This is a genomic window from Streptomyces sp. NPDC088745 (assembly GCF_044751045.1).
GTDB lineage: Bacteria > Actinomycetota > Actinomycetes > Streptomycetales > Streptomycetaceae > Streptomyces > Streptomyces cremeus.
Genome location: NZ_JBIVLB010000002.1, coordinates 142,918 through 200,588 on the forward strand (window position 1 = coordinate 142,918; position 57,671 = coordinate 200,588).

49 protein-coding genes (2 of these 49 only partly in view) are annotated in these 57,671 nt (G+C 72.2%); 33 read left to right on the forward strand and 16 right to left on the reverse strand.

The genetic code is table 11. The annotated features are described in order from the left end of the window. A protein-coding gene (locus ACIP93_RS05240) for a hypothetical protein (RefSeq protein WP_401755907.1) crosses the window boundary here: on the forward strand, positions 1-857 show its 3' portion. Its footprint begins 154 nt before the window's first position; the window shows 857 of its 1,011 coding nt (coding positions 155-1,011); its start codon lies beyond the left edge, outside the window; its stop codon occupies positions 855-857. Positions 858-969: 112 nt separating this feature from the next. Here the strand turns inward: ACIP93_RS05240 and ACIP93_RS05245 are convergent, their stop codons facing one another. The 3 genes from ACIP93_RS05245 to ACIP93_RS05255 form a co-directional block, all read right to left on the reverse strand. Further along, on the reverse strand, positions 970-1,743 hold the full coding sequence (locus tag ACIP93_RS05245; RefSeq protein WP_401755910.1) for a tyrosine-type recombinase/integrase: 774 nt from the start codon (positions 1,741-1,743) through the stop codon (positions 970-972). Positions 1,744-2,316: 573 nt separating this feature from the next. After that, positions 2,317-3,747: a hypothetical protein gene (locus tag ACIP93_RS05250; protein WP_401755913.1), complete on the reverse strand. Its 1,431-nt coding sequence runs from the start codon at positions 3,745-3,747 to the stop codon at positions 2,317-2,319. 952 nt (positions 3,748-4,699) lie between these two features. Further along, positions 4,700-5,485, reverse strand: a complete 786-nt coding sequence (locus tag ACIP93_RS05255; protein WP_401755916.1) for a nuclease-related domain-containing protein — start codon at positions 5,483-5,485, stop codon at positions 4,700-4,702. A 277-nt stretch (positions 5,486-5,762) separates the two neighbouring features. Here ACIP93_RS05255 and ACIP93_RS05260 point away from each other — a divergent pair, with 277 nt between their 5' ends. The 9 genes from ACIP93_RS05260 to ACIP93_RS05300 all read left to right on the forward strand — a co-directional run bounded on the left by ACIP93_RS05260 (position 5,763) and on the right by ACIP93_RS05300 (position 14,847). Further along, a complete protein-coding gene (locus ACIP93_RS05260) occupies positions 5,763-6,065 on the forward strand; it encodes a zinc-ribbon domain-containing protein (RefSeq protein ID WP_401755919.1) in 303 nt (100 codons plus the stop codon). A gap of 129 nt (positions 6,066-6,194) precedes the next feature. Continuing rightward, entirely contained in the window at positions 6,195-6,854 is a 660-nt protein-coding gene (locus ACIP93_RS05265; protein WP_401755922.1) for a class F sortase, read from the forward strand. 181 nt (positions 6,855-7,035) lie between these two features. Further along, positions 7,036-7,977: a hypothetical protein gene (locus ACIP93_RS05270; protein WP_401755925.1), complete on the forward strand. Its 942-nt coding sequence runs from the start codon at positions 7,036-7,038 to the stop codon at positions 7,975-7,977. After that, the gene (locus ACIP93_RS05275; RefSeq protein ID WP_401755927.1) at positions 7,974-9,266 is read left to right on the forward strand and encodes an ATP-binding protein; all 1,293 of its coding nucleotides are present in this window, start codon (positions 7,974-7,976) and stop codon (positions 9,264-9,266) included. Before ACIP93_RS05270 ends, ACIP93_RS05275 begins: the two co-directional genes overlap by 4 nt. A 97-nt stretch (positions 9,267-9,363) precedes the next feature. Then, the gene (locus ACIP93_RS05280) at positions 9,364-9,729 is read left to right on the forward strand and encodes an SH3 domain-containing protein (protein WP_345228425.1); all 366 of its coding nucleotides are present in this window, start codon (positions 9,364-9,366) and stop codon (positions 9,727-9,729) included. A gap of 102 nt (positions 9,730-9,831) precedes the next feature. Continuing rightward, positions 9,832-11,253 carry an FtsW/RodA/SpoVE family cell cycle protein gene (locus ACIP93_RS05285; RefSeq protein WP_401755931.1) on the forward strand — a complete coding sequence of 474 codons (1,422 nt, stop codon included), beginning with the start codon at positions 9,832-9,834 and terminating at the stop codon, positions 11,251-11,253. Next, positions 11,250-12,707, forward strand: coding sequence for a penicillin-binding transpeptidase domain-containing protein (locus tag ACIP93_RS05290; protein ID WP_401755933.1), 1,458 nt, complete (start codon positions 11,250-11,252; stop codon positions 12,705-12,707). Before ACIP93_RS05285 ends, ACIP93_RS05290 begins: the two co-directional genes overlap by 4 nt. A 5-nt stretch (positions 12,708-12,712) precedes the next feature. Further along, the gene (locus ACIP93_RS05295) at positions 12,713-13,759 is read left to right on the forward strand and encodes an amidase (protein WP_345228428.1); all 1,047 of its coding nucleotides are present in this window, start codon (positions 12,713-12,715) and stop codon (positions 13,757-13,759) included. Positions 13,760-13,998: 239 nt separating this feature from the next. Beyond that, positions 13,999-14,847 (forward strand): alpha/beta fold hydrolase, encoded by an 849-nt coding sequence (locus ACIP93_RS05300; protein WP_401755936.1) that lies wholly within the window; start codon positions 13,999-14,001, stop codon positions 14,845-14,847. Between the two features lie 111 nt (positions 14,848-14,958). On the opposite strand, the gene ACIP93_RS05305 is transcribed toward ACIP93_RS05300, so the two are convergent. Further along, complete coding sequence (locus ACIP93_RS05305; RefSeq protein ID WP_401755939.1) at positions 14,959-16,065, reverse strand: ferritin-like domain-containing protein; 1,107 nt, start codon at positions 16,063-16,065, stop codon at positions 14,959-14,961. 192 nt (positions 16,066-16,257) lie between these two features. On the opposite strand from ACIP93_RS05305, the gene ACIP93_RS05310 reads away from it, so the two are divergent. Together ACIP93_RS05310 and ACIP93_RS05315 are read left to right on the forward strand one after the other, a co-directional pair. Then, positions 16,258-17,217, forward strand: coding sequence for a diiron oxygenase (locus ACIP93_RS05310; RefSeq protein WP_345228431.1), 960 nt, complete (start codon positions 16,258-16,260; stop codon positions 17,215-17,217). 115 nt (positions 17,218-17,332) lie between these two features. Further along, positions 17,333-17,584, forward strand: a complete 252-nt coding sequence (locus tag ACIP93_RS05315) for a hypothetical protein (RefSeq protein WP_345228432.1) — start codon at positions 17,333-17,335, stop codon at positions 17,582-17,584. Between the two features lie 27 nt (positions 17,585-17,611). Here the strand turns inward: ACIP93_RS05315 and ACIP93_RS05320 are convergent, their stop codons facing one another. After that, positions 17,612-18,826: an Ig-like domain-containing protein gene (locus ACIP93_RS05320; RefSeq protein ID WP_401755942.1), complete on the reverse strand. Its 1,215-nt coding sequence runs from the start codon at positions 18,824-18,826 to the stop codon at positions 17,612-17,614. A gap of 285 nt (positions 18,827-19,111) precedes the next feature. Here ACIP93_RS05320 and ACIP93_RS05325 point away from each other — a divergent pair, with 285 nt between their 5' ends. The 8 genes from ACIP93_RS05325 to ACIP93_RS05360 all read left to right on the forward strand — a co-directional run bounded on the left by ACIP93_RS05325 (position 19,112) and on the right by ACIP93_RS05360 (position 27,244). Then, entirely contained in the window at positions 19,112-20,335 is a 1,224-nt protein-coding gene (locus tag ACIP93_RS05325; protein WP_401755945.1) for a lipid II:glycine glycyltransferase FemX, read from the forward strand. Continuing rightward, entirely contained in the window at positions 20,260-22,053 is a 1,794-nt protein-coding gene (gene murJ / locus ACIP93_RS05330) for a murein biosynthesis integral membrane protein MurJ (protein WP_401755948.1), read from the forward strand. Before ACIP93_RS05325 ends, murJ begins: the two co-directional genes overlap by 76 nt. Before the next feature lie 64 nt (positions 22,054-22,117). Then, positions 22,118-22,801 (forward strand): response regulator transcription factor, encoded by a 684-nt coding sequence (locus ACIP93_RS05335; RefSeq protein ID WP_345229144.1) that lies wholly within the window; start codon positions 22,118-22,120, stop codon positions 22,799-22,801. Then, positions 22,798-24,291, forward strand: coding sequence for a HAMP domain-containing sensor histidine kinase (locus tag ACIP93_RS05340; protein WP_345228435.1), 1,494 nt, complete (start codon positions 22,798-22,800; stop codon positions 24,289-24,291). The genes ACIP93_RS05335 and ACIP93_RS05340 overlap by 4 nt, the downstream gene beginning before the upstream one ends. Continuing rightward, positions 24,288-24,851, forward strand: a complete 564-nt coding sequence (locus ACIP93_RS05345) for a hypothetical protein (RefSeq protein ID WP_345228436.1) — start codon at positions 24,288-24,290, stop codon at positions 24,849-24,851. The genes ACIP93_RS05340 and ACIP93_RS05345 overlap by 4 nt, the downstream gene beginning before the upstream one ends. Before the next feature lie 44 nt (positions 24,852-24,895). Beyond that, positions 24,896-25,624, forward strand: a complete 729-nt coding sequence (locus ACIP93_RS05350) for a helix-turn-helix domain-containing protein (protein ID WP_345228437.1) — start codon at positions 24,896-24,898, stop codon at positions 25,622-25,624. Positions 25,625-25,634: 10 nt separating this feature from the next. Beyond that, positions 25,635-25,901 carry a hypothetical protein gene (locus ACIP93_RS05355; protein ID WP_345228438.1) on the forward strand — a complete coding sequence of 89 codons (267 nt, stop codon included), beginning with the start codon at positions 25,635-25,637 and terminating at the stop codon, positions 25,899-25,901. 188 nt (positions 25,902-26,089) lie between these two features. Then, entirely contained in the window at positions 26,090-27,244 is a 1,155-nt protein-coding gene (locus ACIP93_RS05360; RefSeq protein WP_380837177.1) for an NlpC/P60 family protein, read from the forward strand. 18 nt (positions 27,245-27,262) lie between these two features. Here ACIP93_RS05360 and ACIP93_RS05365 read toward each other — a convergent pair whose 3' ends face one another. From ACIP93_RS05365 to ACIP93_RS05385, 5 genes are read right to left on the reverse strand one after another with little or no spacing between them, the layout of a single operon-like run. Then, positions 27,263-28,534: a styrene monooxygenase/indole monooxygenase family protein gene (locus ACIP93_RS05365; RefSeq protein WP_345228439.1), complete on the reverse strand. Its 1,272-nt coding sequence runs from the start codon at positions 28,532-28,534 to the stop codon at positions 27,263-27,265. A 33-nt stretch (positions 28,535-28,567) separates the two neighbouring features. Continuing rightward, the gene (locus tag ACIP93_RS05370; RefSeq protein ID WP_345228440.1) at positions 28,568-29,203 is read right to left on the reverse strand and encodes an ATP/GTP-binding protein; all 636 of its coding nucleotides are present in this window, start codon (positions 29,201-29,203) and stop codon (positions 28,568-28,570) included. Further along, complete coding sequence (locus tag ACIP93_RS05375; protein WP_345228441.1) at positions 29,184-29,597, reverse strand: DUF742 domain-containing protein; 414 nt, start codon at positions 29,595-29,597, stop codon at positions 29,184-29,186. Before ACIP93_RS05375 ends, ACIP93_RS05370 begins: the two co-directional genes overlap by 20 nt. Next, positions 29,594-30,076 (reverse strand): roadblock/LC7 domain-containing protein, encoded by a 483-nt coding sequence (locus ACIP93_RS05380; protein ID WP_401755956.1) that lies wholly within the window; start codon positions 30,074-30,076, stop codon positions 29,594-29,596. Before ACIP93_RS05380 ends, ACIP93_RS05375 begins: the two co-directional genes overlap by 4 nt. Beyond that, complete coding sequence (locus ACIP93_RS05385) at positions 30,073-32,982, reverse strand: nitrate- and nitrite sensing domain-containing protein (protein WP_401755959.1); 2,910 nt, start codon at positions 32,980-32,982, stop codon at positions 30,073-30,075. The genes ACIP93_RS05380 and ACIP93_RS05385 overlap by 4 nt, the downstream gene beginning before the upstream one ends. Positions 32,983-33,362: 380 nt before the next feature. On the opposite strand from ACIP93_RS05385, the gene ACIP93_RS05390 reads away from it, so the two are divergent. Next, on the forward strand, positions 33,363-34,154 hold the full coding sequence (locus tag ACIP93_RS05390; RefSeq protein WP_401755962.1) for a hypothetical protein: 792 nt from the start codon (positions 33,363-33,365) through the stop codon (positions 34,152-34,154). A gap of 48 nt (positions 34,155-34,202) precedes the next feature. Here the strand turns inward: ACIP93_RS05390 and ACIP93_RS05395 are convergent, their stop codons facing one another. Then, positions 34,203-34,634 (reverse strand): MarR family transcriptional regulator, encoded by a 432-nt coding sequence (locus ACIP93_RS05395; RefSeq protein WP_345228445.1) that lies wholly within the window; start codon positions 34,632-34,634, stop codon positions 34,203-34,205. Positions 34,635-34,808: 174 nt separating this feature from the next. Beyond that, positions 34,809-37,700 (reverse strand): M4 family metallopeptidase, encoded by a 2,892-nt coding sequence (locus ACIP93_RS05400; protein ID WP_401755965.1) that lies wholly within the window; start codon positions 37,698-37,700, stop codon positions 34,809-34,811. A gap of 98 nt (positions 37,701-37,798) precedes the next feature. On the opposite strand from ACIP93_RS05400, the gene ACIP93_RS05405 reads away from it, so the two are divergent. Continuing rightward, a complete protein-coding gene (locus tag ACIP93_RS05405; protein ID WP_401755968.1) occupies positions 37,799-38,809 on the forward strand; it encodes a helix-turn-helix domain-containing protein in 1,011 nt (336 codons plus the stop codon). 208 nt (positions 38,810-39,017) lie between these two features. On the opposite strand, the gene lon is transcribed toward ACIP93_RS05405, so the two are convergent. Beyond that, a complete protein-coding gene (gene lon, locus ACIP93_RS05410) occupies positions 39,018-41,420 on the reverse strand; it encodes an endopeptidase La (RefSeq protein WP_401755971.1) in 2,403 nt (800 codons plus the stop codon). Between the two features lie 259 nt (positions 41,421-41,679). Between lon and ACIP93_RS05415 the strand changes: the two genes are divergently transcribed. After that, a complete protein-coding gene (locus ACIP93_RS05415; RefSeq protein WP_401755974.1) occupies positions 41,680-42,279 on the forward strand; it encodes a hypothetical protein in 600 nt (199 codons plus the stop codon). Between the two features lie 30 nt (positions 42,280-42,309). Here the strand turns inward: ACIP93_RS05415 and ACIP93_RS05420 are convergent, their stop codons facing one another. Both ACIP93_RS05420 and ACIP93_RS05425 read right to left on the reverse strand, forming a co-directional pair. Next, positions 42,310-43,422 (reverse strand): serine hydrolase domain-containing protein, encoded by a 1,113-nt coding sequence (locus ACIP93_RS05420; protein ID WP_401755977.1) that lies wholly within the window; start codon positions 43,420-43,422, stop codon positions 42,310-42,312. Positions 43,423-43,500: 78 nt separating this feature from the next. Continuing rightward, positions 43,501-44,517 carry a rhomboid-like protein gene (locus ACIP93_RS05425; RefSeq protein ID WP_401755980.1) on the reverse strand — a complete coding sequence of 339 codons (1,017 nt, stop codon included), beginning with the start codon at positions 44,515-44,517 and terminating at the stop codon, positions 43,501-43,503. A gap of 310 nt (positions 44,518-44,827) precedes the next feature. Between ACIP93_RS05425 and ACIP93_RS05430 the strand changes: the two genes are divergently transcribed. The 8 genes from ACIP93_RS05430 to ACIP93_RS05465 all read left to right on the forward strand — a co-directional run bounded on the left by ACIP93_RS05430 (position 44,828) and on the right by ACIP93_RS05465 (position 55,373). Then, on the forward strand, positions 44,828-45,439 hold the full coding sequence (locus ACIP93_RS05430) for an RNA polymerase sigma factor (protein WP_401755983.1): 612 nt from the start codon (positions 44,828-44,830) through the stop codon (positions 45,437-45,439). After that, positions 45,436-46,296 (forward strand): zf-HC2 domain-containing protein, encoded by an 861-nt coding sequence (locus ACIP93_RS05435; RefSeq protein ID WP_401755986.1) that lies wholly within the window; start codon positions 45,436-45,438, stop codon positions 46,294-46,296. Before ACIP93_RS05430 ends, ACIP93_RS05435 begins: the two co-directional genes overlap by 4 nt. Further along, the gene (locus ACIP93_RS05440) at positions 46,293-47,087 is read left to right on the forward strand and encodes an ABC transporter ATP-binding protein (RefSeq protein ID WP_401755989.1); all 795 of its coding nucleotides are present in this window, start codon (positions 46,293-46,295) and stop codon (positions 47,085-47,087) included. Before ACIP93_RS05435 ends, ACIP93_RS05440 begins: the two co-directional genes overlap by 4 nt. Before the next feature lie 43 nt (positions 47,088-47,130). Beyond that, the gene (locus ACIP93_RS05445) at positions 47,131-48,450 is read left to right on the forward strand and encodes a hypothetical protein (protein WP_401755991.1); all 1,320 of its coding nucleotides are present in this window, start codon (positions 47,131-47,133) and stop codon (positions 48,448-48,450) included. A 457-nt stretch (positions 48,451-48,907) separates the two neighbouring features. After that, positions 48,908-49,645, forward strand: coding sequence for a response regulator transcription factor (locus tag ACIP93_RS05450; protein WP_189820597.1), 738 nt, complete (start codon positions 48,908-48,910; stop codon positions 49,643-49,645). Positions 49,646-49,836: 191 nt separating this feature from the next. Then, positions 49,837-50,892 (forward strand): ATP-binding protein, encoded by a 1,056-nt coding sequence (locus ACIP93_RS05455; protein ID WP_401756992.1) that lies wholly within the window; start codon positions 49,837-49,839, stop codon positions 50,890-50,892. Between the two features lie 292 nt (positions 50,893-51,184). Continuing rightward, complete coding sequence (locus ACIP93_RS05460) at positions 51,185-55,093, forward strand: multifunctional oxoglutarate decarboxylase/oxoglutarate dehydrogenase thiamine pyrophosphate-binding subunit/dihydrolipoyllysine-residue succinyltransferase subunit (RefSeq protein ID WP_401755995.1); 3,909 nt, start codon at positions 51,185-51,187, stop codon at positions 55,091-55,093. A 91-nt stretch (positions 55,094-55,184) separates the two neighbouring features. Then, complete coding sequence (locus tag ACIP93_RS05465) at positions 55,185-55,373, forward strand: DUF6104 family protein (RefSeq protein WP_401755998.1); 189 nt, start codon at positions 55,185-55,187, stop codon at positions 55,371-55,373. A 75-nt stretch (positions 55,374-55,448) separates the two neighbouring features. Here ACIP93_RS05465 and ACIP93_RS05470 read toward each other — a convergent pair whose 3' ends face one another. Next, positions 55,449-56,300 carry a hypothetical protein gene (locus ACIP93_RS05470; protein ID WP_401756001.1) on the reverse strand — a complete coding sequence of 284 codons (852 nt, stop codon included), beginning with the start codon at positions 56,298-56,300 and terminating at the stop codon, positions 55,449-55,451. Positions 56,301-56,450: 150 nt separating this feature from the next. On the opposite strand from ACIP93_RS05470, the gene ACIP93_RS05475 reads away from it, so the two are divergent. Beyond that, on the forward strand, positions 56,451-57,371 hold the full coding sequence (locus ACIP93_RS05475) for a DUF4097 family beta strand repeat-containing protein (RefSeq protein ID WP_345228460.1): 921 nt from the start codon (positions 56,451-56,453) through the stop codon (positions 57,369-57,371). Position 57,372: 1 nt separating this feature from the next. Continuing rightward, positions 57,373-57,671: the 5' portion of a helix-turn-helix transcriptional regulator gene (locus tag ACIP93_RS05480; protein WP_401756004.1), read on the forward strand. Its footprint extends 781 nt past the window's final position; 299 of the gene's 1,080 nt are visible here — the first part of the coding sequence; the start codon lies at positions 57,373-57,375; the stop codon falls past the right edge of the window.

Here is a 57,671-nt window from a genome sequence, read left to right on the forward strand (position 1 = left end):
ATGGCGCTACATCCTTTTTCGAATGGATCCACCGCGTAGCGCTTGCACCCGCCTACCTGCGCATGGGGCCAGGTGGTCGACTTATGCGCTCCGATCTTGCGCGAGAACTCGATCGTTCCGAGAAAGTCGCCCTGTCCTACACACTGGGCCAGGCTATGACTGGAGTATTTAGCGAGAGAGTGCTTTCGGTCCGATTTCTTATGCATGTAGATCGCTATGCCAGCCGCCACCATCTCGTTTTCTCCCAGACCACCAAGAAGCGTGCAGATATGTTCGGTCAAAAAAAAGACGGGGGCTGGATAGTAGCAGAGGCTAAGGGGCGGTCTGGCGTCGTGGACTGGAAGCTTGAACAGAAAATGATCGAACAGAAAGGCACCATCAAGTCCATCGCAGGAATGGCACCTGACTTCACTTTCGGTTGTGCCGCACATTTTCCTAAACTGAACGATGGCTCGGAGCCTCTGGCCATTTTGGCAATCGACCCTCCAGAGTTCGAAGAAGAAGCAATCAACCTTCCCATCACTCAGGACAAGTTCATCCAAACCTATTATGAGCCCTTCTTGATGGCACTAGAGCAGGGAGGACCTAGAGAAGAGAACGGGGGCTTCTTGGTCGCAGATTTTCAACCGTTGCAGCTCCGCATAGGCGTACTTCGCTCGGTAGTTGACCGAGTGGACAGAGCTCGCAACGGGTTCCTCGAAGGACTTCACGCGGACGTAACTACTCTCCTTTCCGAGCAAGTCCCAGAGGAACTTCCTCCCGGCCACTTCCTGGACGGCACCATGATCAGGACCAATTGGGATACTCATATCTACCAGGAAGACTGGAGCGAGTACTTCATTGCGGATAAGTTCTAACTCACCCTAATACCTCGTTGGTTGCGTGCCCAGAAAGCAGTTAGAGGGCTGACCTCAGTAAATCTGGGGTCAGCCCTCCGTCGTCGCCTATAGCCGAAGCACGTAAGCGTGGCTACAACTTCCCTTCCCAGCCCATGGCTTGCTCGATCCTCCGGTTGTTCAATTCCTCGTGGCCGTCGATGCAGCCTGCGTAGCGGCGGTGGACGACCTCCGGGGAGTTTCCGGCGCGGCGAGAGACTTCGGCTACGGGGACGCCGGCGTTCAGCCAGTTCGTGATGCAGGTGTGCCGAAGGTCGTACGGCCGGTGGGCGAGCGGTGAGTCGGTCTTGTCCGGCGGCAGCGCGTACGGGCGGGCTTCCTGCCACACTCGCCAGTAGCTGGTGGAGCCGAGGACTCCCCCACGCTCGTTGGCGAACAGCCGGCCGTCCTTGGCCACGCCGAACTCCGCAATGTGCGTGCGGAGTATCGCGACCAGGATGGGCGGTATCGGGACCGGCCGGTCCGTGTTCGCCGCGCGGGATTTCAGGCCGCGGCGGTCGTGCCGGAGACCTGAGTCCGTCCACTTCGTTCCGACCACGGGCCGGGTCTCGCGGAGGGTGAGGGTGCCCCATCCCTTTTCGGGGAGGTAGCAGTCCTTCTCGCGGAGCCCTACCGCTTCGGCTGGCCGGAGCGCGGCATAGAGCTGAACGGCGAAGAAGCCGACCAGTCGACGGCCGCGATTTCGGTGGATGCTCCCCACGTACGAAACGGCGGTCAAGAGCTGCGAGCCCTGCTCCTGATTGACCAATACGCGAGGATCGACCGCGTCTCCGGTCCGCGAGCCGCTCCGCCGGATGTTGGCGAGCGGATTGCTGTCCAGGTAACCCGCTTCGACCGCGTACTCCATCGCCGTGTTCAGGCCCCGCCGACGGCGCTTGTACGTCTCCCCCGCGGCGGGCTTGTCATCCAACTTGGAGGAGAGCCGGTACTGGATGTCCCGCGGAACCTTCGGGTCCGACAGAGAGGAGAGCGGGAGCGAATGCAGTGACAGCCACGTGCACGTGGCTACCAGGTCCGGCGGCGGCTCTTCGTTCTTGTGGGCAGGGACGACACGTCAGCGCACCGCATGACGGACTTCTTCCGGTGTCGGAGCCTTGGCAGCGTCACCCATCATGGCGAGCGCGGTCGTCGCGAGGCTGTCCGCGATGCCCTCTCGGGTCTTCGCGGCCGTACTGCGCCAGCGAGCGGCCCTGTCCGACTGTCCGATTAAGCCTCTGACCAGCACAAACGACCCGGACAGCGGAAGCGAGAGCTGTCCGGGGTGTCCGGTCATAGGCTGCTGCAACACTGCCGATGGTGTTGCAGCAGCCACGGAGGCCCGCCATTGCAGCAAGTTTCCATACTCGATTAAGGCGGCTCGCTCCGCTAGCGTCGGTCGAGGGGATCACTGTACGCGCGTTCTCAATTTTCTTGACGGATCTCAAATCAACTTCCTCAGACCCGCCGAAATAGTGGCCTCAGCGGCGTTCCTGATGGACCGGACAAGGGCGTCAACTCCAGAAGCCATTGTCTGATCGTGCCCTCGTGCTTTAATCCCCTGTTCAATCTGCGCGTGTTTGGCGTCGGGAGTTTTCCCCTCCGGCAGGGACCAACTGCCACGGTGAGCGACAGAATTACGCACAGCGGTCCAGACGCCGATCTCATCCCACAAGTCTCCGCTTCCGCCAGTTCCCCTTAGGGCGAAATTCGACTCGGCCTGATTAGTCATTGATGCAATCAACCTGAGAAGCTCGAATACCTTTCCTTGGGCCTGCTTTGTGGTGTACTTCTGGCCATTTGCCATGAGCTTCGGAATTCCATCAGACCCGACAATGGCTGCATTTGAAGGAAGCTTCTCTTTGCCAATCCCTTCCAGGAGGTTGAAGCAACGGAATAGCTGATACTCCCACCGCTCATCCATGATGGCGTCCGAATATAGTGATAGCCAGAGGCGCAATCGCGGATCCTGGCTTACAGCATCCCATTGACTGAGAAGCGAATGGGGGTCTTCGCCAGCGATGAATCCGCCAAGTAGATTACCTTGGTATCCCCCTCCTTCGATCCAGGATCCCGAGAATTTCATCCCTCCGGACGGCGCGCTAGTCGGGGTTCCGATCACCCCACCAATGATGCGCCCCCGACTTCCCCTGTTCAATGCCAGCAAGTCCAGCAGTTGGTGCGCAGCCTTACGGCTTGCCATAGCGGCAGTGCCTGCGTCGGGGGCTTGCACTGACGGCATATGGAGCACAACTGCAGGACGCCTGTTACGCATTTCAGAAAGCCAAGCCTCGGAAGACACGAATGCGGTAAAGCCGAGCTGACCTAGTACGGAATTCAGCACGCTAGCCCCATCGGATCCCAGCGTGGAATCAGTCAGCTTCAGCACCGAAATTCCGGGAATTCTGAGTTGCGACGTAATCAACAAGTCATCAGCGAGTATAACCGAGGAGAAGATTTGATCGGTTGCCTTTGCGTCGTCAGCTTGGAGCGTAACCGCATACCGCTGCCGCCTTGCCGCCTCGATCTCAGAAAGTTCCCTTCTCGCCCTGTCCCCGGCGTGCCATTCGTTACCCGATTCAGGCTTAAGGAAGATTAGCGGTTCACTAATCGCAATATCTTGTCCCGACCCATCCACGATTTTCGCAATTTGGACAATCCTGCGTCGGTCTCCGCTTTCCAGAGAGACCCTCAACTCCCAGCTCGATCCGATTTTAGAGCATGCGCCGTTAGCGAAGAAATTCACGGCAACATCGTCATGCCCAAGAAGGGTCATTTGAATAGGAACCAACAAGCCCTCTTCGGTATCGAGAGAGCAGGTTACTACTAGGGAGGTTTCACTTGTGGATACCGTAGCGCTTACCAGGCGTGCCATGGACGCTCCAAATTAGCGGACATTTACTTTATCTAGCATTAAAGCCAGCGATGTGAAACCCTGTTCGAAGGTATTCCGCCGGAAACTTACGCGCTCAGATCGATGCACCTCTCTGGCGTGCTCTAGCGACGGCTTGCGGCGTCTTCGTCAGACGTGGACGTGCCAGCGGATAGGGCGCGCCATCGACGCCTCAACAACGAATTACCATAGTGCGCCCCCACTTTGAACCGAACATGATGCTAGCTGGCTACGCCGTCAGCTCGCCGGATTTTCGGACCAACTCCGAGCCGTCCGAGGCCGCTCAACGCTGACAAACGGAGACTGCCAGTGACAGGTGCCCGAGACGACTGCCCCAGGTCACCACGTTCCGTCTGTGACGCTCGTACGACCATGCCAAAGCCCGGAGAACTGCCGTGACGACGCCGGGCCAGGCCACGGGTCAACGCCCTACCCAAGTTGCTTCGGGGCGAAGGAATCACTGTCCGCAGAGCCCGTCTGCGAGTGAGAGGCGAGTGGAGCGGCCTCATTCCCAAACGTGGCTTTACATTCTCGCAGCTCAGAGCAGCGGTTAGTCCTCAAAGTGCAACGCCCTCCGGAGCCGGGTGCGCAGGTTCGAATCCTGCCGGGGGCACTTGAAGGACGGGAACGGGTTTCATGCCCTGTTCGCGTCTGTCGAGTGTCGAGATCGGGTGTCCGTACTTCGGTACGGGCGCCCGATTTTTTTGTGCCGTGGGTCCGGTTCACGGGTGACGGCCGTCAGTCCGTCCCCCAGGTGCGCCGGGGGCCCATCTGCCGGGTGTCGCCCAGCAGTCGGCCGGGATGCGGCAGGGTGGCGGCACGGGCGCGGCTGCCCGGTAGCGCGCAGGTGGCGGGGTGATGGTCCGCCCGGCCGAGCACGGGGATGTGCTGGCTCTCTCCTGAACCCGTACCGGGCGGGGTTGCTGCCGGGAGGCTAGGGCACGCGGAGCCAGGTGTGGCGGTCGCGGGCCGACGCGTACAGCGACTCGACGTCGGCGGGCTTGAGCAGGCCCTCCAGCCCGGCGAGGACCGTCGCCGCCGTCCCGTCCCGCAGGAGCAGAAGATCGTTCGAGGCGGCTCCGTCGACCCGCGTGGCGCCGACGACCGCCAGGCACGCGCGTGCCCCCGTCGCCAGCGCCTGCGAGGCCCGCTCGGCGTCGTGTACTGCCCGGCGTACGACGGAGGCTGCCGCATCCAGCCGGAAGCGGCGGTTCCGCGAAGGGACCGTCCGTACCGTCAGCACCCCCGCGGGCCCGATCAGCACGTGGTCGAGGAAGTCCGGCCGCCTTCCCCCGGCCAGGGGCACGCAGTGCAGCACCCGCCAGCCCGTCCTCTCCAGCCCGTCCAGTTCCTCTCCCGTGCGCTGGAGCGCGATCAGCGCCTCGCGCCGTGGATCGGCCCGGAGGCGCCACGGCGCCGGGGCCCCGTCCAGCTCCGCGTGCAACGCCTCCCCCGGCCGGTTCGGGGCCAGGTCGTCGTCCGGGTGGAGCGCCAGCCGCGCCAGGTCGGCCGCGGACGGCACCGGCGGCGGCCCGACGGTGAGCGGCCCGGTCACGTACGGCGCGAGAGCGGTGAGCACCTCCTCGCGGCGCCTCTCGGCGAGCAGGCTCACCCGGCCGGTGTCCCGGTCGTACCAGGCGAGGGTGCGGCCGGAGGGGAGCGCGACGTAGAGACGGGCGCCGCCGCGGCCGTGGGCCGGTGTGACGCGCAGTGGCTTCATGGTGCATCACCCCCTGCCATGGGAACAGCAGGCAGCCCTCCGGGGCAACAACTGTGCACGGGAGAGGGGGAGTTGATCGGGGACACCCGGGGGGCGGTGCGGAAGCGGCGCGGGCGGCCGCTCCGGGTCCGGGGTCGGGAAGGTTCCGGGTCCGGGCCCGGTTCCGGGGCCGGGAAGGTTCCGGGGCCGGGAACCACCGCCGTCCGCCGTGCGTTGAAGCAGTACGGAGCAGGATGGAGCAGGACGATCGCGCGGGCGCGGCGAAGCGGGGGCAATCATGATCATCTTCGGCACCAAGGGCTACCTCTACCAGCTCGCGATGCTGACCCTGGTGTGCGGGCAGTGCGGAAATCCCTCCGCGCACGCCCTGCGCAAACGGGTCACGAAGTTCACCCTCTTCTTCGTGCCGCTGTTCCCGGTGTCCACGAAGTACGTCACCCAGTGCACCTTCTGCGGGGCCGAACGGCGGCTGGAGCGGGACAAGGCGGAGCGCCTCCAGGCCCAGGGCGGCGGGCCCGCGCAGGGCTTCCAGCAGGGCCCCGGGGGCATACCGCAGCAGCAGAACCCGTACCAGCGGTAGCCGGGGCGACGCCGTAGGCGCGGGAGCCGGGCCGCGTCGGGCCGCGACGGGCCGCTCCGGCGTCCGCCGTCGGGCGGGTGTGACAAGAGCGATGAATCTCCGCAATGGCGGACATTTAGAATTCATCACATGAGTACGACGACCAAGCCCAGCACGCAGCAGCCCCGCACGGCCGGGCTCGTGGCCGCGTCCGTCCTCGTGGTCGCCCTGGGCGGCGGGCTCGTCGCCTGCGGCCAGGGCGGCGCCTCCGCGGCCCTCGCCCCCGACGTCACCGTCACGAACGCCGCCTCCCGGCCCGCGGCCCGGCCCCAGGTCCAGGACGGGCAGGCCGCACCCCTCAAGGCCGCCAGGCCCACCGGCCTGACCATCCCCTCCGCCGGCGTGCGCACCGACACCATGCTCGACCTCGGCCTGGACGAGAACCACGAGCTGGAGGTGCCGTCGGTCGCGGACGCCGAGAAGCCCGGCTGGTACACCGGCGCGGTCACCCCGGGCGAGAGGGGCGCCGCGATCCTGGTCGCCCACTACGACACCGCCAAGGGGCCGGCCCTGCTGCGCGACGTCGCCAAGATGAAGATCAATGACGTGATCGAGGTCGGGCGGGCGGACGGCAGCACCGCCAAGTTCAGGATCCGCGAAATTCAACAGGTGGACAAAAAGGACTTCCCTACGAATAAGGTCTACGGGACGACCGCAGGCCCGGAACTGCGCCTCATCACGTGCGGGGGGCCGATCCGGGACGGACACCGCTCTGACAACATCATCTTCTTCGCCGACCTCGTGAAGTAGGGGCCGGCAGGGAGGGGAGTTCTTGTTCCTCCGTCGCCGCCCCGACGGCCGAGGAGCACCGGTCGGCCGACCGGTGCTCCTCGGCCGTGCCCGCACGCCGTCCCCGGCAGCCCGGGGAGCGTCGGCGTCGCCGCCGCCCTCGCTGCGCCCGTCGCCGACGTCCCGTCGACGGCGTTCCGCCGTGGCGGCCGCCGTGCTGGCGGGGGTGGTCTGCGCCGGGGGCACGGGCTGTGTCCAGGCGGGCGAGCTGAAGAGCGCGGGCCCGGCGCCCACGGCGGCCGGCCCGGTGCGGCTGTGGCCCGGGCTGCCGCCCGCCACCGCCCCGGCCGAGGACTACGGCGTGGCCGAGACGGAGACCGCCGAGGGCCTCAGGGTTCCGGGCGGCAACGTGCACAAGGTGGACCCGGTGGCGGTCGTACGGGCGGAGGTGGCCGCGCATCCGGACACCTACAGCGGGCCCGACGGCCTGTACGCGGAGACGGTGGAGCGGCTGGGCCGGTGCGGGGAGCGGCCGAAGCAGTGCCCGGTCCTCCCGCCGTACTACCGCGACCTCACCGGTGACGGGAAGGACGAGCTGATCCTCGGGATCACGATGCCGCGGGGCCAACTGGCGATCCGCGCCTACCTCGCCGAGAAGGGCGGGCTGACCCGGATCATGGGCACGTCGGACGCCGTGATCAGCGTGGCCTTCGCGGGCCGTGACCTGGTGCTGCGGGTGCCCGCGGGGATCGCCGGATACGAGTACCGCACGGCGTGGTCCTGGGACGCCCGCCAGCACGCGATGCTGGCCACGCAGGACCAGATCGTCCACGTCGGCCGCAGCCCGCACCCCCGCAGGTCCGGCGCGGGCACGGGCACCGGCACGGGTCCGGGGACCGGCCCCGGCACGGGAGGGGGCGCCGACCTCGACACCGGTGCGGGCGGCGGCCCGGAGGCGGGCAGGGGTCCCCGTTCCCCCCAGCACACGGACTCCCGCACGGACGGCCTCGCGGACCCCGGGGCGGACGGGGCGGATGCCGGGACGGACGGCACGGAGCCCCGCACGAGCCGCTCGGCCCGCCGCACGCTCGGCAGCGTCGGCGCGAGCCCCGCCCCCGCCCGCCCCGCGAGCCCCCTCGGATGAGCCGGGCCCGTCTGCGGTTTCCCGCCTGGACCGCCTCGCTGACCTGGAAGGCCCTCGCCTTCCTCACCGTGATCTGCTGCCTCCTGGCCTTCTTCCTCGGCGCCCTCGTGCACGTCTCCGTCACGCACCAGACCGTCGAGCAGGCCCGCGAGAAGGCCCTCGACCGCCTGGGCCGGGCCGCCGAGGCGTACGAGGCGGGCGAGCCGCTGCCGCCCGGCGCCGGCCTCGACCTGCCGGGGCTGCCGGAGTCGCTGCGGGCGCTGAACCGCAAGGGCGAGCAGGGCACCGTCGTCGGGAACGACCTCGACGGCCGCCCCCGCATGTGGGCGGCCCGCGCCGCCGACCGGCGGTCCCTCGCGGTCGCGCTCGACTACCAGGCCGGCGTCGACACCATCACGGGCCTGGACCGCGCCATCATCGGCTCCTCGGTGCTGGCCATCGGCGCGACCCTGCTGGTCGGCGCGTTCGCCGTCACCCGGGTCACCCGCCGGCTGCACCAGACCGCGCGGGTGGCCCGCCGGATCGGGGCGGGCGACCTGGACGCCCGGGTGCACGACCCCCGCAACCAGGATCCGGGCCGCCACCAGGACGAGGTCGCCATCGTGTCGGGCGCCCTGGACACCATGGCCGGGACGTTGCAGTCCAAGCTGCTGAGCGAGCAGCGCTTCACCGCCGACGTCGCGCACGAGCTGCGCACCCCGCTGACCGGACTGACGGCGGCGGCCGGGCTGCTGCCGCCCGGCCGCCCGTCGGAGATGGTGCAGGAGCGGGTGGCGGCGATGCGCCGCCTGACCGAGGACCTGCTCGAAATCTCCCGGCTCGACTCGGGCAGCGAGCAGGTGGAGCTGGACCTGCACCGGCTGGGCCCGCTCGCCGAGCGCGCGGCGCGGGCGGTTCCCGCCCCGACCGGCGTCCGGATCGTGCGCGACGTCGGGGTGGAGACCGACCGGCGCCGTCTGGAGCGGGTGCTGGGCAACCTCGTCTCCAACGCGCACCGGCACGGCCGGACGCCGGTGGAGCTGACCGTGGACGGGCCGGTGATCACCGTACGTGACCACGGAGCCGGTTATCCGGCGTATCTGGTGGAGCACGGGCCGCAGCGCTTCCGTACGGAGGCGGGCGGTCCGAAGGGCGGGCACGGGCTCGGTCTGACCATCGCGGCAGGCCAGGCGGAGGTGATCGGGGCACGGTTGACGTTCGCCAACGCGCCGGACGGCGGGGCGGTCGCCCGGCTCGTGCTGCCCGCGCACGAAGAGATATCAGAAAACCCATCCAGTGACACAAAGTGACACTTTGCGATCAATAAGTGACGATTCTAGGGTGAAGCAAGCGAGTTGAGGGCCGTGTCCCGCCATGGGGCACCGCCACTCCTCCCTAGGAGGCAACATGCTCACCCCCCAGAAGTTCGCCCTGTACGCCGCCGCCGGCGCACTGTCCGCCGCCGCTCTCACCGCCACGCCGGCGCTCGCCGAGCAGGCCGCCCCGGACACGGCCCCCGCCGCCGCCCACCCCCGGCACACCGAGGGCCGCGTCGTCGCCAGGTCCGGCCTGAAACTGCGCGACAAGCCGACCCGCAGCAGCCGGATCATCCGCACCGAGCCGTACGGCGCGACCGTCCACATCTTCTGCAGGACCACCGGGGACCACGTCGAGGGCAACGACCACTGGTACCTGCTCACCGACGGGACCTGGGCCTGGGGCTCCGCCCGGTACATCGTGCCGAAGGGCGGCCACTCCCCCCGCTGGTGCTGAGCCGCGCCGTCACGGAGGGGGCGGCCGACACCCGGGCGTGACGCCCCGCCCCCTCGATGACATATACGGACATTCAGCACAGTCACTTGTTACGTTTCCGGGGTGACCGACGCTCCCTCGCTCCAGCCCCGCCTCCCCAAGCGGCGCGGCGTCGAGCTCTGCCTCCTCGTCGGAGCCGTCCTGATCGCGGTGCTCGGCTACTGCGCGACCGGCCTGGGCAGGACCGGCTCCGCCCCGCCCGACGCCCTGAGGCACGGCGCGGGCCTCGGCGTCCTCGCCCTGGTCGCGCACTTCGCGGTGCGTGTGCGCGCGCCGTACGCCGACCCCCTGTTCCTGCCCATCGCCGTCCTCCTCAACGGCGTCGGGCTGGTCCTCATCTACCGGCTCGACCTGGAAACCCCCGACGACCAGGCGGCGTTCACCCAGTTGACCTGGTCGACGCTGGGGGTGGGGCTGTTCATCGCGGTCGTGGTGCTGCTGCGCGACCACCGGGTGCTGTCGCGGTACGCGTACCTCTCGTGCGCCGCGGCCCTGGTCCTGATGGCGGTCCCGATCTTCTTCCCCGCGATCAACGGGGCGAAGATCTGGATCCGGTTCGCCGGGCTGTCCTTCCAGCCCGGCGAGTTCGCCAAGATCCTGCTCGCCGTCTTCTTCGCCGCCTACCTGGCCGCCAACCGCAACGCCCTCGCGTACACCGGCCGCACCTTCCTCTTCAAGCGCCTCCAACTGCCGACCGGCCGGGTGCTCGGCCCCATCGTCGCCATCTGGCTGCTGAGCGTGGGCGTCCTGGTCCTGGAACGGGACCTGGGCACCTCGCTCCTCTTCTTCGGCCTCTTCGTGATCATGCTGTACGTCGCCACCGGCCGGACCGGCTGGATCGCGGTGGGGCTGCTGCTGGCGGCCGTGGGCGCGTACGCGGTGGGCTCCGTCGAACCGCACGTGCACGGCCGGGTCGCCGACTGGCTGCATCCCTTCGCCTCCGTCGAGGCGGGCCACGGCCCCGGCCAACTCGCGCAGTCGCTCTTCGCGTTCGCGGCGGGCGGGATGCTCGGCACCGGTCTCGGGCTCGGCCACTCGATCCTCATCGGGTTCGCCGCGAAGTCCGACTTCATCCTCGCCACGGCGGGCGAGGAACTCGGCCTGGCCGGTCTGACCGCGATCTTCCTCCTGTACGCGCTGCTCGTCGCCCGGGGCTACCGGGCGGGCCTCGCCCTGCGCGATCCGTTCGGGCGGCTGCTCGCCATCGGGCTGGCCTCGATCGTCGCGTTGCAGGTCTTCGTCATCGCGGGCGGAGTGACGGGGTTGATCCCACTGACCGGCATGGCGATGCCGTTCCTGGCCCAGGGCGGTTCGTCGGTGGTCACCAACTGGATCATCGTGGCGCTGCTGATCCGGGTCAGCGACTCGGCCCGCAGCCCGCGCCCGACCGCCGCCGACACCGGCCAGATCGCCGCGGTGGTGGAGCGAGAGCTCGTCCAACTCAGTGACGTACAGGAGAAGTTGGAGAAGGGACGGCCGCGGTGATCCGTTACATCCGCCGGGCCGCCGGGTGCTGCCTGGTCCTGCTGGTAGCCCTCCTGCTCAACGCGGCCCGCGTGCAGGTCTTCCAGGCCGGCGCGCTCGACGAAAACCCGGCCAACCGCCGCAAGAACATCGAGCGTTACGAGCAGCGGCGCGGGAACATCCTGGTCGACGGCAAGTCCGTCACCGGCTCCAAGGACACCGGCGAGCAGTTGCGCTGGGAACGCACCTACGCGCAGGGCCCGTTGTACGCACCGGTCACCGGGTACGCCTCGCAGACGTACGGGACGGCCTTCGTGGAGGCCGCCGAGGACGGCGTCCTCTCCGGCACCGATCCGCTGCTCGCCCCGTTTCCCCTCCTCACCGGGCTGACCCGGGGGCAGCGGCCCGGCGGGAACGTGGTGACCACGATCCGGGCCGCCGCCCAGCGGGCCGCGTACGAGGGACTGGGCGGCCGGCGCGGCGCGGTCGCCGCCCTCGAGCCCGCGACCGGGCGGGTTCTCGCACTGGTCAGCAGCCCTTCGTACGATCCGGGACTGCTGTCGGGGACGGGCCGGGCGGTCACTGACGCCTGGGCACGGCTGAACGCCTCCAGGAGTCAGCCGATGCTGAACCGGGCGATCCGGCAGACGTACCCGCCGGGCTCCACCTTCAAGATCGTGACCGCGGCGGCGGCGCTCGACGCGGGGACGGTGCTCGACGCGGACGCGCCGACGGACACCCCGGACCCGTACCTCCTGCCCGGCACGCGCACCTCGCTGCCCAACGAGGCGAAGGGCTGCGAGCGGGCTTCGCTGGCGCACGCGATCCGGGTGTCGTGCAACTCGGTGCTGGCGAACCTGGGGGTGAAGACGGGACTGAAGTCGATGCTGGACACGGTGGAGCGGTTCGGTTTCAACGACTGCGGCATCCGGATTCCCTCGCCGGTCGTGGCGAGCAACTTCGACAGGCGGATGAGCGACGACCAGCTCGCGCTGTCCTCCATCGGGCAGTTCGACACACGGGCGACGCCCCTGCAGATGGCGATGGTCGCGGCGGCGGTGGCGAACGGCGGCGACCTGAACCGGCCGCGCCTGGTGGACGCCACGACGACCCGCGGCGGCGGCGTGGTCTCGCAGACGGCGACCCGCTCCTACCAGCAGGCGATGAATCCGGCGACGGCGTTGCAGCTCCAGCGGATGATGGTCGACGTCGTCGAGAGCGGCACGGGCGGCAACGCGGCCATCCCGGGCGTGACGGTCGGCGGCAAGACGGGCACGGCGCAGCACGGGGTGGGCAACTCCGGTGTGCCGTACGCCTGGTTCATCTCCTGGGCGCAGAAGGACGGGACGGGAGTGCCGGGGGTGGCGGTGGCCGTGGTGGTGGAGGACGCGGCGGCGCGGCGCGGGGACGTCACGGGCGGCGGGCTGGCGGCGCCGATCGCGCGGGCGGTGATGGCGGCGGTGCTGGGAGACTGACCGGCATGGATGTGGGCCGGTCGTTGGCGCGGATCGCGGAGGCGGACCCGCGCCTGTGCGCGTTCCTGGAGGTGTGGGAGGACGCCGCCCCCGAGGCGGGCGGCGCCGGACTCCCCTTGTACGGGATGCCGTTCGCCGTGAAGGGCCGCGCGGGGCTGCGGTCGTACGCGGCGCGCCGGCTGATCGCGGCGGGCGCGGTGCCGGTCGGGGCGACGTCGGTGCCGGGCCCGGGGACGTACTGGCAGACCTGGGGGCTGGGGGCGCGGGGCCGGACCCTGAATCCGTACCGCCCCGACCTCACGCCCGGGGGTTCCTCGGCGGGGTCGGCGGTGGCGGTCGCGGCGGGGATGGTGCCGCTGGCCACGGGGAGCGACGGGGCGGGGTCGGTGCGGATTCCGGCGGCGTGGTGCGGGGTGTTCGGGCTGCGGACGACCCGGGGCCTGCTGCCGTCGCCGGACCGTACGGGGCTGGCGACGGCGGGGGTGCTGGGCAGGTCGGCGGCGGAGCTCCAGGCGTACCTGGGGTGCGTGGTGGAGGGGTACGCCCCTGCGGACGCCCTGCCGGCGCGGGCGGTGTGGTCGGCGGACCTGGGGTTCGCGGCCGGCCCGGAGCTGGACGCGGAGGTGGTGGGGATCGCGCGGCGGGCGGCGGAGCGGCTGTTCCCGCTGGAGGACCGCGCGGACTTCGCCCTCCTGGACCCGAAGGAGGAGTGGTCGGCGATACGGGGCGGTGGCGCGCCGGGAGCGGTGGCGCGGGAGAACGCGGCGCGGCTGGCCGAACTCTTCTCCGGGGTGCGGGTGCTGGCGACTCCGGCCACCCCCTTCCGCCCGCACGGGCACGAGGGGCCGGGCGGACGTTTCTCCACCGCGCTGACGTGGGCGTTCAACGTGAGCGGGCATCCGGCGATGAGTGTTCCGGCGGGGTTCACGGAGGACGGCTGCCCGGTGGGGTTGCAGTTGGTGGCGGACTTCGGTGCGGAGGGGGTGCTGGCGGGGGTGGCGGCGGGGGTGGAGCCGGGGCCGCCGCCGCCCCGGGTCAGCGGCGGCGGTTGACCGCGGTCGGGTCGACGCCGGTCGGGGAGGGGGACGGAGAGGCCGAGCCGGCCGTGGGGGATTCCGGCTGTGCCGGGGGCGGCGGGCACGGCGGGCGCCGGGCCGGGTGCGGGCGGGCCGGGGGGACATCGTGGTACGGGCCGCGAACCGTCCCCTCCATTGTCGTCCGGGGAGCGGGCCGGTTCCGTCGTCCGGGCGGATGATCCTCAACGGGCGCACAGGTCCCTACTGTTGAGCCCATGAACCGCAACCACCTGCACGTCCGCGACCACGGCGGCGAAGGGCCCGCCCTCCTCCTGCTGCACGGCGCCGGGCGCTCGCACGCCGACTGGGACTCCGTCGCCCCGCACCTCCTCCCCCACCACCGCGTCCTCGCCGTCGACCTGCCCGGGCACGGGCTCTCCGACCCGCCCGCCTCCGGCGGCTGGTCCTTCGAGGAGACCGCCGAGGCGCTGGAGGACCTCCTGGCCGCCCACGACGCCCTGCCCGTCGGGCACTCGCTCGGCGGCATGCTCGCCGCGCACCTCGCCGCGACCCGTCCCGGCGTCCGGGCGGCCGTCAACCTCGACGGGTTCTGGTGGGGGGCCTCGGGCGACGCCGAGGCCCGGGCGCGGATCGGTGCGGTGGTGCGGGCCGGGGCGGGCGCCGTCAACCCCGCCCACCTCGACCAGCAGGCGGCCTACGCGGCCGGGCTGGGGATCGATCCCGGGGTGGCCGAGCGTTCGGCGCGGGCCGCGGCCCGGGAGCTGCCGGACGGAGGGTGGCAGACGCTGCCGCTGCGGGACACCGCCCTCGCGATGTTCGACGCGCTGGACGCGCTCGACCTCTTCGCCCTGTTCCGCAGGGCGGCGTGCCCGCTGCTGCTGGTGCGCGCCGAGCGGTCGGACCCGGCGGCCCCGCCCGGGATGGAGTGGTTCGACGACTTCCTCGCCGGGTACCGGGTGGAGCTGACCCGGGCCCTCGCCGATCTGACCGCGGACCGGCCGGACACCGTCACCGTGCGGGGGATCGACGCCACGCACGCGATGACGCTGGAGGAGCCGAGGGCGGTCGCCGGGCTCATCACGGAGTTCACCTCGCGGGTCTGACCGGGGCGCGCCTCCCGGGCCGGGAAAGGGTGCGCCTCCCGGGCCTGGGCGGGGTGCGCCTCCCGGGCCGGAACGGGGTTCGCCTCCCCGGTCCCGGTGGCCGTGCCGGGGCTACTGGGACGCGCCGTCCGCGATCGCGTCCCCGACCTCCGCCACCCGTTCCGCCTCCTCCGCCGCGAAGCGTTCGCGGTCCAGTTGTTCGGCGATCTCCTCGTCCTGGGTCATCAGGAGATCGAGGTTGGAGTCGCCGAGTTCGAAGACGCCCATGTCGACGTACGCCTTCTGGAGGCGCTCGCCCCACAGGCCGATGTCCTTGACGCACGGGACGATGCGGGAGAAGAGCAGCTTGCGGAAGAGGTGCAGGAACTCGGACTGTTCGGTGAGTTCGTGGGCCTCCCGGCGGGGGATGCCGAAGTTCTCCAGGACCTCGACGCCGCGCAGGCGGTCGCGCATCAGGTAGCAGCCCTCGATGACGAACTCCTCGCGCTCCTTGCGTTCGGCGTCGGAGAGCTGCTTGTAGTAGTCGCGCAGGGCCATCCGCCCGAAGGCGACGTGCCGGGCCTCGTCCTGCATGACGTACGCGAGGATCTGCTTGGGCAGGGGCTTGTTCGTGGTGTCGCGGATCATGCCGAAGGCGGCGAGGGCGAGCCCTTCGATGAGGACCTGCATGCCGAGGTAGGGCATGTCCCAGCGGGAGTCGCGCAGGGTGTCGCCGAGGAGGCCCTGGAGGCTGTCGTTGACGGGGTAGAGCATGCCGATCTTCTCGTGCAGGAAGCGGGAGTAGATCTCGGCGTGGCGGGCCTCGTCCATGGTCTGGGTGGCGGAGTAGAACTTCGCGTCCAGGTCGGGCACGGACTCCACGATGCGGGCGGCGCAGACCATCGCGCCCTGCTCGCCGTGCAGGAACTGGCTGAACTGCCAGGCCGTGTAGTGGCGGCGCAGGTCGCCCTTGTCCTTGTCGGTCATCCGGTCCCAGTGGCGGGTGCCGTAGAGGTTGAGGGCCTCGTCGGGGGTGCCGAGGGGGTCCATCGGGTCGACCTCCAGCGACCAGTCGATGCGGGTGGCACCGTCCCACTGCTTGTCCTTGCCCTTCTGGTAGAGGGCGAGGAGGCGTTCGCGGCCCTCGTCGTACGCCCAGGAGAAACGGGCCGCGCCGGTGGCCGGCACCTGCCAGAGCGGCTCGGCCGGGGGGTTGGTGTAGAGCTCGTGCGTCGACATGGACGGCCCCTTCGCATCTCCGACAGAGCTGTGCGATCGCTCACGTCGCAGGCTCACACGCGGGTGGACGCACGGTCAACAAGCCTGCCGGTACGGGACGAACAAGTGCCGCCGAGGGGATTGACGCCCTTGCTGACAAGGAGTCTCATAAGGGGTGACCCCCGGTAACCCCAACCACGAGGTGCTCCGACCATGACGACCGCCCCGGCAAGGAACACCGAGCCCACCGAGACGGACTTCACCGCACTGCGCGACGCGCTCGGGTGGCTCAAGGACCGCGAGCAGGTCGCCGAGCGGCTGCTCGAATCGTCGGCCAGGCACTCCTTCGACCCGGACACGGAACTCGACTGGGACGCCCCCGCCGACGAGGGCAAGTGGTACTGGCCCCCCGAGCTGGTGTCCCTGTACGACACCCCGCTGTGGAAGAAGATGGGCGAGGAGCAGCGGATGGAGCTGGCCCGGCACGAGGCCGCCGCCATCGCCTCGCTCGGCATCTGGTTCGAGATCATCCTGATGCAGCTGCTGGTGCGCCACATCTACGACAAGCCCGTGACCAGCAATCACGTGCGGTACGCCCTCACCGAGATCGCGGACGAGTGCCGGCACTCGATGATGTTCGCGAAGATGATCCAGAAGGGCGGGGCCCCGAGCTACCCGATCCCGCGGGTCTACCACAACCTCGCGCGCGTCCTGAAGACCGTCTCCACCACCCCCGGTTCGTTCGCGGCCACCCTCCTCGGCGAGGAGATCCTCGACTGGATGCAGCGCCTGACCTTCCCGGACGAGCGCATCCAGACCCTGGTGCGGGGCGTGACCCGCATCCACGTCATCGAGGAGGCCCGCCATGTCCGGTACGCCCGCGAGGAGTTGCGCCGCCAGATGGTGACCGCCCCGCGCTGGGAGCAGGAGTTCACCCGGCTGAGCTGCGGCGAGGCGGCGCGGGTCTTCGCCACCTGCTTCATCAATCCGCAGGTGTACGAGAACGTGGGCCTCGACCGGCGCGAGGCGATCGCCCAGGTGAAGGCGAGCGGGCACCGCACCGAGGTCATGCAGAACGGGGCGCGCCGGCTGACCGACTTCCTGGACGACATCGGCGTGCTGCGGGGCGCGGGGCGCCGGCTGTGGGTGAGCTCGGGACTGCTGGCGCGCTGAGGTTCCGCACAGGGGGCGGGGCCGGGGCGTGCCGTGCCCTGGACGCGCCCCCTCACCCTCTGGGACCGTCGGGGTGCGGCCCCCTCGCGGCGGGGCCAGAGGGACGGTGAGGCCGGTGTCGGGGATCTGGATCGCAGTGCTCGCGGCAGTGCTCGTGCTGGCCGTGAACGCCGTCGTCAAGAGGCTCCGCAGGAGGCGCGCCCTGTACCCCGACGGCGCGCCCCGCGCGGCGAGTTGGGCCGCGGGCGGCGCGGTCCTGGGCACCGCGGCCTGGCAGCCCGGTCAGGACGACGACCGCGACAAGCACAGCTCCACCTCCTGCGGCGGCTGCGGTGGCGGCTGCGGCGGGTGCGGGTGCGGCGGCTGAGCCCGGCGGGCCGGGCCCCGTCCCCGCTCAGCGCAGGGCGCTCCTGCTCCGCCAGTCGGGCCAGGACAGATTCCACTGGCCGAAGCCGTTGTTCGGGGCGACCGTGCCCTTGGTGTCCTTGCCGGTGATCTCGAAGGGGTCGCCCGGGCGGACCTGGGCGTAGAACCAGGACGCGTCGGCGTCGCTCATGCCGATGCAGCCGGAGCTCTGGTTGGAGTTGCCGAAGAAGCGGGTGTTCCAGGGCGCGGCGTGGGCGTACATGCCCGACCAGGTCAGGCGCATCGAGTAGGCGACGTCCTTGTCGTAGGCGTTCCCGAGGCCCACTGTCTCGGAGTTCATGTTGATCGTGCCCTCCTTCGCCATCAGGACGGCCGTCCCCCGCCAGGAGCGTTTGTCGCCGCCGGGGGTGCCGCCGGAGACGGGGATGCGGCGGACCGTCGCGCCGTCGCGCAGCAGGGTCAGGTGGTGGGCGTCGAGGTCGACCTTCACGATCTGCCGGGGGCCGATGGTGAAGGAGGTGGTGTAGTCGCGGACGAACCAGCGGTCCTCGGAGGAGGCGGTGCCGTTCAGTTCGGCGGTCACCGTGACCCGGGTGCCCGGTTTCCAGTAGTCCTTGGGCCGCCAGTCGACGCGGTCGTTGCCCGCGTAGTCCCGCAGCCAGCCCCAGGAGCCCTCGGTGGGGTTCGAGGTGGTGATCTTCAACTGCTTCTCGACCTCGGCGCGGTTCCTGACCGGGTGGTCGAAGACCAGGGAGACGGGCTGGGCGACGCCGACGGTGGTGCCGGCGCCCGGCCGCCAGTCGACCTTGTTGACCTTGGCGGCGGGGGCCGTGGTGAAGAAGGAGCGGTTGGTGGTGGCGGTGCCGCCCCGGGTGCGGGTCTCGGCCGTCACCGCGTACGCCGTGCCCGGGGCGGCCTTGCGGGACGAGGTCCAGGTGCGGCCGTCGGGGGCGGCCCTGCCCGGGAGGCCGCCTCCCCTGGCGTCGGTCACCGTCACCGAGGTGAGGCGGCCGCCGGACGCGGTGACGTGCACCGGCTGCCCCGCCAGGACCTGCTTGCCGGTGGGGGTGACCTGCACCGTGACGGGTCCTTCGGCGTTCTTCGCGGGAGCGCCCTCGCCCGTGCCGGCCGCCGCCGGGGCCGGTGCGGGGTCCGAGGTGCAGGCGGCCGACAGCGGTACGAGCAGGGCTGCGGCGAGGACGGTGCGTATCGGGTGGTGGGCGCGGACGCGGGTGCGGGGCAACGGGACCTCCGGGGCGGTAAGGGCGGGCGCGGAAGTCGGCAAGTACGCCGAAGGCCGCCCGAGTTGTGACTCTAGGACCGCACAAGGGCAGGTCAGCGGCGTCGGAGCCATGTGACGGCGACTGGTGAGGAACGGTCATGGTCCGGTCACATTCGCCGTACGGAGCGGTCATGGCCGGCTGTGAGCATCTGCGGCGACCCCGCGGAGAGCCCGGGGAGAAGCCCCGCCGCGCCGGACCCGGGGGAAGACCCCGCGCCGGGCCGGGGAGATGGAGAGGCCAAGACCGTGACAGCGCTGCTCGTTCCGCCCTCGTCCTCGTCGTCCGCCCCGGAGGCTCCCCGCCAGGGGTCCCCGGGCGGGGACGCGCTCGTCCTGGGGCCGGTCACCGCCGGGGCCTACCGGGCCTTCCTCGCCTCCCGGGGTGGCAGCGCCCTCGGGGCGTCGTTCCTCCAGTGCCCGTCCTGGGCGGACGTCAAGGACGGCTGGCGTTCCCTGCTGCTCGGGTGGGGGCCCGGTCCGGAGGCGGGGCGGCTGACCGGGGTGGCGCTGGTGCTGCTGCGGCAACTGCCCGGCACGCGCAAGTACTTCGCGTACCTCCCGGAAGGGCCGGTCGTCGACTGGGCGGACCCGGACGTCGACCGCTGGCTCGACCCCCTGCTGGAGCACCTGCGCACCGCCGGCGCGTTCGCCGTGCGCATCGGGCCCTCCCCCGCCTACCGGCGCTGGGACGCCGCCCTGCTGAAGTCGGCCGCCGGCCCTGGCCGGCGCCTCGGCGACGTGCTGGCCAGCGAGGTCGATCCGCTCGGCGCGGCGGTGGGCGAACGGTTGCGCGCCCGGGGCTGGCAGCGCTGCGGCGACGACTCCCGGGGCGGCGACGGGGACGCCCAGCCGCGGCACGTCTTCCGGGTGCCGCTCGCCGGACGCAGCACCGAGGACCTGTGGGCCGGGCTCAACCAGGAGTGGCGGCGCAACGTGCGGCGGGCCCGCAAGGAGGGCGTGGAGGTGGTGGTGGGCAGCGCGGCCGAACTGCCCGAGTTCCACCGCCTGCTGCGCGTCACCGAGGAACGGGACGGGTTCCGGCTGGGCCGGCCCGCCTCGTACTACGAGCGGCAGTTCGCGGCGCTCAACGCCGAGGAGCCGGGCCGGATGAAGCTGTACCTGGCCCGGCACCGGGGGGAGATCCTCGCCGCGCACACGCTGATCACCGCAGGACGCAGGACCTGGTACCAGACCGGCGCCTCCGCCGACCACCGCCGCGAGGTGCGCCCGTCCAACGCCCTCCAGTGGCACCTGCTGCTGGACGCCCACGCGACCGGCGCCGACGTGTACGACATGCGCGGGGTACCCTCCACTCTCGACCCAGGCGAACGTTCGTACGGCCTCCTGCGGTGGAAGCTCGGCACCGGAGGACAGGTCGTCGAGGCGTTGGGGGAATGGGAGAAGGCCTTGGGCGGCACGACCAACCGGACGCTGCACCGCGCCTTCCAGGCGTACCTGAACCGCCGGTGAGCACCTCCGCGCACCAGGCGCTTCCCCCCGAGGCCGCCCCGGAGGCCGCCGCCGCACAGGCCGGCCGCCGGCCCGCGCCCGCCGGGCCCGCCGCCCCCGGGCCGCGCTCCCCCGCGCCGGCGTCCACCGCCCGCAGCAGCGCCGTGATGGCGGCGGGCTCCCTGGTGTCCCGGGCCACCGGCTTCGTGCGGTCCGCCGTGATCGCCGCCGCGATCGGCACCATCGGGGCCGTCCCCGACGGCTACGCGGTCGGCAACGCGCTGCCCACCATCGTCTACATGCTGCTGCTCGGCGGCGCGCTGAACGCCGTCTTCGTGCCGGAGCTGGTCAGGGCCGCGAAGGAGCACGCCGACGGCGGGGCCGCGTACACCGACCGGCTCATCACGCTCTGCGTCCTGGCCCTGCTGGTGATCACCGCGGGCGGGGTGTGGGCGGCGCCCGCGATCATCGGCGTCTACACCGACTACACCGGCGAGCAGGCGACGATGACGACCGCCTTCGCCCGCTACTGCCTGCCGCAGATCTTCTTCCTGGGCGTCTTCACGCTGCTGGGGCAGGTGCTCAACGCGCGCGGCCGGTTCGGCGCGATGATGTGGGCGCCGGTCCTGAACAACGTCGTCGTCATCGGGGTGTTCGGCCTGTTCCTGGGCCTGTCGCTGGACGGCTCCGGCACCCTCACCCCGTCCGGGACCGCGCTGCTGGGCTGGGGCACCACCGCCGGGATCGCCGTCCAGGCCCTCGCGCTGCTGCCCGCGCTGCGCGCCGCCCGGTTCCGCTGGCGGCCCCGGTTCGACTGGCGGGGCAGCGGGCTGACCCGCCCGCTGCGCGCGGCGGGCTGGCTGGTGCTGCTCGTCCTGGCCAACCAGGCCGCGTTCTGGGTCACCACCCGGCTCGCCACCACCGCGGGCCTCGAAGGCGGCCCGGGGTACGGCGCGTACAACAACGCCTACGTCCTGTGGGTCGTCCCGCACGGCATCGTGACGGTCTCCCTGCTGACCGCGCTGATGCCGCGGATGAGCGCGGCGGCCGCCGACCGGGACCACGCGGCGCTGCGGCGGGACGTCTCGCACGCGCTGCGGTCCTCCTTTGCCGTCGTCGTCCCGGCGGCCTGCGCGCTGTTCGCCCTCGCGCAGCCGATCATGTCGCTGGTCTACGGCCACGGCAGGACGAGCGCGGACGACACCGCCGCCATGGCCGCGATCCTGATGGCGTTCGCGCCCGGACTCCTCGCCATGTCGGGGCAGTACGTGCTGTCGCGGACCTTCTACGCGCTCGGCGACACCCGGACGCCGTTCCTGCTCAACCTGGTGATCGTGGTCCTCAACGCGAGTCTGTCCTTCACCGCGTCCCAGGTGCTGCCCGCCCGCTGGGCGGTCACCGGGATGGCGGCGGCGTACTCCCTCGCCCTGTTCGTGGGCTGGCTGGTGACGGGGCTGGTACTGAGCCGTCGCCTCGGCACGGCCGGGGCGTGGCGCTCGACTGCCGCCGGGGCGTGCGCGCGGCTGCTGGCCGCCGCCGTGCCCGCCACCGCGCTGGCGTACCTCACGACGGTCCGGGCGGGCCCGGCGGGCGCCGCGGTCGCGAGCGCCGCCGGCGCCGCCGTCGTCGTGCTCGTCTTCGCGCTGCTGGCCAGGCCGTTGCGGCTGACCGAGCTCGACTCCCTGCTGGCCGGTGCACGCCGTCGGGCGGTTCCGCGCCGCCGCCGCACCCGGCGCTGACGCCCCGGAGAACCCTGAGAACCCGGAGAACCCGGAGAACCCCGAGAACACGGAGAACCCGCCGATGCCCCGCGTACTGCTCATCGAGGACGACCCCGCCGTGCGGGAGGGCGTCGAACTCGGCCTGCGCCGCCGCGGCCACGACGTACGGTCGGCCGCCACCGGGGAGGCCGGGCTCGCCGCGCTGGCCGACTTCCGCCCCGACCTGCTGCTGCTCGACCTGATGCTGCCCGGCATGAACGGCGTCCAGGTCTGCCGCCGGGTCCGCCAGGACAGCCAGCTGCCCATCATCATGCTCACCGCGCGCGGCGACGACTTCGACATGATCGTGGGCCTGGAGGCCGGGGCCGACGACTACATCGTCAAGCCCGCCCGCCCGGACGTGATCGAGGCCCGCATCCGGGCCGTCCTGCGCCGCATCGAGGTCAACGTCACCGACCGGCCGGCCGTCGAGACCCACGGCGACCTCACCGTCGACCGGGCCGGGCTGACCGTCACCAAGGCCGGGCAGCGGATCGCGCTGGCCCCCTCCGAGCTGAAGCTCCTGCTGCACCTGACGGCCGCCCCCGACCAGGTCTTCAGCCGCCAGCAACTCCTGGAGCACGTCTGGGAGCACAGCTACCACGCCGACGCGCGCCTGGTCGACGCGTGCGTGCGCCGCCTGCGCCACAAGATCGAGGACGACAGCGGCGCACCCCGTTACGTCCAGACCCTGCGCGGTTTCGGCTACCGCTTCGGGCCGCTGTGAGCGGCAGACCCCGGGTGCGCCGCCGCGGGGAACCCGCCCGCCGGGTGCGGGCGTTCGGCCTGCGCACCCGGCTGGTACTGGCGTTCCTGCTGGTCGCGGCCGTGAGTGCGGGGACCACGGCCGCCCTGACCTACCGGGAGGCGCGGACCGCCCTGCTGAAGACCGCGCAGGACACGGCCGTCGCCTCGTTCCGCGAGCAGGTCACGCTGAGCGGCTTCTACGTCCCGACCCAGGCCGGGAACCTGGAGTCGAACCTGCGCGACATCGCCCGCCGGGGCAAGCCGCGTCCCTGGATCGTCTTCGCCGAGTACGGCACGCTCCGCGCCTCCTCCGGCACCAGCCCCGTCTCCGGCGTCATCACCCCCGGGCTGCGCCGGGCCGCCCTCGCCAACCCGCGCGGCAGCTTCGAACGGGTCGTCAAGGACGGGGTGCCGTACCTGACCATCGCCATGCCGACCGTCTTCAGGACCGGCCCGGAGCGGGCACTGCCCACCGGACTGGTCGTGTACGCGGTGATGCGGATGAGCGACGAGCAGATCAACGTGGAGGCCCTCCTGGCCGCCGCCCGCGACGGCGCCCTGCCGGGCCTGGCCGTCGCCCTGCTGCCCGGACTGCTGGCCGCCCGCAGCGTGCTGCGCCCGGTGCGCGAGCTGCACCGGGGCGCCCTCGGCATGGGCAGCGGCAAGCTCGACACCCGTATCGAGGTGCGCGGCAGGGACGAACTGGCCGACCTCGCCCACACCTTCAACGAATCCGCCGCCAACCTGGAGCACTCGGTGCGGGAACTGCGCCGGGCCGAGGCCCGCGCCCGCAGATTCGCCTCCGACGTCTCGCACGAGCTGCGCACCCCGCTCGCCGGAATGCTCGCGGTGACCGAGGTCCTCGACGAGGACGCCGACCACCTGGACAGCGACACCGCCAGGGCGGTGCGGCTGATCAGCGCCGAGACCGGGAAGCTCGCCGTCCTGGTGGAGGACCTGATCGAGATCTCCCGCTTCGACGCGCGCGCCGCCGAGCTGAACACCGACGAACTCGACGCGGCCGAGGCCGTCCGCAAGTCGCTGGCCAACCGGCACTGGACGGACGCCCGGATCCACGCCGAACTGCCCGCGGGCATCCGGGTGCGGCTCGACCCGCGCCGCTTCGACGTCGTCGTCGCCAACCTCGTCGGCAACGCGCTGCGGCACGGCGCCGCGCCCGTCACCGTACGGCTGCGCAGCGAGACGGGCTCCGACGGGACGCCGGTGCTGGTCACCGAGGTTGCCGACAGCGGTCCCGGCATCGACGCGGACGTGCTGCCGCACATCTTCGACCGCTTCTACAAGGCGGACGCCGCCCGGACCCGTTCGGCGGGCAGCGGGCTGGGGCTGGCGATCGCCGTGGAGAACGTCCGGCTGCACGGCGGAAAGATCCGCGCGGGCAACCGGCCGGAGGGGGGCGCCGTCTTCACCGTGGAGATACCGCTGTTCACGGAGGGGGACCCGGCATGAGCCACGGACGCGGACGCCGCTGGGCCCGGGCCGCGGGGCCGCTGGCCGCCCTGGTGCTCACCGGGTGCGGCATCCGGGAGACCGACGTCATCGAGGCGGGCGGACCGGCCACCGTGGACTACCTCTCCGACGCGAGCGTCGACGCGCTGCTGTTCTTCCGGCTGCCGCACGGCGCGCTGGCTCCCGCGGCCCGCCCCCTGGGGACGCACGCGGACGCCGACAACGGCTTCAGATCCCGTCCCGCGTCGACGGAGCGGGTGATGTCCGCGCTGCTCGGCGGCCCGTCGAAGGCCGAGCGGGCGGCCGGCCTCGGCACGGCCCTGCCCCGGACCGCCGGCCGCGTCGAACTCCGTGAGAGCGCCACCTCCGACGAGATCGCGCTGACGCTCCCCTTCTCGCCCGCCGGGCTCGACGGGACGGCACTGCGCCAGTTGATCTGCACGGCCGCCTACAGCCGGGACCGGGCGGGCCTGGCCACCGTGCGGCTGACCGGCCCGGACGGCGTCTCCGAAACCGGCGCCTGCGGCCTGGGACTGCCGGCGGGCGACCGGGACGGCTGAGGAATCCGCCCGCGGCCCGCGGGCGGCCGATTACGCTTCCCGGCATGACCACCGCCGCGTCCAGCCCCGCCTACCGCCGCCTCAGCGTCGAACAGCGCCGTCTCCAGCTCATCGACGCGGCACTGTCCCTGTTCGCCCACCGCGCCCCCGAGGACGTCTCCCTCGACGACGTGGCCGAGGCCGCCGGGGTGTCGCGGCCGCTGGTCTACCGCTACTTCCCCGGCGGGAAGGTCCAGTTGTACGAGGTGGCGCTCGGCTCGGCGGCCGACGAGCTCAAACTGTGCTTCGCCGAACCGCAGACCGGCCCGCTCACCCGCCGCCTGGCCAGCGCCCTCGACCGCTACCTGGGCTTCGTGGACACCCACGACACCGGGTTCAGCGCCCTCCTGCAGGGCGGCAGCGTCGTCGAGACCTCCCGCACCTCCGCCACCGTCGACGGGGTGCGCCGCGAGGCCGCCGAGCAGATCCTGCTGCACCTGGGCGTCACCGACACCGCGGGCCCCCGGCTGCGGATGACGGTGCGCACCTGGATCTCCGCCGTCGAGGCCGCCTCGCTGATCTGGCTCGACGAGGGCAAGCAGCCGCCGCTGCCCGAGCTGCGGGACTGGATGGTCGACCACTTCGTCGCCCTGCTCGCCGTCACCGCCGCCACCGACCCCCAGACCGCGGACGTCACCCGTGCGGCCCTCGCCCTGGAGTCCTCCGACGGGGCGGCCGGGGTGCTGGCCCGCCGGGTGGCACCGGTGCTCTCCGGAGCCGTCCACCTGCTGTGACACTGGTGGGGTGAGAAGCGAGAAGACCCCCTTCGTCGGCGGCCCCCTGGACGGGCAGGCCCTCGACGTCCTGACCGGCCCCACCGGCAACCCGCCCAAGTGGTACGAGGTGCCGGTGCCGTCCGAGGACGGCCCGCCCACGGTGCACGCGTACGAGCGGCAGGCCGCCGGGTACGGCAAGCGGCTCGGCCTCCAGCGGGGCTGGAAGTACGTGTACGTCCCCGAGGGGCGCGCCCCCTGGTCGCCGAAGTGGCCGTGGACCAAGCCCGCGCCCTGAGTCCGGCGCGTCCGGTACGCCGGGCACGTCCGGCGCGTCCAGCCGCCACGCCGACGGCGGCCGGACTTCGCCCGGTACGAGTGACCGCGCTGCGCCGCGGGGCCCACCCGCCGGGTCGACCGGGGTGAGACGGCGCACCATCGCCTGGAGCCGGGTCGACCTCCCGGCTGCGTACCGGAGGTGATGGTGTGTCGAGGATCGCGACCGCGGTGGCACTGGCAGTGGCGACGACGGTACTGGCGACGACCGGGAGCGCCCTGGCCGCACCCGGCGACCCCGGGGGTGTCGGGCAGCTCCTCACCGACCTCCAGCGGCTCTACCGGCAGGCCGAGGAGGCGTCCGAGGCCTTCAACGCCACGGAGGAGAAGCTCGGACTCCGGAAGGCGGAACTGGCCCGCGTGACGAAGGAGTTGGGTACGGTACGGGCCGGTCTGGCCGACGGCAGGCGGGCCGCCGGGATGCTCGCCCGGGAGCAGTACAAGGGGCGCGGCGACCACGCGTACTCCTCCTTCGTCCACCTCCTGACCTCCTCCGACCCCGAGCACGCGCTCATGCGGGGGCACGCCCTGCGCAGGGCGGCGGCGTCCCGGGCGGTGAAGGTGGCGCGGCTGCAGAGCGACGAGAAGCGCGCCGACGACCTGGCCACGAGGGCACGGGCCGCGCTGGACGCCCAGCAGACCCTGGCCGCGCGGCAGAAGAAGGAGCGGGACACCGTGCGGGCCCGGCTCAAGCAGGTCGAGGCCCTCCTCGCGGACCTCACCGCCGACGACCTCGCCTCGCTGGCCGCGCTGGAGAACCGTACGACCGAACGGGCCCAGCGGGCCCTCATCGGGTCCGGGGCCCTCGGCCCCGGCGGGGTGCGGGCCTCGCGCACCCCCTCGCGGGAGGGGGCCCGGGCGCTCGACTACGCCGTCCGGCAGCTCGGGAAGCCGTACGTGTGGGGCGCGGAGGGGCCGGCCTCCTTCGACTGCTCCGGGCTCACCCAGCAGGCGTGGGCGGCGGCGGGGCGGACCATCCCGCGCACCAGCCAGGACCAGTGGAAGCACCTGCCGCGCGTCCCGCTGTCCGCGCTGCGCCCCGGCGACCTGGTGGTCTACTTCCCGAAGGCCACCCATGTGGCGATCTACCTCGGCAACGGGCAGGTCGTACAGGCCCCGCGGCCCGGTGCGCACGTGAAGGTGTCGCCGATCGCCTCGAACCCGGTCCTGGGGGCGGTCCGCCCCGACCCGGCGCTCGCCTCCCTCCCCTCCTACACCCCGCCGGACCTGCCGGCGGGACACACGGTGGAGGGAAACGAATCGGACGCCGGGTACTCGGCGGCGCACGCACCGGACGCACGGTGAAGCGCGCCCCGTGAATGCTCAGCCGGAGACCGACGCCAGATACGCGTTCGTCTTCTCCGGCTCGTAGAAGAAGTTCTCGAAGTCGGACGGGTCGTTGAAGCCGTTGGCGAAGCGGTCGGCGACGGGCTGGAGCTGTCCGGCCGCGCCGATGAGGTTCAGGACGTGCTCCGGCGGGACGCCCAGCATGGCGTTGGTCCACTTGGTGACGTGCTGGGCGGTGTCCCAGTAGCGGTCGAAGGTCTGCTGCATCCAGGTCTCGTCGAACTCCGCCTCGCCGTGGGCGACGATCGAGTCGAGGTAGGCGGCGGCGCACTTGGACGCCGAGTTGGAGCCCTGGCCGGTGATCGGGTCGTTGGCGACGACGACGTCCGCGACGCCCAGGACCGCGCCGCCGCCGGGGAGGCGGCCGACCGGGTGGCGGACGGTGGGCGCGTAGCGGCCGGCGAGGGTGCCGTTGGCGTCGGTCAGCTCGACCTTGGTGGCGCGGGCGTACTCCCAGGGCAGGAACTTCTCCATCAGCTCCAGGGTGAGGGAGAGGTGGTCGGCCGGGTCCTTGACGCCCTTGAAGGCGTCGACCGGGCCGCCGGGGACGCCCTCCCAGAAGAGGATGTCGGCGCGGCCCGAGACGGTCAGGGTCGGCATGACGAAGAGCTCGCCGACGCCGGGGACCAGGTTGCAGCGCACCGCGTCGAACTCGGGGTGCTCGGGGCGCGGGCCCAGGCCGTGCACGTAGGCGACGGCCAGCGCGCGCTGCGGGGCGTCGTACGGGGAGCGGGAGGCGTCGCGGCCGAAGAGCTGGACCAGTTCGCCCTTGCCCGCAGCCACCAGGACCAGGTCGTACGTACGGGAGAAGAAGTCCAGGTCGGAGACGGCGGCGCCGTGGATGACGAGCTGCCCGCCGCGCTGGGCGAAGGTGTCCATCCAGCCGGCCATCTTCACGCGCTGGTCGACGGACTGGGCGTATCCGTCGAGCTTGCCCACCCAGTCGACGGCCCGGGTGGGGTATCCCCTGCTCGAACGCAGCTGAGAGCTCGGGGAACCGTCGGGGGCGGCGACGGAGACGCCGAGGCCCTCGATGCGGGGGGCCTGGGACTCCCAGAAGTTGAGCCGGAGGTCGCGCTCGTGCGTCAGGGCGGTGTGGAACATGCACTGCGTCGACATGACCTTGCCGGAGCGGATCTCGTCGGAGGTCCGGTTCGACATCAGGGTGACTTCGTAGCCCTTCGCCTGGAGGCCGAGGGCGAGTTGGAGACCGGACTGGCCGGCGCCGACTATGAGGATCTTCCGCATGGGGTGGGTGGCTCTCTCAAGAAGAAGCTGGAATTAGGCGGGGGTGGCGTCGAGGGCGTGGCCGACCAGGCCGAGGAGGGTCTCCACGACCGAGACCCGGCTGCGGGCGTCCATCACCAGGACGGGCACGTGCGGGGGCACGCTGAGCGCCTCCCGGACGTCCTCACTCGCGTAGCGGTCGGTGCCCTCGAAGTGGTTGACGGCCACGAGGTAGGGAAGGCCGCAGCTCTCGAAGTAGTCGAGCGCGGGGAAGCAGTCGGTGAGGCGGCGGGTGTCGGCGAGCACGACGGCGCCGATCGCGCCGCGCGCCAGGTCGTCCCACATGAACCAGAACCGCTGCTGGCCGGGCGTGCCGAACACGTACAGGACGAGGTCGTCGTCGAGGGTGACGCGGCCGAAGTCCATGGCGACCGTGGTGGTCGTCTTGTCCGGGGTGCCGGACAGGTCGTCGGTGTCCTCGCTCGCGGTCGTCATGACCGCCTCGGTCTTCAGGGGGGTGATCTCGGAGACCGAGCCGACGAAGGTGGTCTTGCCCACGCCGAAGCCGCCCGCGACCACGACCTTCACGGCGGTGGGGGCCCGGGTGCGGTCCAACTGCCACGCGGGCACGGCGGGTTCGGCAGCGGGCTGCTCGGTGACGATTGGTGCCTCAGAGGCGACGGAGCCCATCCAGGACCCTTTCCAGCAGTGCGCGATCGGGGCGTCCGGCTCCGTGGCCGGTTCCGTACACGCGGATCTTTCCCTGGTCGGCCAGGTCGCTGAGCAGGACCCGGACCACACCCAGCGGCATCTTCAGCAGGGCGGCGATCTCCGCGACGGTCCGCATCCGGCGGCAGAGCTCCACGATCGCCTGCATCTCGGGGCCGACCCGGCCCGTCGAGCGGCGTCCCAGCAGCTCCGGCCTCTGCGGGGGTGCTTCGAGGGCCGCCACGAAGGTCTCCACCAGGAGCGCGTGCGTGAAGCGCGTCCGGCCCCCGGTCAGGGAGTACGGGCGCACGCGCGCGGGACGGCGGCCCTCGCCGCGTATCGGAAGCCGGTGCGCGGGCGCTGCGGGTTTGCTCATCGGTCGGCACTCTCCAGCGACTGGCGCAGCTCGCTGCGGAGTTCGGGGGTCAGGACGTGTCCGGCACGGCCCACGAAGAGCGCCATGTGGTACGCGACGACGCCCATGTCGCAGTCGGGCGCCGCGTGCACGCCGAGCAGCGAGCCGTCGCTGATCGACATCACGAACAGGCTGCCGTACTCCATGGCGACCATCGTCTGCTTGACGCCGCCGCCCTCCATCAGGCCGGCCGCCCCGACGGTGAGGGAGCCCAGGCCGGAGACGATGGTGGCGAGGTCCGCGGTGGAGCCCTTGGGGCTGACCAGGCGCGGCGTGGTGTCCGGGAGCATGTGGTCGGGGTCCGAGGACAGCAGGAGCAGTCCGTCGGAGGACACGACGGCGACCGAGACGAGGCCGGGCACCTCCTCGACCAGATTGCTCAACAGCCAGTGCAGATTACGGGCTTCGGTGCTCAGCCCGTATGTGATCGGCGCGGTCAACTGCGTGCCTCCTCGACGGTGTCCCCCTCGGTGTCGGTCTGGTCGTGCCCGGTGGTCCGGTGGTCGGTCGCGGACCGGGCGTGGGGTTCCCCGGGTGCCCCGCCTACCCCTTGCGTCCCGTTGTTATCACTGTTGGCGATCTCCGCCTCGACGTCGCGCCGGCCGCTGAGCGCGCCGCGCTGGAATCCGCCCAGGCGACGGCGCAGGGCCTCGGCGTCGACGCCGCCGGCGCGCGGGGGCGCGGCGGGGGTCGTCGGCTTGACGAACTTGGGGGTGCGCTTGGGGAGGCCCTTGGCGGTCAGGGGCGACGGGGCGGGCTCCGCCTCGGAACGCGGCTGTGACTGCGGCCCGGGCTCCGGGGCGGGGCCGGGCAGGCGGAACTCACGGGTGGGCTGGTCCTGCTCGGGGGTTTCCCCGACGGCCTGCGGCTCGGGCTCCGCGGGCTCGGACTCGGGCTCGGGCTCCGCGGCCTCGGGCTCCGCGGCTTCCGCCTCTTCGGGCTCGCGCTCCTCGGGCTCGGCCTGCGCGTCCTGGACGGCCTTCTCCGCGACGGCTATCAGCGGGTCCTGGTCCGGGGCGCGCCCGGCGTCCCGGCCGGGCAGGACGTTGGAGTTGGCCTCGGCGACGGAACCCGGCAGCGCGTGCGGGGTCTCGGTCCCGGCCGGCACGGCGGGCGGTCCCGCCGGGAGGAGCGCCCTGGGCAGGACGACGACGGCGGTGACGCCGCCCCGGTCCTGCGCGCGGACCTCGATGCGGACGCCGTGCCGGGCCGCGAGCAGGGCGGCGACCTGGAGGCCGAGGCCGTCGCTGTCGTCGTGCGGGGTGTACGTCGCCGGGTCGGCGAGGCGGTCGTTGAGGTCGGCGAGGCGCTCGGGCGTCATGCCGATGCCCTCGTCCTGCACGGAGAGCATGACCTCGCCGCTCTCCAGCAGCCAGCCGGAGAGCTTGACGTGGGCGGCGGGCGGCGAGAACGAGGTGCCGTTCTCCAGGAGTTCGGCGAGGAGGTGGCTGAGGTCGTCGGCGACGTACCCGGCGACCTGGGCGTGCGGCGGCAGGGCCTGGAGGGTGACCCGCTCGTACCGCTCGATCTCGCTGATCGCGGCGCGCAGCACGTCCACGAGCGGCACGGGCCCGGTGTGGGCGACGCCGTGGTCGGTGCCCGCGAGGACCAGGAGGTTCTCGCCGTGGCGGCGTATCACGGTCGCCATGTGGTCGAGCTTGAAGAGGGTGGCGAGGCGGTCGGGGTCCTGCTCGCGCTCCTCCAGGGTCTCGATCACGGCGAGCTGGCGTTCGACGATGCCGAGCGTGCGCAGCGAGAGCTTGACGAACGAGGAGTGGACGGTGGAGCGCAGCTCGTCCAGGCGTGCGGTGGTGTCCTGGGCCCGGGCCAGCAGCTCGGCCTGTTCGGCGGCGAGCCGGCTGTTCTCCACGGCGAGGGTGCGGCGCTGGGCGTCGAGGGACTCGCGCTGGCCGATCAGGTGGCCGCGGTCGCCCGCGAGTTCCTCGGTGCGGGCGGCCAGCTCCACGTACTTGCCGTGCAGGGTGTTGAGGGACCGGACGGCCTGGGCGAACTCGTCGTTGCGGCCGGTGTAGCGCACCGGCTCCTCGGACCGGGGGTCGCCGGCCAGCCGGGCCGCGCCGAGCCGCAGCACCGCGAGGGGCTGGGTGAGGGTGCGGGCGACGGCGGTGGAGACGCCGACGGCCAGCAGGAAGAGGGCGGCGAGCAGTCCGACCCGCCACTCCATGGCGCTGACGTCGTCGTCGCGCAGGGCGGCGAGGTTCCCGGCCTGCGCGGAGGCCAGGGCCGCCTCGGCGCCGCGCATCCGGTCGACACGGGCCGTGAGCGCGGCCCCGACCTGCTCGGCGCCGAGCCTGCGGTCGGCGGCGGAGAAGGTGGGCTCGTCGGTGAGGGCCTTGAGGTAGCGCTCGGCGGCGGTGACCTCGGGCCCGGTGACGGTGGCGGACACCGAGTCGCGGTCCTCGGCGGGCGCGGCCAGCGCGAAGTCGGCGAGGGCGGCCTGCTCGCGGTGGCGGGCCTGCTGGGCGGCGGCGGAGAGCCCGTCGCGCGTCCGCTTGGCGTCACTGCTCTCCGCCCGCACCGGGAGCCCGGTGACGGGGTCCACCGTGCCGGCGCCCTCACCGCGCGGCACGGAGAGGGCGGCGAGGAGGAGACCGCGGGTGGCGGCGGCCTGCTCGACGGCGTTGCCCAGGGCGGCCGGGGCGGTGCCGGAGCCGCCCGCGCGGGGCGGGGTCCGGCGTGCCAGGTCGCGGGCGAGGGAGCGCAGCTCGTCGAGGGCGGCGGTGTAGGAGCGGTGCAGCGCGAGCGGCGCCACCGCGGGGTCCGCGGCGTCCGCCCGCAGGCCGGAGACCTTGCCGAGGGCGGCGCGCAGGCTCGCGGGGAGCTCGGTGCCGGCCGCGCCCAGCGCGGTGATCTCGGCGACTTGGCGGTCGACGCGGGAGGTGTTCGCACCGGCCGCGCCGGCCTTGTCGCGGCTCTTCGCGCCCCGGGCGGCCTTGCGGGCGGTGACGTCGTCGCGCTCGTCGGCCAGGGAGTGGGCGAGGGCGACGGTCTGCTTGTTGAGCTCGGCGAGGTCGAGGAGGCGCTGGGTACTGGTCAGCTCGTCGGAGGCGGTGAGCAGGGACGGGGCCCCGGCCGCGAGGACGAGGACCCCGACGGCGGCGACGGAGGCGACCAGGCGGTTGCGGACCCGCTTGGCCCGGCCCTTCTTGCCGACGGGGGCGGGCCCGGCGTCGGCACCGGAGCCGGGGCCGACGGGACCGGACTGCGGGGAGCCGTACTCCGGCGAACCGGGCGCGCCCGTGTCCCCGGCAGGGTTCGTCCGGCTCTTCCCGGTCCCGCTCCTGCTGCCGCCCCGAGGCCGCCTGTTCTGCACCGGTGCTCGCATCCTTGCTTTCGTCCGCCCAGTTTCATCGCCCAGCTGGCCGAGGTGACGACTGGTACCTCCGGTACGCACGGACCGAGCACCTTCCACCCCGGTGGGAGCCTTCGACCCTTCCAGCGCCCCGGGGAGGGAGGCGTGCAACATCCACCCCGCCACCCGAACGAGTGAACAACACTCGGGAGTTGGCAAACAACTCCGGTCACGGTCCGTCAGGCGGCACTCCCGTGCGCCGGTTGGAAGTTCGGTGCGGGCTTTGGCAGGATGCGCCCCCACAGCTTCCCGGAATGGATCATTCCGGCCCAATTGCCACAGGGCGCCCGGCTGGTATGGGCCATTTCGGACCCACGGACGGCGGCCCGGCGCCGTCCGGCAGACTGGCCGCCATGCGCATCGATCTCTCCACCGCCGCCGGCGCCCCCGAACGCCCCAACGAGGACTGGGCATCCGTGGCGCTGCCTGCGGGCGGAGCGGGCGGAGCGGCGGGCGGCAGCGGGGTGGTCGTCGTCCTGGACGGGGTGACGCCGCCACCGAGCGAAACGGGTTGCGTGCACTCGGTGCCGTGGTTCACCGCGCGACTGGGCGGCTCCCTGATCGAATTGTCCGGTTCCCGCCCGGAATTGCCCCTGTGTGACGTCCTCGCCGGGGCCATCGCCCGCACGGCGGACGCCCACCGCGCCACCTGTGACCTTTCTCACGTGCGGACGCCTCAGGCGACGGTGGTCGTGGTGCGTTGGGGGGCGGACCGGGTGGAGCACCTGGTCCTCTCCGACTCGGTGCTGCTCCTGGAGTCCCCGGCCGGGGAGGTCCGGGCGGTGCTGGACGACCGTCTGGACCGCGTCCCGCGCGAGGCGCTGCGCTCCCACGTGGCGACGGACGCGTACCGCAACGCGGAGGGCGGCTTCTTCACAGCGGCGGCGGACCCCTCGGTGGCGGCCAGGGCGGTGACGGGCTCCTCGCCCAGGGACTCGGTGCGTTCGCTCGCGGCGCTGACGGACGGGGCGTCCCGCTGGGTGGACCTGTTCGGGGCGGGGTCCTGGGCGGACTGCCTGTCCGTGCTCCGCAAGGAGGGCGCGGACGCGCTGATCGCACGCGTACGGGAACGGGAGCTCTCCTCGGCGGCGCCGGCCCGCGGCAAACGCCACGACGACGCGACCGTCGCCTTCGCCGAGCTCTAGAACCCGGGGGCCGGGAGCGGCGGCCCCGGCGGAACAGCGGCCCCCGCCCTACTCCCCCGCCCGCGTGTTGAGCTGGTGCAGCAGCCGCGCCAGCTCCGCCACCTCCCGCCGGTCCCACGAGGCCAGTTTCTGGACGTAACTCGCCCGCCGCGCGTCCCGCACCCGCCGGAACCGCTCCCGGCCCTCGGGCGTGAGCAGGATCAGCGAGGCCCGTCCGTCCGCGGGGTCGGGCTCGCGGACCACCAGCCCCAGCTCCTCCAGGGCCCGCAGTTGCCGGCTCATCGTCGCCTTCCCGACTCCGAACCACGCCGCCAGCTCCGTCGCCCGCTGCCGGTCCGCCTCGTCCAGCCGTACGAGCAGCCCGTACGCCGCGGGTTCCAGCTCGGGGTGGACCTCCCGGGCCATGTCCCCCGACGAGGCCCGCGCCCGGCGCAGGAAGAGCGCCAGCTCCCGCTCCAGCGCGAGGAATTCCTGATCCACCCGTACGTTCCCTTCGTCGGCCACACCGTCGTCGCAGTTCAGCCAGTATTTCGCAGAAGGGGGCAGCGGAAGGACCCCCGGCGCACGGGCGCCGGGGGTCCGGTTCACTGGGCCGGGCGGTCACACCCGGGGGTCGTGCCCGGGAAGCGGTCCCGGGTCACGCGGGGCAGCCGGTCAGCAGCGTCCCGCCGGGCGGTCCCGCACCACCAGGTCCGTGTTGCTGGTCGTGCCGTCGATCCACACCACGCGCCTGCCGGTGTCGGCCGACGCGTAGGACTGGTCGCCGCGGTTGCAGGAGACGCGCTCGCCGGCCCGGACGCCCGCGGCGTCGAACTGCCACAGCTTGGGCAGCGTCTCGTTGCGGTACTGCGTGTCGGGCAGTGCGGCGGTGACCGTCACGGCCTCCTCGGAGGCGGTCAGGTCCGAGGCGAACAGCCCCTTGCCGCCCGCCTCCGGGCTGAGGTCGATCAGCTTGGTGCCGTCGAGGTTGGCACGGCGCACGGCCGTCCGGCCGCCGTCCGTGGCGTTCTCGTCGACCAGCCAGGAGACGTGCGTCGTGGACAGACCGGTCTGGCCCAGACTCTCCACGGTCCCCGTCTGCGGCAGGATGCTCGTCCTGCCGGTCCTGGTGTCGAGGAGCTCGACGTCCAGCTTGTACTCGCCGGCCACCGGCCACAGCTTGGCGTAGGCGACCTTGCCGTTCTTCACGGCGGGCAGCGCCGAGCTGAGGTGGTAGCGGCCGCCGTCGACGTACGCCTGCTGGCCCGTCTTCAGGTTCTTGTACGCGGCGTGGCGTCCGCCGAAGGGGTCGTTCTCCTCCCAGACGGCCAGGTCGCCGTCGACGCGCAGGCCCTGGAGCCCGGTGGTGGAGGACCACACCTTCTTGATCGGGCCGCCCGCGACCGGACGCAGCAGGACGTCGATGCTGTCGGTGCCGAAGGCCGCCCAGACGACGTTCTTGCCGTCGGTCGCCGGGTAGACGTGAAAGCGGCCGTCGTTCGGGCTGACCAGCTTGGGCGAGCCCTTGCCGTCGGTGCGTCCCGTGTAGACGGAGTACGGCTCGGAGCCGTCGTCGTTCGACTTGGAGACGGCGTACTGGCCGCCGCCCGCGCCCGCCCCGCTGCCCGCGGTGTTGAGCTTGCCGAGCAGCGTGTCGCTGTCCATGCCCAGCGCGTCCTCCCAGCCCGGGACGATGCCGTGGGCGTTGAAGGAACGCGTGATGACCTTCTGGTCCTTCGCCGAGGCCTTCAGGTCCTTCGCGGCCGCGAGGACCGCGTTGCGGCCCTCGGTGAAGCCGTCCAGGGGGGTCAGGTACTCGGCGAGCGCCTTGTGGACGATGCGGTCGGCGAGGTCCTTGTCGATGTCCTGGCGGATGTCCCACAGGGCGCCGGAGAAGATCGTCGAGTTGAGGTGCACACCGCCGTTGTCCACGCCGTAGGAGACGCCGAGGAAGTCCTTGGAGGTGGTGCGGCCGTCGTTGAGGTCGCGCAGCGCGCACTCGCCCTTGGGCAGGGTGCGGCAGAGGTCCTCGCCGAGGAGGCCCGAGTCCGGGTCGTCCATCGAGGTGCCGGAGGTGTCGGTGTCGATGGCGTTGCCGAAGTAGTCGGCGATGCCCTCGTTCAGCGCGCCGGACTGGCCGACGTACACCAGGTTGGCGGTGTTCTCGACGACGCCGTGCGTCATCTCGTGGCCGACCACGTCGACGTCGGAGGCCAGCGGCCTGTACTCGTCGTCGCCGACGCCGTAGACCATCTTCGTGCCGTCCCAGAAGGCGTTGACCCACGGCTGGCCGCCGTTCGTCACGCCCACCAGGGAGTTGATGGCCATGCCGCGGCCGTCGAGGCTGTCGCGGCCGTGCTTGCCCTTGTAGTAGTCGTAGACCTGGGTGGCGGCCCACTGGGCGTCGACGGCGCCCGCGTCGGTGGCCTCCTTGCCGAAGTCCTGGACCGGCGAGCCGAACACCTTGATGCCCGAGGGCCACTTGCCGGCCGCGTCGTTCGCCTCCACGCCGCGGGCGTCCCAGGTGGAGATCGGGTTCTTGGAGCCGTCCCGCATGCGGACGTAGTCGCTGAGCGTGTACTCCTTGCGCGACGCGTCGTGGTACAGGTTCAGGTCGACCTTGGTGCCGTCGGTCTTGACGCCGGTGCCGGTGGCGTCGGCGGGACCGAACGCCTTCTCGCCGGCGGCCTTCGCGGCGGCGCCCTTCGGGGCCGCGCCCTTGGCCTGCTGGGTGCCGAAGGTCTTGATCGAGCTGTACTGGAGGACCGGGAAGCCCGCCCTGGCGTCGATGTAGACCTGGCGCAGCACGGCTTCGCCGGTCACCGGGTCGTTGCCCTTGACGGTGACCTGGCGGGTCAGCACGCCCTTGCCCTGCGGGAGGACGACGAGTCTGCCCGCGGTGCCGGTGAGGGCGCCGGCGGCGGCGGTCTTCTCGCCCTTCGTCTGCGGCGTGTCCTTCCTGCCGAGGTTCTTGCCGCTCAGCTCCCGGGTCACGGCGGCCACCGCGCGCTGCACGGCGGTCTTCTCGGAGACCGTGGCGGCGGTGCCGGTGGCGAGCTCGGTGAAGTACTTGCCGGAGGTGCCGACGACGTTGCGCTTGCCGCCCTTGTTCTCCATGCGGACGACGTACTGGCCGCCGAGGACGTCGAGGCCCTTGTACTTCTGCTGGAGGCGTACGGTCTCGGTGCCGCCCTCGGCCCGGGCGGAGACCGCCTTCAGGTCGCCCTCGGGGTTCGTGATGCGGTAGCGGCTCTTCTTCTCGGCGAGGTGCCCGACGGCGGCGTCGGCGGCGCTGCCGGTGGCCTTCGCGGGCTCGTTGATGCCGTCGACCAGGGCCGGGGTCGCGGTGTCCGTTCCCGGGATCACCTCGGCGGCCGGGGCCGCCGGGGCGGCCTGGGCGGCGGGCACGACGCCCGCGAGCAGGGCGGCCGCGGTGAACGCCGCGGCGACCCCCTTGGATATTCCGGCACTTGTGATGCCGGGTCTTGCTGCACGCACTCGGGTCCTGTGCTGCACGCTTCCCCTCCCACGGTACGGACGAGCTTCGAACGGTCCGGGCACCGCCATGCAAGTCGCCGTGCGCTCAACTCGGCAATGTTTCCCGTGTGTTCAGATGTGGACACGCACACTTGTGTGCATGGTGTGTCCACGAAAGAATTCGGCCCATGATCGAGGGGGAAGAACTGCACAGCCTCGGCCTGGGGGAGGTCGAGGGACGCGTCTACGCGGCCCTGCTGAGGGAACGGGCCCATTCCACCGTTGAGTTGGCGAACCTGCTGGACCTTCCGTACTTCCGGATCGACGAGGCACTGACCAGCCTCGAAGGCTCCGGGTTCGCGGTCCGCGGGGCCGACGGGGCACCCCGCCCCGCCGCACCGGCCGCCGCCATCCGCACACTCATCCATCGCCGTCAAGCGGAACTCCACATCCGGTCAGCGGAGCTGGAGCAACTGATGATGTCCGCGGACCGGATAGCGGGACGCCTCACGGCGGGCTCGCCGGGCGCCTCCGAGGGCGGCATCGAGGTCATCACCGGACAGCGGCAGATCGGGGAGCGCGCGGAGTCGCTGCTCGCCTCGGCCGAGCAGGAGGTGGTGATCCTGGACCGGCCGCCGTACGCGAAGGCCGACGTCGGCCGTCCCGGGCGGCCGCCCGCCCTGGACATCGAGGCCCTGCTCGACCGGGGCGTCTCGGTGCGGGCCGTCATCGACCGGGAGGGCCTGGGGTTTCCGGGCCGGATGCGGTCCCTGACGGCGCTGGCGGCGCGGGGACTGCGGGCCCGGGTCACCTCGGGGGTGCCGACCAAGCTGATCGGCGTCGACCGCCGGATCACCCTCCTGCCGCCCTCGGAGTCGGCGGACCCGCGGGCCTCGGCGCTGGTCGTGGGGGACTCGTTGTTGCGCAACGCGCTGCTGCCGCTGTTCGAGACGGTGTGGGACCGTTCGATCCCGTTGGGCAGCAGCGGGGCGGCGGCGGCCTCGGACGCCGTCTCCCGTCAGCAGCGGGAGCTGCTGGGCCTGTTGGCGGCCGGGCTCAAGGACGAGGCGATAGCCCGGCGGCTCGGGGTACATGTCCACACCGCGCGTCGGCGCATCACCCGGCTGCTGGAGGCCCTGGACGCGGAGACCCGTTTCCAGGCCGGCGCCCAGGCCGCCACCCGCGGCTGGCTGGCCTGAGCGGGGCGAGGGCGGCCTGGACGAGGGGCGGGAGCCGCACCGACGGCGGCGGCCGGGGTTTCCGCTTCCCCGGCTTTCCCGGCTTCCCCGGCCCCCGGGCCACGGCCTGGAGGTCGCCACCGTCCCGTACGGCGGTTTCCGGCGCTGATACGGGCGCAGGGGCCGTACGGGAGCGACTCCCGTACGGCCCCTCCGCGGTGGGACCGCGTCAGGCGGCGACCGGCGCCGCCACCTGTGCGGGGGCCAGCGCGATCTCCAGCACCTGGCGGACGTCCGTCACCGGGTGGACCTCCAGCTTCTCCAGGATCTCGGCGGGCACGTCGTCCAGGTCGGGCTCGTTCCGCTTGGGGATGACGACCGTGGTGGTGCCCGCCCGGTGCGCGGCGAGGAGCTTCTGCTTCAGGCCGCCGATGGGCAGGACGCGCCCGGTCAGGGACACCTCGCCGGTCATGGCCACGTCCGTGCGGACCAGCCGGCCGGAGAGGAGGGAGGCGAGGGCCGTGGTCATCGTGATGCCCGCGCTCGGGCCGTCCTTGGGGACCGCGCCCGCCGGGAAGTGGATGTGCACGCCACGGTCCTTGAGGTCGCCGACGGGGAGTTCCAGTTCCGCGCCGTGCGAGCGCAGGAAGGAGAGGGCGATCTGCGCGGACTCCTTCATCACGTCGCCGAGCTGACCGGTGAGGGTCAGCCCGGAGCCGCCCGTCTCGGCGTCGGCGAGGGACGCCTCCACGAAGAGAACGTCGCCGCCCGCGCCGGTGACGGCGAGACCGGTGGCCACGCCGGGGACGGCGGTGCGCCGCTCGGCCGGGTCCTGGGCGGACTCCGGCACGTGGTGCGGGCGGCCGATCAGGTCGCGCAGGTGGGAGGAGTCGATCGTGAACGGCAGCTCGCGGTCGCCCAGTTCGTGCTGGGCGGCCACCTTGCGCAGCAGGCGGGAGATGGAACGCTCCAGGTTCCGCACGCCGGCCTCCCGGGTGTACTCGCCCGCCAGCTTGCGCAGGGCGGACTCGTCGAGGGTCACCTCGCCCGGCTCCAGGCCGGCCCGGTCGAGCTGGCGCGGCAGCAGGTGGTCGCGGGCGATGACGACCTTCTCGTCCTCGGTGTAGCCGTCGAGGCGGACCAGTTCCATCCGGTCGAGGAGGGCCTCGGGGATGGCTTCCAGCACGTTGGCGGTGGCGAGGAAGACGACGTCGGAGAGGTCGAGCTCGACCTCCAGGTAGTGGTCGCGGAAGGTGTGGTTCTGGGCGGGGTCCAGGACCTCCAGCAGGGCCGCGGCCGGGTCGCCGCGGAAGTCGGAGCCGACCTTGTCGATCTCGTCGAGGAGGACGACGGGGTTCATCGACCCGGCCTCCTTGACGGCGCGGACGATGCGGCCGGGCAGGGCCCCGACGTACGTACGGCGGTGACCGCGGATCTCCGCCTCGTCGCGTACGCCGCCGAGCGCGACCCGGACGAACTTGCGGCCCATGGCGTGGGCGACGCTCTCGCCGAGCGAGGTCTTTCCGACACCGGGCGGGCCCACCAGGGCGAGCACGGCGCCGCCGCGGCGGCCGCCCACCACGCCGAGCCCGCGGTCCGCGCGCCGCTTGCGCACGGCCAGGTACTCGGTGATGCGCTCCTTCACGTCGTCCAGGCCCGCGTGCTCCGCGTCGAGGATCTCGCGGGCGCCGCGGATGTCGTACTGGTCCTCCGTGTGCTCGTTCCAGGGGAGCTCCAGGACCGTGTCCAGCCAGGTGCGGATCCAGGAGCCCTCCGGGGACTGGTCGCTGGAGCGCTCCAGCTTCTCGACCTCCTTGAGGGCGGCCTCGCGCACCTTCTCCGGCAGGTCGGCGGCCTCCACCCGGGCCCGGTAGTCGTCGGACTCCTCGCCCTCGGCCTCGCCGTTCAGCTCGCGGAGTTCCTTGCGCACGGCATCGAGCTGCTTGCGGAGCAGGAACTCGCGCTGCTGCTTGTCGACGCCCTCCTGGACGTCCTTCGCGATGGTCTCGGCGACGTCCTGCTCGGCGAGGTGCTCGCTGAGGGCGGTCAGGGCCAGGCGCAGGCGGGCCACCGGGTCGGCGGTCTCCAGCAGCTCCACCTTCTGGGCGGTGGTCAGGAAGGGCGAGTACCCGGAGTTGTCGGCGAGGGCCGAGACGCCCTCGATCTGCTGCACGCGGTCCACGACCTGCCAGGCGCCGCGCTTCTTCAGCCAGGTCGTCGCGAGGGCCTTGTACTCCTTGACCAGCTCGGCGACGGAACCCGGCAGCGGGTCGGGGTCGGACGCGTCGATCCGGGACCCCTCCACCCACAGGGCCGCTCCCGGCCCGGTCGTGCCCGCGCCGATCTTGACGCGGCCCCGGGCCCGGATGAGCGCGCCGGGGTCGCCGTCGGACAGCCGGCCGACCTGCTCGACGGTGCCGAGGACGCCGGTCCCCGCGTACGTGCCGTCGATGCGCGGAACAAGAAGCACCTCGGGCTTGCTGCCACCGGTACGAACGGCGGCCTGTGCCGCTTCGACCGCCGCGCGCACCTCGGTGTCGGACAGGTCCAGCGGCACCACCATCCCGGGCAGCACGACCTCGTCGTCGAGCGGCAGCACGGGCAGGGTGAGCGGTGTGGACGTCGATGCCATGATCTCCCCTTGGGCAGTGAAGTTGAGCTATGTGGACTCAATGCTCTGGAGCGTCCCAGTGTTCCCCAACCCGTGTTCGCTCTGAGCGATCAGCGATCGACGAGGAGGGAGCCACCGGTCGGTCCGGCGCCGCTGAAGCCGGGAGCCGGTCGCGACGACGCGGGCAGGCGCGGGCAGGCGCGGGCAGGGGAACGCGCGGCGGGGCCTCCGCGTCAGACGGACGACAGCGGCACACGGCCCACGACACGACGGGAACACCATGCGAAGCACACGTTCCGGGCGATCGGCGGCGGCGCTCACGGCGGCCGCCCTCTGCGGCACCCTGTTGCTGACGGGGTGCGACGGCGCGGGCGAGCCCCCGGCCGCGGACACGCCCGCACCGGCGGCGACCGCCACGGGCGCACCCGCCACCTCCACGCCCACCGCCGGCGCGCCCGCCACGGCCGCACCCACCGCCACCCCGCCCCCCGCTCCCCCGGCGACCGGTGACCCCGCGCCGTCCGCCTCCGTGCCCGCGACGGCCCCGCAGGGCGAGCGGCTCGTGGCCGCCACCGTCAGCGGCGGCTTCGACGGCCGGCACCGCAGCGTCCTGGTGAACGGTGACGGCGGCTACACCGTCCTCGACCGCACCAAGCCCCCGAAGTCCGGCCGGATGGGCGCGCAGGAGCTGGCCGAGCTCAAGGACGCGCTCGCTGACGCGGACTTCGCGGAACTGCCGCGCGTCTCGAAGGCCGACCCGCCGGTCATGGACGGCATCACCACCACCGTGATCCACCGGGGCCACGAGGTGACGACGGACGGCATGAAGAAGCTGCCGGAGCTGGACCGCGTGATCGCGGCCCTGCCCGGCCTCGGCTGACCCCGGTTCAGCGGTGGCCGCGGACGACGGTCAGCGGTGGCCGCAGACGATCTCCGTCACGCGCGCGACCGTCGACAGGTCCCCCAGTACGTTCTTGGTGACGGCCCAGGCCGTGCCGCTCGCCCGGTCCGCGCCCGCCCAGCTGCCGCCCGCGCCCGCCATGCCGAACACGTGCGGGTCGGGCCCGGAGCCCTGGTCGGGCAGGCCGAGCGCGTACCCGAGCGCCCAGGACGACTCGTTACCCATCAACCGGTCGGTTCCGCTCGCGGCGAGCGCGGTCGCCTCGCGGGTGCGGTCCGGCGACAGCAGCCGTACGCCGTCGACCTCCCCGAGCACGGCCGCGTACACGCGCGCGATCGCCCGGGCGGAGGTCTTGGCGCCCGCCGGAAGGTCGGCGGCCAGGATGTCGGCCCGGTTGCCGAACGCGGCGCTCGGGAAGAGGTGCTTGGGGGCGGCCTTGAACATGGGGAGGTCGTCCGGGAGCGCGTCGAGGTCGAAGGTCTCGGCGCGGGAGGGGTCCTCCTCGAGCCGCGCCGCCCGCCCCTGCTCGGACTCCGGCATCCCCAGGTACAGCTCGTCGGCGATGCCGAGCGGGCCGGTGAGTTCGGTGCGCAGGACGTCGGAGAGGTCGCGGCCGGTGGCCCGGCGGACGATCTCACCGACCAGGAAGCCGAAGGTGAAGGCGTGGTAGCCGACCGCCGTCCCCGGCTCCCACCAGGGCTCGGCGTCCGCGAGGGCGGCGCACATGGCGTCCCAGTCGCAGAGCTCGGCGTGGGTGGTGGCGGAGGGGATGCCGGGCACGCCGGCGGAGTGGCTGAGGGCGTGCCGTACCGTCACCCGCTCCTTGCCGTGCGCGGCGAACTCGGGCCACAGGTCGGCGACGGGCGTGTCGTACGAGAGGAGTCCTCGCTCGGCGCACACGTGCGCGAGGGTCGCGGTGGCGCCCTTCCCGATCGAGAAGTTGTAGAAGGGGGTGTCGTGGCGGACCTCGCGCCCGGTCGCCGGGTCGGCGATTCCGGCGGCGACGTCCGCGACCGGCTCGCCGTGCCGGTACACGGCGATCTGCAGGCCGCGCTCGGCCCCGCTCTCCACCAGTTCGTCGGCGGTGTCCTGTAGCTGCTGGTGCAAGTCGGCGGCGCTCATGACCGTCCCCTCCGTAGCTCCGTGCAAAAGCACGAACGTACGAAGGGGACGAGGCCGCCGGCCACCGAATTTCCCGGCTCAGAGGTACGAGGGCGCGGCCCGGGCCGCCTTCCAGCGCCGTACGACGGGCCAGCCGGCCAGCCCCAGGCACAGGGCCAGCGGGTGCCCGAGGGCGGTCAGCGGATCGACGTACGCGATCAGGTCCTGGAGGAGTACGAGCGCCACCGCGCCCAGCAGCCCCCAGCGCAGCCACGCCAGGCGGAGCACCCCGGCGAGCGCGCCCACGCAGGCCAGCAGCCCGAAGCTGATGCCGAAGTCCAGGCGGTGCAGGGAGGTCTCGGGCAGGTGCCCGGCCCAGACGGCGACGCCGACCGGGATCTCGGTGGCGAGCGAGGCCACCACGTGCCCGAAGGCGAAGACGGCGGCGGTCCGCAGCCCGCCGATGCGCCGTTCCAGGGCGGTGAGGATCACCAGGAACCCGAGGGCGTACGGGGACGCCAGCCCGCCGGCGACCCACAGGGCGCTGCCGACGAGGGCGACGACGGGGGTGTGGGTGAGGTGGGCGACGTCGGTGCTGGACGCCCTGAGCAGGGCGCCGACGGTCGCCGGGTCGCCGAGCTGGGCGTAGAGGGAGGTCGCGACCAGGACGAGCGCGTAACCGAAGGTGAAGGGGGTGCCGGTGGGGGTGGGCAGGAGGTGCCACAGGTGCCAGCGCCGGTCGGGGACGGGGGGCTGGACCCGTGCCCGCGGGTCTGCGGCCGCCGGCTCCGGGGAGCTTTCGGGGGCGTGCGTCTGAGGGTCTTGGGGCAGGTGCTTCCGCGGAGCTTCGGGTGCGGGCATCTGCGGAGCTTCGGGCAGGCGTACGGGCGAACCTTCGGGCAGGCGTACGGACGAACCTTCGGGCAGGCGTACCTGCGGGTCTTCGGGAGCGTGCCGGGCCCGCGTCCGCTGTCCGGGCACGGCGTTCAACGCCGCGGCGGCCTCGCCGTCCGCGTCGTTCCGGTCCTGTTCCGGCCTCTGCCCCTGCTTCTTCTGCTCTGGCTGCTGCTGCCCCTGCGGCTTCCGCCCGGGCGGTGTCGTGCTGGTGCGGTGCACTGCGTGAGGCCCCATTCCCCCGGGCGCCGCGCGCTGGGGCGGGCGGCCGGAATCGTCAAGCCACGCCCGTGTCCCTCGGCCGCGTCTTTCGCGTTCGCTTGCTGCGGTGGTGCTGTCGCTGGTGTTTCTGCCCCTCCTCGACGAGGACAACGCTCACCCTCCGCCCGAATCTCCCGTTCCGTCTATGGCACACCTCACACCTGTGCGTACTGGGGCAACCTTCACAGGTTCGCAGACGTCCGGCACCCTCCGGCGCACCGCCCGGCGGACACCGTGAACCGATCGGGCGACGCCGAGCGATAGAGGGGACGTGAGACTGTTGCGCCCCTCCGGGGAACCCCGGGCCGAGGACGGCACCGACGACGACGGCGCGTTGCTGCGCGCGATCGCCCGCGGCGACGCCGCCGCGCTCGGCACGCTGCACGACCGGCACGCGGGCTGGCTGCACGCACGGCTGACCCGGCGCTGCCCCGACCCGGAAACGGTGCGGGACGTCCTCCAGGACACCTTCGTCACCGTCTGGCAGTCCGCCGCGTCGCACCGGGGCGGCGAGGCGGGCGGCTGGCTGTGGGTGATCGCGGCCCGCCGCCTGGTGGACGCGCAGCGGATACGCACCCGGGCCGACCGCGCCGTACCGGCCGCCGGGACCGCCGCCCCCTCCGCCGCCCCCTCCGCCGAGGAACACGTGCTGACGGGGCTGGAGTTCGGCGACGTGGGCGCGGCCCTGGACCGGATCCCGCCGGAGCTGCGCGAGGTCCTGCGGGCCACGGTCGTCGACGGCCTCACCACCCGCGAGGCCGCCCGCCTGCTGGGCATACCGGAGGGCACGGTCAAGACCCGCGCCCTGCGCGCCCGCCGGGAACTGAGAGCCGCCCTGGCCCGGCTCACCACCGAATCGGACCCGCTGGGAGGAACGGCATGACCCCCGCCCGAAGCCGGCACGTCACCCCGGCCGCGGCCGCCCAGTACGCGGCGGGCACGACCCCGGACGCGGACGCCTGGTCGCTGGAGCAGCACGTCGAAACCTGCGGCCAGTGCGCGGCCCGGGTGTCGCGGGCGGTACGTTCCGGAACCGCGGGCCCCCAACTGGCGCGGCAGCGCGCACACCTGCTGCACCTGGCGGGCACTCCTCAGCCCCCCGCTCCCGCTCTCGCCCCCACTCCCGCTCTGCGCACCCACCGCCTCCTGTGGGCGCTCGGGCCCGCCCTGAGGCTCGGGTGGGTGGTGAGCGTGCTGGCCGTCGCGCTCGGAGCCGTACTGCTCGCGTTCGGGGCGGGCCAGACGGCGGCGCGGCCGCTGCTGCTGGCCGTGGCCCCGGTCGTACCACTGGCCGGGGTGGCCCTCTCGCACGGCAGGCGCACCGATCCCCTGCACGAGCTGCACGCCTCCATGCCGGGCGGCAACCTGCGGCTGCTGCTCCATCGGACGGCCTGCGCACTGGGCCTGAGCATTCCGGTGCTGACCGCGGCGGGAGCGGTCCTGCCGCCCGTGGAGGGTGTGCCGGGGGCGGCCGCCTGGCTGCTGCCGGGGCTGGCGCTGACCCTGGGCGCGCTGGCGCTCGGCAGCTGGATCGGGTGCCGGAGGGCGTCGGCTGCAGTCGGCAGCGGGTGGGCGCTGGCCGTGACGGCCCCGGCGGCCGGTGAGAGCGGGCCACTGCTCCACATCACGCCTTACCTCGACACCCCCGCACCACAGGTGAGTTGGGCCGTCGCCGCAGTCGCGTGCGCGGTGCTGCTCCTCCTGCGACGTACCCACTTCGACCGGATGGAGCGCGTGTGAGCAGCGACGAAGGCAGCGGCGCGAGGGTGGCGGGGCTGACCGTGCGGCACCGGCGGACGCCGGCGCTGGACGCCGTGGACCTGGACTTCGGCCCCGGTGTGCACGGGCTGCTCGGCCCCAACGGCGCGGGCAAGACCTCCCTGCTCCGGGTGCTGGCGACGGTCGCCGCGCCGACCGCGGGCACGGTGACGCTGCTGGGCCACGACATCGCGGGGCACCGGGCGCGGACGCAGGCCCGGCGCCGGCTCGGCTACCTCCCGCAGGAGTTCGGCCACTACCCGGGATTCACCGTGCGGGAGTTCGTCGCGTACGTGGCGTGGCTCAAGGAGATGCCCGCCGCTTCGGTGCCGGGGGCGGTGGAACGGGCGGTGGAGCGGGTCGGGCTGGCGGACCGGATCGACGCGAAGATGAAGTCCCTCTCCGGCGGCATGATCCGCCGGGTCGGCACGGCCCAGGCCCTGGTCAACGAACCGTCCCTGCTGCTCCTGGACGAGCCGACCGCCGGTCTCGACCCGGAGCAGCGCTTCGAATTCAGAGCACTGCTCCGCGAGGTGAGCACTGCTTCCACCGTCATCGTCTCGACCCACCTGGTGGAGGACGTGGCCGCGGCCTGCACGGCGGTCACCCTCCTGGACGCCGGCCGCGTCGCCTACCGGGGGACGCCGGACGAGCTGAGCGCGCTCGGCGACGAGAGCCGCCCCGGCCGGGGAGCGGAGCCCCTCGGCGACAACCCCGTCGAACGCGGCTACACGACCGTGCTGCGAGCCCACCGCCTGGAGGCCCGCCGATGAGCCTGCGCCCACAGACCGCCACCCCACCCCCGGAGTCGCTCCGATGACGAGCACGCTCACCCCGTCGGCCTTCCCGCCCCGGCGTCCGGCCTCCCCACTGCGCACCGAGCTCCGCCGGGGTCTCGCCCCGTGGTCCGGACTCGCCGTCGCCGGGGCGGCACTCCTCGTGATGGCTGCCGGCAGCGCCGAGTGGCAGGGCAGTTGGGCGGAGACGCAGTCCCTCCTGCGCAGCGTCGCCGCCGCCGTCGCCGCGCCGCTCGCGGTGGCCGCCGGGTGCCTGCAGGGCGGGCGCGAGCGCCGGCTGCGCACCGGCGCGCTGCTGGCCTCAGCCTCCCGCGGGCGCGCTGCGCGGACCGCGGTCGCGGCCGCCCCGGTGATGCTGTGGACGGCCGCCGGGTACACGCTGGCGCACGCCGTCTCCCTCCTCGCCTGCCTGCCGTACGCGCACCACGGGCGGCCCGCCGTCACGCATGTCGCGGCCGACGCGGTGCTCGTCGCGGCGGCCACCGGCCTGGGCTTCGTCGCGGGACGGCTCTCGCCGTGGCGGCCGACCGCGCCGGTGCTCGCCCTGTGCGCCTATGCCGTACTGGTACTCCCCCAGCACGCCGAGTCCTCCGGCCTGCGCTTCCTGAGCCCGGCCCTGCGCGGCGACCACCCCCAGGCGTCCCCCGTCTGGTGGCAGGCCCCCGCCGACATCCTGTGGACCGGCGGTCTGGCCGCGACCGCGCTGGTCGCCCACGCCGCCCGCCGCAAGTACCTCGCCCTCGCCCCGCTGGCCGTGGCCGTCGCGGCGGGCACGCTGATCACGCAGAACGGCGAACGCATGTGGCAGCAGGGCCCCCCGCCCGCGGCGACGGCCTGCACCTCGCTCGCGGGCAGGCAGATCTGCGTGGCGGAGAAGGACCGGAGCCTCCTCCCGGAGGTCGCCGCAGCACTGCGCACCCCCTTCGGCAAGGTCGAGGACCTCCCGGGGCTTCCGACCCGCTACACGGCCGGCACCACCGGGCCGCCCCCCGGCGAGGGCCGGCTCTTCCCCCTCCAACTCGGCTGGTCGGTGACCCGCGGCGAGATCACCGACCCCGGCGAGTACGCCCATGGAACGCTCCTCCCCAGCCTCGGCGCGCCGGCCGGCTGCGCCACCGGCAGGGCCCCGGCCGCCGACCGCACCCGTTATGAAGCGGCCCGGGCCGTCGCGCACCACTGGGTGATCCCCCTGAACGCCGACCTCGCGGATCCGCACGCCCCCACCGCCGCCTTCGAGCGCTTCGCCGCGCTGCCGGAGCCGGACCGCAGGGCCTGGCTCGGCCAGTACGTGGCCGCCGTCCGGGCCTGCGACCTCACGAGAATCCCGGCAGTCCCCTGACCTTCACGTCCACGGCCACGGCCTGCGGCTCCCCCGCACCTTCAGGAATGCGGGGAACCGCGTGGGGAATCGCGCGGGCAACCACAACGCATCCGCACGGAGGCCGCCCCGCCACACACCGGTCCGCTCCTCCGAGACAACATTCACAGCTCCCACACGTTTGCCCGTACAACCCTGCCTCCCCCGACCAATGGGTCACCAAGCCGACATCCCGCGATTCCTCGCCTACGCAACGTCTACTTCCCTGTGCACAAGGCGAGTTGTCCATCCCCGACTTACGAAGAGTCATTGCGGAATGTCGTATTCAGAGAGATTCGGGCGATCCGGAACGACTTGCCCGAGGCGTCGCTTTCGCTGCCCCGGCAGGCAGTTGCACCGCGTAGCCGTGAGCAGGTCAGTGCCCGTACGCTGCTCATCTGACCGCGGGATCTTACGAACGCACTCCAGGGGCGGGGCGATGGAGCAGACACACACCAGCCACAACGGCCTCGCGGCCACTCCCGGCGCTCAGCGCCGGGTACTGGTCGTCGAGGACGATTCCACGATCGTCGACAACATCGCGGCCCGGCTGCGGGCCGAGGGCTTCCAGGTGCAGACGGCGAGTGACGGCCCGGCGGCGGTCGACACGGCCGAGGCCTGGCAGCCGGACCTGATGGTGCTCGACATCATGCTGCCCGGCTTCGACGGACTCGAAGTCTGCCGCCGGGTGCAGGCGCAGCGACCCGTACCGGTCCTCATGCTCACCGCGCGCGACGACGAGACCGACATGCTGGTCGGGCTCGGGGTCGGCGCGGACGACTACATGACGAAACCGTTCTCCATGCGCGAGCTGGCCGCCCGGGTGCACGTCCTGCTGCGCCGGGTCGAGCGGGCCACCATCGCCGCCGCCACTCCGCGCAGCGGCATCCTGCGCCTGGGCGAGCTGGAGATCGACCACGCGCAGCGCCGGGTCCGGGTGCACGGCGAGGACGTGCACCTCACGCCCACCGAGTTCGACCTGCTGGTCTGCCTGGCGAACACCCCCCGCGCCGTCCTCTCCCGCGAGCAGTTGCTCGCCGAGGTGTGGGACTGGGCGGACGCCTCGGGCACCCGCACCGTCGACAGCCACATCAAGGCCCTGCGCCGCAAGATCGGCGCCGAGCGCATCCGTACCGTGCACGGCGTGGGGTACGCCCTGGAGACGCCGGCGCCGTGAGCAGTACGGCCGGGACGGGGACGAGGCGCGGACCGTTGCGACGGCGGGTGCCGGTACAGCGGCGGGAACCCTCGCGCCCGGCGCGCAGATGCGGCGACTGCGGGCAGCGGGTGCGCCGTCCGCTGCGGACGCGGCTGCGCCCCGGCTCCCTGCCGGGCCGGGTCGGAGCGCTGGTGTCCCGGCCCTTCACGGTGCGCCCCTTCACCATCAGGGGAAAGCTGATCGCACTGGTCGTGGTGTCGGTGGCGCTGACCACGGGCCTGGTGATGGTGGCGCTGGCCACCAAGACCGAGCTGCGCTTCATCACGGTCTTCTCGATCATCGCCTCGATGCTGATCACGCAGTTCGTCGCGCACAACCTCACCAAGCCGCTCGACGAGATGCGCGAGGTCGCCGCCGCGATGGCGCACGGCGACTACACGGGCCGCATCGACGGCGAGAACCGCCGCGACGAGCTGGGCGGCCTGGCCACCACCCTGAACCGGATGGCCGAGGAGCTCCAGGCCGTCGACCGCAACCGCAAGGAACTGGTCGCCAACGTCTCGCACGAGCTGCGCACCCCGATCGCCGCGCTGCGCGCCGTGCTGGAGAACGTGGTGGACGGCGTGGTCGCCGCCGACCCCGAGACCATGCGCACCGCGCTCAAGCAGACCGAGCGGCTCGGCGGGCTGGTGGAGACCCTGCTGGACCTGGCCCGGCTGGACAACGGCGTCGTACCGCTCAAGGCCCGCCGCTTCGAGGTGTGGCCGTATCTCTCGGGCGTGCTGAAGGAGGCCAATCTGGCCGCCGCGCAGCGCAATCTGACCTCCGGGTCCGGGCACCACATGCGCAAGGACGTCCATCTGCACCTGGACGTCTCCCCTCCGGAGCTGACCGCGCACGCGGACCAGGAGCGGCTGCACCAGGTCGTCGCCAACCTCATCGACAACGCGGTCAAGCACTCCCCTCCGCACGGCCGGGTCACGGTCCGGGCGCGGCGCGGGGAGCTGCCGGAGAGCCTGGACCTGGAAGTGCTGGACGAGGGTCCCGGCATACCGAAGTCGGAGTGGCACCGGGTGTTTGAACGCTTCAACCAGGGCAAGTCGCCCGCCAAGCCCACTTCGGGCAGCGACGGCGGCACGGGCCTCGGCCTGGCCATCGCGCGCTGGGCGGTCGATCTGCACGGCGGCCGGATCGGAGTGGCCGAATCCGAGCGCGGTTGCCGCATTCAGGTCACCCTTCCGGGGACCGTCTCATCACGCGATTGACGTAGGGTTCGAACCAGAAACGGACGTTCTGCGTCCGTCCTGCCAGGATGCGGTGGTAAGGGTCGCATCCTCGGTCGGATGCACCCGGCTCGGCACCCTCGTCAATGATCGGTTGACGCGCGGTCCACAGCGGAACCACGCTTGTTTCCCGCCATTTCGTGCGCCGAAACCAGCTCTCCGATGTGACTTACGCGACGGATGCACCGCCCGGTCTGCATCTCCCGGCCGGGGAGGCGTAGCCTTTATTTCCGCTGTCCACCACCTTGCGAAGCGGAAGAGGGCGGTTAACGCCGTGTCGTCTCAGTCCACCAGTAGCTCAAGTCATTCATCGACCGACCAGGACGGGCAAGGGAAGAACCCAGCCGCCGCCTTCGGTCCCAACGAGTGGCTCGTCGACGAGATCTACCAGCAGTACCTCCAGGACCCCAGTTCCGTCGATCGAGCGTGGTGGGACTTCTTCGCCGACTACAAGCCGGGCGCCACCGGCGGTACGGCGGAGAAGCCGGCCCCCGCCGCCCAGGCCGCGCCCGCCCCGGCCGGGCAGCCCGCCCCCGCGCAGGCGTCGTCCACCGCCGTCCCGCCGCAGGCCGCGTCCGCCGCGAACGGCCAGTCCGCCCCGGCACAGCCCGCGAGCGCGCCGGCCGGACAGACCGCCGCACCCGCGCAGGCCGCCCCGGCCCAGCAGGCCGCCCCCGCGCAGGCCGCCCCTGCCGCCGAGCCCGCCGCCCAGGCGCCCGCATCCGCTCAGCCCGCCGCCAAGGCGTCCGCACCCGCACAGAAGGCCGCACCTGTGAAGCCCGCTCCCGCCGCCGAGGCCACGTCCGCCCCGGCCGGTCCCGAGTACGTCACCCTGCGCGGCCCGTCCGCCGCCGTCGCGAAGAACATGAACGCCTCCATCGAGGTCCCCACGGCGACGTCCGTGCGCGCGGTCCCGGTGAAGCTGCTCTTCGACAACCGCATCGTCATCAACAACCACCTGAAGCGCGCCCGGGGCGGGAAGATCTCCTTCACCCACCTCATCGGCTTCGCGATGGTGCAGGCCATCAAGGCCATGCCGTCGATGAACTACTCCTTCACCGAGAAGGACGGCAAGCCGACCCTCGTCAAGCCGGAGCACATCAACTTCGGCCTGGCCATCGACCTGGTGAAGCCCAACGGCGACCGCCAGCTCGTCGTCGCCGGCATCAAGAAGGCCGAGACGCTCGACTTCTTCGAGTTCTGGCAGGCGTACGAGGACATCGTCCGCCGCGCCCGCGACAACAAGCTGACGATGGACGACTTCACGGGCGTCACCGTCTCGCTCACCAACCCGGGCGGCCTCGGCACCGTCCACTCGGTGCCGCGTCTGATGCCCGGTCAGTCGGTCATCATGGGCGTCGGCTCGATGGACTACCCGGCGGAGTTCCAGGGCACCTCGCAGGACACCCTGAACAAGCTGGGCATCTCGAAGGTCATGACCCTGACCTCGACGTACGACCACCGGGTGATCCAGGGAGCCGCCTCCGGCGAGTTCCTGCGCGTCGTCGCCAACCTCCTGCTCGGCGAGTCCGGCTTCTACGACGACGTCTTCAAGGCGCTGCGCATCCCCTACGAGCCGGTCCGCTGGCTCAAGGACATCGACGCCAGCCACGACGACGACGTCACCAAGGCCGCCCGCGTCTTCGAGCTGATCCACTCCTACCGGGTGCGCGGCCACGTCATGGCCGACACGGACCCGCTGGAGTACAAGCAGCGCAAGCACCCCGACCTCGACATCAACGAGCACGGGCTGACGCTGTGGGACCTGGAGCGCGAGTTCGCGGTCGGCGGCTTCGCGGGCAAGTCGATGATGAAGCTGCGCGACATCCTCGGCGTCCTGCGCGACACGTACTGCCGCACCACCGGCATCGAGTTCATGCACATCCAGGACCCCAAGCAGCGCAAGTGGATCCAGGACCGCATGGAGCGCTCGCACTCCAAGCCCGAGCGCGAGGAGCAGCTCCGCATCCTGCGCCGCCTCAACGCCGCCGAGGCCTTCGAGACCTTCCTCCAGACGAAGTACGTCGGCCAGAAGCGCTTCTCCCTGGAGGGCGGCGAGTCCGTCATCCCGCTGCTCGACGCCGTCATCGACAGCGCCGCCGAGTCGCGCCTGGACGAGGTCGTCATCGGCATGGCCCACCGCGGCCGGCTGAACGTCCTGGCGAACATCGTGGGCAAGTCGTATGCCCAGATCTTCCGCGAGTTCGAGGGCAACCTGGACCCGAAGTCGATGCACGGCTCCGGCGACGTGAAGTACCACCTGGGCGCCGAGGGCACCTTCACCGGTCTCGACGGCGAGCAGATCAAGGTCTCCCTCGCCGCGAACCCCTCGCACCTGGAGGCGGTCGACCCGGTCCTGGAGGGCATCGCCCGCGCCAAGCAGGACATCATCAACAAGGGCGGCACGGACTTCACCGTCCTGCCGGTGGCCCTGCACGGCGACGCGGCCTTCGCGGGCCAGGGTGTGGTCGCCGAGACGTTCAACATGTCGCAGCTCCGCGGCTACCGCACCGGCGGCACGGTGCACATCGTCATCAACAACCAGGTCGGCTTCACCGCCGCCCCGGAGTCCTCGCGCTCCTCGATGTACGCCACCGACGTGGCCCGCATGATCGAGGCGCCGATCTTCCACGTGAACGGCGACGACCCGGAGGCCGTGGTCCGCGTCGCGCGCCTCGCCTTCGAGTTCCGCCAGACGTTCAACAAGGACGTGGTCATCGACCTCATCTGCTACCGCCGCCGCGGCCACAACGAGGGCGACAACCCGCAGTTCACCAACCCGCAGATGGTGACGCTGATCGACAAGAAGCGCTCGGTGCGCAAGCTCTACACCGAGTCCCTGATCGGTCGCGGCGACATCACCCTGGAGGAGGCGGAGCAGGCGCTCCAGGACTTCCAGGGCCAGCTGGAGAAGGTGTTCGCGGAGGTCCGCGAGGCCACCACCTCCACCACCTCCGCCGCGCCGTACAGCGACCCGCAGGCCGAGTTCCCGGTGGCGGTGAACACGGCGATCTCGCAGGAGGCCGTGAAGCGGATCGGCGAGTCGCAGGTCAACATCCCGGACAACATCCACGTCCACCCGCGCCTGATGCCGCAGATGCAGCGCCGCGCCGCGTCCATCGACGACGGCACGATCGACTGGGGCATGGGCGAGACCCTCGCCATCGGCTCCCTCCTGATGGAGGGCACCCCGGTCCGCCTGGCCGGCCAGGACTCCCGCCGCGGCACCTTCGGCCAGCGCCACGCGGTCCTCGTCGACCAGGAGACGGGCGAGGACTACACCCCGCTCCAGTACCTCGCGGACGACCAGGCCCGCTACAACGTCTACGACTCGCTCCTCTCCGAGTACGCGGCGATGGGCTTCGAGTACGGCTACTCGCTGGCCCGCCCGGAGTCGCTGGTCATCTGGGAGGCCCAGTTCGGCGACTTCGTCAACGGCGCCCAGACGGTCATGGACGAGTTCATCTCCTCGGCCGAGCAGAAGTGGGGCCAGACCTCCGGCGTCACGCTCCTGCTCCCGCACGGTTACGAGGGCCAGGGCCCGGACCACTCGTCCGCCCGCCCGGAGCGCTTCCTCCAGATGTGCGCCCAGAACAACATGACGGTCGCCATGCCGACCCTGCCCTCGAACTACTTCCACCTGCTGCGCTGGCAGGTCCACAACCCGCACCACAAGCCGCTCATCGTCTTCACCCCGAAGTCGATGCTGCGTCTGAAGGCGGCGGCGTCGAAGGCGGAGGAGTTCACGACGGGCGGCTTCCGTCCCGTCATCGGCGACGACAAGGTGGACGCCAACGCCGTCCGCAAGGTCGTCTTCTGCGCCGGCAAGGTCTACTACGACCTGGAGGCCGAGCGCGAGAAGCGCGGCGCCACGGACACCGCGATCATCCGCCTGGAACGCCTCTACCCGCTCCCGGGCGCGGAGCTCCAGGCCGAGATCGCCAAGTACCCGAACGCCGAGAAGTACCTGTGGGCCCAGGAGGAGCCGGCGAACCAGGGCGCGTGGCCCTTCATCGCGCTCAACCTGATCGACCACCTGGACCTGGCCGTCGGCGCGGACATCCCGCACGGCGAGCGCCTGCGCCGCATCTCGCGCCCGCACAGCTCGTCCCCGGCGGTCGGCTCGGCCAAGCGCCACCAGGCGGAGCAGCAGGCCCTGGTGAACGAGGTCTTCGACGCGTAGTCGCCGAAGCCGGTACGTGACGGAGGGCCCGGCCCCGCGGAGAGGTTTCCGCGGGGCCGGGCCCTCCCCGTGTCCCCGTAATCTTGTACGCATGTACTTCACTGACCGTGGCATCGAAGAGCTGGAGAAGCGGCGGGGCGAGGAGGAGGTCACCTTCGAGTGGCTCGCCGAGCAGTTCCGTACGTTCGTGGACCTGAACCCGGACTTCGAGGTCCCGGTGGAACGCCTGGCGACCTGGCTGGCCCGCCTCGACGACGAGGACGAGGACGAGGACATCTGATCCCGCCCCCTCCCCGTGCGAGACGGGAGCACGACCGTGCGGGGAGCGCCGGGGGGGCATGCAGGGTTCGCGGCCCTAGGGGGTGCCCCCCGCCCCCCGGGCCCGGTCGTAGGCCAGCCCCGTCACCCCCTGTGCCAGCAGCACCCCTCCCGCGACCGCCCACCCCGCGGAGCCCCGCCGCAGCCCCCACCCCAGCATCGGCGCCCCCACCACCACCTGCGCCGCCCCCACCGCACGAGCCCGCGGCCCCCGCACCCACGCCCCCACCGGCCCGCGGTCCACCACGTCGAACTCCGCCCGCAGCGCGTCCCGCCACCCCGACCACTCCACCGTCTGCGCGCCGGACTCCGCCCGGGCCGCTTCCCGCAGCCGGTCCGCACTCTCCCCCGGTGTGAGTCCCACCGGCAGCGCCAGTCCCACCCGGTGCAGCACGGCGATCAGCCCGAGCAGCCGGGCCCGCCCGTCCGCGTCGTCGTCCGGCTCCGCCAGCGCCTCCAGGCTCGCCATGTCGTGCACGGGGTCCAGCTCCAGCCGCACCGCGAAGGTCCGCATCGCCTCGTCCTCGCCGAGCGGGGTGCCGTCGGCCAGCCACTCGTAACCGACCGCCCGCCGGAAGCCCGAGGCCAGCGTGTAACCCGTCCGGTCGGGGTCCCACCACAGGGCGAGCACCGGCCAGTCGGTGCCGATGGCGAGCGCGGACGCCCAGCCCGCCAGCACCCGGTCGACGGGCTCGTGCGCGCTTCCCCCGGCCAGCCAGGGCCTGCCCTCGGGCACGACGACGCTCCAGCCGTCACCGGCCGGGGCCAGCAGCGCGCGCTCGCGCAGCACGGCCGCCGCGAGACGTACGTCCTCGACCGGCGCCCGGCAGAGGATCAGGGCGCCGGTGGCGCTCGTGGAGGGTGCGGACGAAGAAGCAGGGTGCGACATACGACCCAAGTTAGGGCACTTCACCCGGGCCCACCTCCGCTGCCCCCTCGCCCTTATGTTGACTTCACCCAACCGCGATATATCGTGTCGAAGGCAAGACGCGATATGTTGCGTCGCAATGCCGCGTCACGTCCAGACCGGGAGATCGCCATGACCGAGTGGTCCGTCAGCGAACCGCAGAAACTCACCTTCGAGGAGCCCGTCGACGCCCTGCGCGTCCGGATCGTCAACGGCGCCGTCAACGTCGTGGGCACGGACGACCCGGCCGCCGGCGCCCTCCTGGAGGTGACCGGGATCGACGGCCCGCCGCTGGTCGTCACCCATGAGGACGGCACCCTGACCGTCACGTACGAGGACCTGCCCTGGAAGAGCACGAAAGGCTTCCTGAGCTTCCTGGAGCGGCAGAGCTGGCAGCGCTCGGCGGCGGTCACCCTCGCCGTACCGGCGGGCACGAAGGTGAGTGTGGGCGCGGTCGGCGCGAGCACGGTCGTCTCCGGCGTCCGGGGCCGCACCGAGGTGCGCGGCGTCACCGGTGACACCACCCTGGTCGGCCTGACCGGCAAGGTCAGCGCGGAGACGGTGTCCGGCAATCTGGAGGCCCACTCCCTCACCGGCGACCTGCACTTCAAGTCGGTCTCGGGCGACCTGACGATGGTCGACGGGGCGGGTTCGTCGGTACGGGCGGAGTCGGTGGGCGGCGCGATGGTCATCGACGTCGACCCGGCCCGCAACGGGCCCGCCGACATCGCCCTGACGACGGTCTCCGGCGAGGTCGCCATCCGCCTCCCCCACCCGGCCGACGCGAAGGTCGAGGCGAACACGACGAGCGGACAGGTCTCCAGCGCCTTCGAGGACCTGCGCGTCTCGGGCCAGTGGGCCCAGAAGAAGATCACCGGAACGCTGGGCACGGGCGCGGGCAAGCTGCGGGCGACGACGGTCTCCGGCTCGATCGCCCTGCTGCGCCGCCCGCCGACGGACGACGCGCCGCAGGACGCCGCCCCGCAGGACGGACCGCAGGACGGCCCGCAGGACACCCCTCCCACCGACTCGCCCTCCGGAAAGGTCCTCTGACATGCCTCCCGTCTTCGCCCACGGCCGCCTCCGCCTCTACCTCCTCAAGCTGCTGGACGAGGCGCCGCGCCACGGTTACGAGGTCATCCGCCTCCTCGAAGAGCGCTTCCAGGGCCTGTACGCCCCCTCCGCGGGCACCGTCTACCCCCGGCTCGCCAAGCTGGAGGCCGAGGGCCTGGTCACGCACGCCACCGAGGGCGGCCGCAAGGTCTACTCGATCACGGACGCGGGCCGCTCGGAACTGGCCGACCGAGGCGGCGAGTTGGCCGACCTGGAGATGGAGATCCGCGAGTCCGTCTC

Coding starts and splice junctions, on each gene's coding strand:
- ACIP93_RS05245 (WP_401755910.1), bottom strand. CDS start 1,743: ATGGAGTACGCGGTCGAAGCGGGTTACCTGGACAGCAATCCGCTCGCC.
- ACIP93_RS05250 (WP_401755913.1), bottom strand. CDS start 3,747: ATGGCACGCCTGGTAAGCGCTACGGTATCCACAAGTGAAACCTCCCTA.
- ACIP93_RS05255 (WP_401755916.1), bottom strand. CDS start 5,485: ATGAAGCCACTGCGCGTCACACCGGCCCACGGCCGCGGCGGCGCCCGT.
- ACIP93_RS05260 (WP_401755919.1), top strand. CDS start 5,763: ATGATCATCTTCGGCACCAAGGGCTACCTCTACCAGCTCGCGATGCTG.
- ACIP93_RS05265 (WP_401755922.1), top strand. CDS start 6,195: ATGAGTACGACGACCAAGCCCAGCACGCAGCAGCCCCGCACGGCCGGG.
- ACIP93_RS05275 (WP_401755927.1), top strand. CDS start 7,974: ATGAGCCGGGCCCGTCTGCGGTTTCCCGCCTGGACCGCCTCGCTGACC.
- ACIP93_RS05280 (WP_345228425.1), top strand. CDS start 9,364: ATGCTCACCCCCCAGAAGTTCGCCCTGTACGCCGCCGCCGGCGCACTG.
- ACIP93_RS05295 (WP_345228428.1), top strand. CDS start 12,713: ATGGATGTGGGCCGGTCGTTGGCGCGGATCGCGGAGGCGGACCCGCGC.
- ACIP93_RS05300 (WP_401755936.1), top strand. CDS start 13,999: ATGAACCGCAACCACCTGCACGTCCGCGACCACGGCGGCGAAGGGCCC.
- ACIP93_RS05305 (WP_401755939.1), bottom strand. CDS start 16,065: ATGTCGACGCACGAGCTCTACACCAACCCCCCGGCCGAGCCGCTCTGG.
- ACIP93_RS05310 (WP_345228431.1), top strand. CDS start 16,258: ATGACGACCGCCCCGGCAAGGAACACCGAGCCCACCGAGACGGACTTC.
- murJ (WP_401755948.1), top strand. CDS start 20,260: ATGGGAGAAGGCCTTGGGCGGCACGACCAACCGGACGCTGCACCGCGC.
- ACIP93_RS05335 (WP_345229144.1), top strand. CDS start 22,118: ATGCCCCGCGTACTGCTCATCGAGGACGACCCCGCCGTGCGGGAGGGC.
- ACIP93_RS05345 (WP_345228436.1), top strand. CDS start 24,288: ATGAGCCACGGACGCGGACGCCGCTGGGCCCGGGCCGCGGGGCCGCTG.
- ACIP93_RS05350 (WP_345228437.1), top strand. CDS start 24,896: ATGACCACCGCCGCGTCCAGCCCCGCCTACCGCCGCCTCAGCGTCGAA.
- ACIP93_RS05365 (WP_345228439.1), bottom strand. CDS start 28,534: ATGCGGAAGATCCTCATAGTCGGCGCCGGCCAGTCCGGTCTCCAACTC.
- ACIP93_RS05370 (WP_345228440.1), bottom strand. CDS start 29,203: ATGGGCTCCGTCGCCTCTGAGGCACCAATCGTCACCGAGCAGCCCGCT.
- ACIP93_RS05375 (WP_345228441.1), bottom strand. CDS start 29,597: ATGAGCAAACCCGCAGCGCCCGCGCACCGGCTTCCGATACGCGGCGAG.
- ACIP93_RS05385 (WP_401755959.1), bottom strand. CDS start 32,982: ATGCGAGCACCGGTGCAGAACAGGCGGCCTCGGGGCGGCAGCAGGAGC.
- ACIP93_RS05390 (WP_401755962.1), top strand. CDS start 33,363: ATGCGCATCGATCTCTCCACCGCCGCCGGCGCCCCCGAACGCCCCAAC.
- ACIP93_RS05400 (WP_401755965.1), bottom strand. CDS start 37,700: ATGGCGGTGCCCGGACCGTTCGAAGCTCGTCCGTACCGTGGGAGGGGA.
- ACIP93_RS05405 (WP_401755968.1), top strand. CDS start 37,799: ATGATCGAGGGGGAAGAACTGCACAGCCTCGGCCTGGGGGAGGTCGAG.
- lon (WP_401755971.1), bottom strand. CDS start 41,420: ATGGCATCGACGTCCACACCGCTCACCCTGCCCGTGCTGCCGCTCGAC.
- ACIP93_RS05415 (WP_401755974.1), top strand. CDS start 41,680: ATGCGAAGCACACGTTCCGGGCGATCGGCGGCGGCGCTCACGGCGGCC.
- ACIP93_RS05420 (WP_401755977.1), bottom strand. CDS start 43,422: ATGAGCGCCGCCGACTTGCACCAGCAGCTACAGGACACCGCCGACGAA.
- ACIP93_RS05435 (WP_401755986.1), top strand. CDS start 45,436: ATGACCCCCGCCCGAAGCCGGCACGTCACCCCGGCCGCGGCCGCCCAG.
- ACIP93_RS05445 (WP_401755991.1), top strand. CDS start 47,131: ATGACGAGCACGCTCACCCCGTCGGCCTTCCCGCCCCGGCGTCCGGCC.
- ACIP93_RS05450 (WP_189820597.1), top strand. CDS start 48,908: ATGGAGCAGACACACACCAGCCACAACGGCCTCGCGGCCACTCCCGGC.
- ACIP93_RS05465 (WP_401755998.1), top strand. CDS start 55,185: ATGTACTTCACTGACCGTGGCATCGAAGAGCTGGAGAAGCGGCGGGGC.
- ACIP93_RS05470 (WP_401756001.1), bottom strand. CDS start 56,300: ATGTCGCACCCTGCTTCTTCGTCCGCACCCTCCACGAGCGCCACCGGC.
- ACIP93_RS05475 (WP_345228460.1), top strand. CDS start 56,451: ATGACCGAGTGGTCCGTCAGCGAACCGCAGAAACTCACCTTCGAGGAG.